This window comes from Erwinia typographi (assembly GCF_000773975.1).
Classification (GTDB): Bacteria; Pseudomonadota; Gammaproteobacteria; order Enterobacterales; family Enterobacteriaceae; genus Erwinia; species Erwinia typographi.
In genome coordinates this window covers 1-56515 of sequence record NZ_JRUQ01000069.1, presented here as the reverse complement: position 1 = coordinate 56515, position 56515 = coordinate 1, and the positions used below count along the sequence as shown (strand labels likewise).

The 56515-nt window shown below is 55.0% G+C and carries 55 protein-coding genes, 5 tRNA genes and 1 pseudogene (1 of these 61 cut by a window edge); 39 read left to right on the top strand and 22 right to left on the bottom strand.

Going from position 1 to position 56515, the window contains the following annotated elements:
- The 4 genes in view from speB to NG99_RS22825 are tightly spaced (at most 13 nt apart) and all read right to left on the bottom strand, a layout consistent with a single transcriptional unit that may run on beyond the window.
- On the bottom strand, positions 1 to 887 hold the 5' portion of the coding sequence (gene speB, locus NG99_RS22840) for an agmatinase (protein ID WP_034898159.1). The gene continues 73 nt to the left of window position 1, outside the view; the window shows 887 of its 960 coding nt (coding positions 1-887); the start codon lies at positions 885 to 887; its stop codon lies beyond the left edge, outside the window.
- A gap of 13 nt (positions 888 to 900) precedes the next feature.
- Positions 901 to 1557, bottom strand: a complete 657-nt coding sequence (locus NG99_RS22835) for an amino acid ABC transporter permease (protein ID WP_034898158.1) — start codon at positions 1555 to 1557, stop codon at positions 901 to 903.
- On the bottom strand, positions 1554 to 2354 hold the full coding sequence (locus tag NG99_RS22830; RefSeq protein WP_034898157.1) for an amino acid ABC transporter ATP-binding protein: 801 nt from the start codon (positions 2352 to 2354) through the stop codon (positions 1554 to 1556). The genes NG99_RS22835 and NG99_RS22830 overlap by 4 nt, the downstream gene beginning before the upstream one ends.
- Positions 2347 to 2988 carry a DUF1989 domain-containing protein gene (locus NG99_RS22825; protein ID WP_052130843.1) on the bottom strand — a complete coding sequence of 214 codons (642 nt, stop codon included), beginning with the start codon at positions 2986 to 2988 and terminating at the stop codon, positions 2347 to 2349. The genes NG99_RS22830 and NG99_RS22825 overlap by 8 nt, the downstream gene beginning before the upstream one ends.
- A gap of 49 nt (positions 2989 to 3037) precedes the next feature.
- On the opposite strand from NG99_RS22825, the gene NG99_RS22820 reads away from it, so the two are divergent.
- Entirely contained in the window at positions 3038 to 4057 is a 1020-nt protein-coding gene (locus tag NG99_RS22820; RefSeq protein WP_232298357.1) for a hydroxyacid dehydrogenase, read from the top strand.
- 8 nt (positions 4058 to 4065) lie between these two features.
- Here the strand turns inward: NG99_RS22820 and NG99_RS22815 are convergent, their stop codons facing one another.
- Complete coding sequence (locus tag NG99_RS22815) at positions 4066 to 4842, bottom strand: LamB/YcsF family protein (RefSeq protein WP_034898156.1); 777 nt, start codon at positions 4840 to 4842, stop codon at positions 4066 to 4068.
- Positions 4843 to 4989: 147 nt separating this feature from the next.
- Here NG99_RS22815 and pxpB point away from each other — a divergent pair, with 147 nt between their 5' ends.
- Positions 4990 to 5730: a 5-oxoprolinase subunit PxpB gene (pxpB, locus tag NG99_RS22810; protein WP_034898155.1), complete on the top strand. Its 741-nt coding sequence runs from the start codon at positions 4990 to 4992 to the stop codon at positions 5728 to 5730.
- Positions 5717 to 6667, top strand: a complete 951-nt coding sequence (locus NG99_RS22805) for a 5-oxoprolinase subunit C family protein (protein ID WP_034898154.1) — start codon at positions 5717 to 5719, stop codon at positions 6665 to 6667. Before pxpB ends, NG99_RS22805 begins: the two co-directional genes overlap by 14 nt.
- Positions 6668 to 7057: 390 nt before the next feature.
- Here the strand turns inward: NG99_RS22805 and NG99_RS30515 are convergent.
- Together NG99_RS30515 and NG99_RS22795 are read right to left on the bottom strand one after the other, a co-directional pair.
- Positions 7058 to 7177: pseudogene (locus NG99_RS30515) on the bottom strand (immunity protein Tsi6 family protein); the annotation flags it as partial.
- A gap of 546 nt (positions 7178 to 7723) precedes the next feature.
- Positions 7724 to 8191: a GNAT family N-acetyltransferase gene (locus NG99_RS22795; protein ID WP_034898152.1), complete on the bottom strand. Its 468-nt coding sequence runs from the start codon at positions 8189 to 8191 to the stop codon at positions 7724 to 7726.
- Between the two features lie 386 nt (positions 8192 to 8577).
- On the opposite strand from NG99_RS22795, the gene NG99_RS22790 reads away from it, so the two are divergent.
- A complete protein-coding gene (locus NG99_RS22790; protein ID WP_034898150.1) occupies positions 8578 to 8892 on the top strand; it encodes a hypothetical protein in 315 nt (104 codons plus the stop codon).
- A gap of 183 nt (positions 8893 to 9075) precedes the next feature.
- On the opposite strand, the gene ppx is transcribed toward NG99_RS22790, so the two are convergent.
- Both ppx and rhlB read right to left on the bottom strand, forming a co-directional pair.
- Positions 9076 to 10560 (bottom strand): exopolyphosphatase, encoded by a 1485-nt coding sequence (ppx, locus tag NG99_RS22785; RefSeq protein ID WP_034898148.1) that lies wholly within the window; start codon positions 10558 to 10560, stop codon positions 9076 to 9078.
- Positions 10561 to 10567: 7 nt separating this feature from the next.
- The gene (gene rhlB / locus NG99_RS22780) at positions 10568 to 11860 is read right to left on the bottom strand and encodes an ATP-dependent RNA helicase RhlB (protein ID WP_034898146.1); all 1293 of its coding nucleotides are present in this window, start codon (positions 11858 to 11860) and stop codon (positions 10568 to 10570) included.
- 117 nt (positions 11861 to 11977) lie between these two features.
- On the opposite strand from rhlB, the gene trxA reads away from it, so the two are divergent.
- The 19 genes from trxA to NG99_RS22685 all read left to right on the top strand — a co-directional run bounded on the left by trxA (position 11978) and on the right by NG99_RS22685 (position 27782).
- The gene (gene trxA / locus NG99_RS22775; protein ID WP_034898144.1) at positions 11978 to 12310 is read left to right on the top strand and encodes a thioredoxin TrxA; all 333 of its coding nucleotides are present in this window, start codon (positions 11978 to 11980) and stop codon (positions 12308 to 12310) included.
- A gap of 389 nt (positions 12311 to 12699) precedes the next feature.
- Positions 12700 to 13959 (top strand): transcription termination factor Rho, encoded by a 1260-nt coding sequence (gene rho, locus NG99_RS22770; protein ID WP_034898141.1) that lies wholly within the window; start codon positions 12700 to 12702, stop codon positions 13957 to 13959.
- 226 nt (positions 13960 to 14185) lie between these two features.
- Entirely contained in the window at positions 14186 to 15265 is a 1080-nt protein-coding gene (gene wecA, locus NG99_RS22765; protein ID WP_034898140.1) for a UDP-N-acetylglucosamine--undecaprenyl-phosphate N-acetylglucosaminephosphotransferase, read from the top strand.
- A gap of 59 nt (positions 15266 to 15324) precedes the next feature.
- Complete coding sequence (wzzE, locus tag NG99_RS22760; protein WP_034898138.1) at positions 15325 to 16350, top strand: ECA polysaccharide chain length modulation protein; 1026 nt, start codon at positions 15325 to 15327, stop codon at positions 16348 to 16350.
- 51 nt (positions 16351 to 16401) lie between these two features.
- Positions 16402 to 17532, top strand: a complete 1131-nt coding sequence (wecB, locus tag NG99_RS22755; protein WP_034898137.1) for a non-hydrolyzing UDP-N-acetylglucosamine 2-epimerase — start codon at positions 16402 to 16404, stop codon at positions 17530 to 17532.
- Complete coding sequence (gene wecC / locus NG99_RS22750; RefSeq protein WP_034898135.1) at positions 17529 to 18791, top strand: UDP-N-acetyl-D-mannosamine dehydrogenase; 1263 nt, start codon at positions 17529 to 17531, stop codon at positions 18789 to 18791. The genes wecB and wecC overlap by 4 nt, the downstream gene beginning before the upstream one ends.
- Entirely contained in the window at positions 18788 to 19855 is a 1068-nt protein-coding gene (gene rfbB, locus NG99_RS22745) for a dTDP-glucose 4,6-dehydratase (protein WP_034898134.1), read from the top strand. Before wecC ends, rfbB begins: the two co-directional genes overlap by 4 nt.
- 25 nt (positions 19856 to 19880) lie before the next feature.
- A complete protein-coding gene (gene rfbA, locus NG99_RS22740; protein ID WP_034898132.1) occupies positions 19881 to 20762 on the top strand; it encodes a glucose-1-phosphate thymidylyltransferase RfbA in 882 nt (293 codons plus the stop codon).
- Complete coding sequence (rffC, locus tag NG99_RS22735; protein WP_034898130.1) at positions 20740 to 21432, top strand: dTDP-4-amino-4,6-dideoxy-D-galactose acyltransferase; 693 nt, start codon at positions 20740 to 20742, stop codon at positions 21430 to 21432. Before rfbA ends, rffC begins: the two co-directional genes overlap by 23 nt.
- A 4-nt stretch (positions 21433 to 21436) precedes the next feature.
- A complete protein-coding gene (gene rffA, locus NG99_RS22730) occupies positions 21437 to 22567 on the top strand; it encodes a dTDP-4-amino-4,6-dideoxygalactose transaminase (RefSeq protein WP_034898128.1) in 1131 nt (376 codons plus the stop codon).
- A gap of 1 nt (position 22568) precedes the next feature.
- Positions 22569 to 23819 (top strand): lipid III flippase WzxE, encoded by a 1251-nt coding sequence (gene wzxE / locus NG99_RS22725; RefSeq protein WP_034898127.1) that lies wholly within the window; start codon positions 22569 to 22571, stop codon positions 23817 to 23819.
- Entirely contained in the window at positions 23816 to 24889 is a 1074-nt protein-coding gene (locus NG99_RS22720; protein WP_034898125.1) for a TDP-N-acetylfucosamine:lipid II N-acetylfucosaminyltransferase, read from the top strand. The genes wzxE and NG99_RS22720 overlap by 4 nt, the downstream gene beginning before the upstream one ends.
- Entirely contained in the window at positions 24886 to 26226 is a 1341-nt protein-coding gene (gene wzyE, locus NG99_RS22715; protein ID WP_034898123.1) for an ECA oligosaccharide polymerase, read from the top strand. Before NG99_RS22720 ends, wzyE begins: the two co-directional genes overlap by 4 nt.
- 48 nt (positions 26227 to 26274) lie before the next feature.
- Positions 26275 to 27012, top strand: a complete 738-nt coding sequence (gene wecG, locus NG99_RS22710) for a lipopolysaccharide N-acetylmannosaminouronosyltransferase (protein WP_034898121.1) — start codon at positions 26275 to 26277, stop codon at positions 27010 to 27012.
- Between the two features lie 180 nt (positions 27013 to 27192).
- Positions 27193 to 27269 (top strand) — tRNA-Arg (locus tag NG99_RS22705).
- 67 nt (positions 27270 to 27336) lie between these two features.
- A tRNA-His gene (locus NG99_RS22700) sits at positions 27337 to 27412 on the top strand.
- Positions 27413 to 27427: 15 nt separating this feature from the next.
- A tRNA-Leu gene (locus NG99_RS22695) sits at positions 27428 to 27514 on the top strand.
- Between the two features lie 31 nt (positions 27515 to 27545).
- Positions 27546 to 27622, top strand: a tRNA-Pro gene (locus NG99_RS22690).
- 83 nt (positions 27623 to 27705) lie between these two features.
- Positions 27706 to 27782, top strand: a tRNA-Pro gene (locus tag NG99_RS22685).
- Between the two features lie 681 nt (positions 27783 to 28463).
- Here NG99_RS22685 and hemY read toward each other — a convergent pair.
- From hemY to hemC, 4 genes are read right to left on the bottom strand one after another with little or no spacing between them, the layout of a single operon-like run.
- A complete protein-coding gene (gene hemY / locus NG99_RS22680) occupies positions 28464 to 29654 on the bottom strand; it encodes a protoheme IX biogenesis protein HemY (protein WP_034898120.1) in 1191 nt (396 codons plus the stop codon).
- Positions 29655 to 29656: 2 nt separating this feature from the next.
- Entirely contained in the window at positions 29657 to 30787 is a 1131-nt protein-coding gene (hemX, locus tag NG99_RS22675) for a uroporphyrinogen-III C-methyltransferase (RefSeq protein WP_034898119.1), read from the bottom strand.
- Between the two features lie 23 nt (positions 30788 to 30810).
- Positions 30811 to 31551 carry a uroporphyrinogen-III synthase gene (gene hemD, locus NG99_RS22670; RefSeq protein WP_034898117.1) on the bottom strand — a complete coding sequence of 247 codons (741 nt, stop codon included), beginning with the start codon at positions 31549 to 31551 and terminating at the stop codon, positions 30811 to 30813.
- Positions 31548 to 32489 (bottom strand): hydroxymethylbilane synthase, encoded by a 942-nt coding sequence (hemC, locus tag NG99_RS22665; protein WP_034898115.1) that lies wholly within the window; start codon positions 32487 to 32489, stop codon positions 31548 to 31550. Before hemC ends, hemD begins: the two co-directional genes overlap by 4 nt.
- Before the next feature lie 287 nt (positions 32490 to 32776).
- On the opposite strand from hemC, the gene NG99_RS22660 reads away from it, so the two are divergent.
- The 7 genes from NG99_RS22660 (at position 32777) to uvrD (ending at position 41086) form a co-directional block, all read left to right on the top strand.
- Entirely contained in the window at positions 32777 to 35332 is a 2556-nt protein-coding gene (locus NG99_RS22660; RefSeq protein ID WP_034898113.1) for a class I adenylate cyclase, read from the top strand.
- Positions 35333 to 35452: 120 nt separating this feature from the next.
- Entirely contained in the window at positions 35453 to 35689 is a 237-nt protein-coding gene (gene lptM / locus NG99_RS22655) for an LPS translocon maturation chaperone LptM (RefSeq protein ID WP_034898110.1), read from the top strand.
- A gap of 27 nt (positions 35690 to 35716) precedes the next feature.
- Positions 35717 to 36541 (top strand): diaminopimelate epimerase, encoded by an 825-nt coding sequence (gene dapF, locus NG99_RS22650; protein WP_034898108.1) that lies wholly within the window; start codon positions 35717 to 35719, stop codon positions 36539 to 36541.
- Positions 36538 to 37245 carry a DUF484 domain-containing protein gene (locus tag NG99_RS22645; protein WP_034898106.1) on the top strand — a complete coding sequence of 236 codons (708 nt, stop codon included), beginning with the start codon at positions 36538 to 36540 and terminating at the stop codon, positions 37243 to 37245. The genes dapF and NG99_RS22645 overlap by 4 nt, the downstream gene beginning before the upstream one ends.
- Positions 37242 to 38150 (top strand): tyrosine recombinase XerC, encoded by a 909-nt coding sequence (xerC, locus tag NG99_RS22640; protein WP_034898105.1) that lies wholly within the window; start codon positions 37242 to 37244, stop codon positions 38148 to 38150. The genes NG99_RS22645 and xerC overlap by 4 nt, the downstream gene beginning before the upstream one ends.
- On the top strand, positions 38150 to 38866 hold the full coding sequence (gene yigB, locus NG99_RS22635) for a 5-amino-6-(5-phospho-D-ribitylamino)uracil phosphatase YigB (RefSeq protein WP_034898103.1): 717 nt from the start codon (positions 38150 to 38152) through the stop codon (positions 38864 to 38866). Before xerC ends, yigB begins: the two co-directional genes overlap by 1 nt.
- A 57-nt stretch (positions 38867 to 38923) precedes the next feature.
- Entirely contained in the window at positions 38924 to 41086 is a 2163-nt protein-coding gene (gene uvrD, locus NG99_RS22630) for a DNA helicase II (protein WP_034898101.1), read from the top strand.
- 36 nt (positions 41087 to 41122) lie between these two features.
- On the opposite strand, the gene NG99_RS22625 is transcribed toward uvrD, so the two are convergent.
- Positions 41123 to 41596 (bottom strand): WbuC family cupin fold metalloprotein, encoded by a 474-nt coding sequence (locus NG99_RS22625; RefSeq protein WP_034898099.1) that lies wholly within the window; start codon positions 41594 to 41596, stop codon positions 41123 to 41125.
- 89 nt (positions 41597 to 41685) lie between these two features.
- Here NG99_RS22625 and ysgD point away from each other — a divergent pair, with 89 nt between their 5' ends.
- Both ysgD and corA read left to right on the top strand, forming a co-directional pair.
- Positions 41686 to 41742, top strand: a complete 57-nt coding sequence (gene ysgD, locus NG99_RS30415) for a YsgD/CorL family protein (RefSeq protein ID WP_371732180.1) — start codon at positions 41686 to 41688, stop codon at positions 41740 to 41742.
- A 149-nt stretch (positions 41743 to 41891) separates the two neighbouring features.
- Positions 41892 to 42845, top strand: coding sequence for a magnesium/cobalt transporter CorA (gene corA / locus NG99_RS22620; RefSeq protein ID WP_034898097.1), 954 nt, complete (start codon positions 41892 to 41894; stop codon positions 42843 to 42845).
- Between the two features lie 54 nt (positions 42846 to 42899).
- Here the strand turns inward: corA and rarD are convergent, their stop codons facing one another.
- Both rarD and NG99_RS22610 read right to left on the bottom strand, forming a co-directional pair.
- Positions 42900 to 43802 (bottom strand): EamA family transporter RarD, encoded by a 903-nt coding sequence (gene rarD / locus NG99_RS22615; protein ID WP_034898095.1) that lies wholly within the window; start codon positions 43800 to 43802, stop codon positions 42900 to 42902.
- A 65-nt stretch (positions 43803 to 43867) separates the two neighbouring features.
- Positions 43868 to 44338 carry a thioesterase family protein gene (locus NG99_RS22610; RefSeq protein WP_034898093.1) on the bottom strand — a complete coding sequence of 157 codons (471 nt, stop codon included), beginning with the start codon at positions 44336 to 44338 and terminating at the stop codon, positions 43868 to 43870.
- Between the two features lie 306 nt (positions 44339 to 44644).
- Between NG99_RS22610 and pldA the strand changes: the two genes are divergently transcribed.
- From pldA to rhtC, 3 genes are read left to right on the top strand one after another with little or no spacing between them, the layout of a single operon-like run.
- Entirely contained in the window at positions 44645 to 45523 is an 879-nt protein-coding gene (gene pldA, locus NG99_RS22605) for a phospholipase A (protein ID WP_034898091.1), read from the top strand.
- A 56-nt stretch (positions 45524 to 45579) separates the two neighbouring features.
- Complete coding sequence (gene recQ / locus NG99_RS22600) at positions 45580 to 47406, top strand: ATP-dependent DNA helicase RecQ (RefSeq protein ID WP_034898089.1); 1827 nt, start codon at positions 45580 to 45582, stop codon at positions 47404 to 47406.
- Between the two features lie 39 nt (positions 47407 to 47445).
- Positions 47446 to 48072: a threonine export protein RhtC gene (gene rhtC / locus NG99_RS22595; RefSeq protein WP_034898087.1), complete on the top strand. Its 627-nt coding sequence runs from the start codon at positions 47446 to 47448 to the stop codon at positions 48070 to 48072.
- A 44-nt stretch (positions 48073 to 48116) separates the two neighbouring features.
- On the opposite strand, the gene rhtB is transcribed toward rhtC, so the two are convergent.
- Complete coding sequence (gene rhtB, locus NG99_RS22590) at positions 48117 to 48740, bottom strand: homoserine/homoserine lactone efflux protein (RefSeq protein ID WP_034898086.1); 624 nt, start codon at positions 48738 to 48740, stop codon at positions 48117 to 48119.
- A 115-nt stretch (positions 48741 to 48855) separates the two neighbouring features.
- On the opposite strand from rhtB, the gene pldB reads away from it, so the two are divergent.
- Together pldB and yigL are read left to right on the top strand one after the other, a co-directional pair.
- Positions 48856 to 49848 (top strand): lysophospholipase L2, encoded by a 993-nt coding sequence (gene pldB / locus NG99_RS22585; protein WP_034898084.1) that lies wholly within the window; start codon positions 48856 to 48858, stop codon positions 49846 to 49848.
- A gap of 73 nt (positions 49849 to 49921) precedes the next feature.
- A complete protein-coding gene (yigL, locus tag NG99_RS22580; RefSeq protein ID WP_034898082.1) occupies positions 49922 to 50722 on the top strand; it encodes a sugar/pyridoxal phosphate phosphatase YigL in 801 nt (266 codons plus the stop codon).
- 48 nt (positions 50723 to 50770) lie between these two features.
- Here the strand turns inward: yigL and glpQ are convergent, their stop codons facing one another.
- Together glpQ and glpT are read right to left on the bottom strand one after the other, a co-directional pair.
- Positions 50771 to 51820: a glycerophosphodiester phosphodiesterase gene (glpQ, locus tag NG99_RS22575; protein WP_034898080.1), complete on the bottom strand. Its 1050-nt coding sequence runs from the start codon at positions 51818 to 51820 to the stop codon at positions 50771 to 50773.
- A complete protein-coding gene (gene glpT / locus NG99_RS22570) occupies positions 51813 to 53168 on the bottom strand; it encodes a glycerol-3-phosphate transporter (RefSeq protein ID WP_034898079.1) in 1356 nt (451 codons plus the stop codon). The genes glpQ and glpT overlap by 8 nt, the downstream gene beginning before the upstream one ends.
- Positions 53169 to 53374: 206 nt before the next feature.
- On the opposite strand from glpT, the gene NG99_RS22565 reads away from it, so the two are divergent.
- Positions 53375 to 54229 (top strand): carboxylate/amino acid/amine transporter, encoded by an 855-nt coding sequence (locus tag NG99_RS22565; RefSeq protein WP_034898077.1) that lies wholly within the window; start codon positions 53375 to 53377, stop codon positions 54227 to 54229.
- Between the two features lie 60 nt (positions 54230 to 54289).
- Here the strand turns inward: NG99_RS22565 and NG99_RS22560 are convergent, their stop codons facing one another.
- The 3 genes from NG99_RS22560 to metR all read right to left on the bottom strand — a co-directional run bounded on the left by NG99_RS22560 (position 54290) and on the right by metR (position 56242).
- Complete coding sequence (locus NG99_RS22560; RefSeq protein WP_034898076.1) at positions 54290 to 54535, bottom strand: hypothetical protein; 246 nt, start codon at positions 54533 to 54535, stop codon at positions 54290 to 54292.
- Positions 54536 to 54725: 190 nt separating this feature from the next.
- The gene (locus tag NG99_RS22555; protein ID WP_034898074.1) at positions 54726 to 55202 is read right to left on the bottom strand and encodes a YehS family protein; all 477 of its coding nucleotides are present in this window, start codon (positions 55200 to 55202) and stop codon (positions 54726 to 54728) included.
- A 98-nt stretch (positions 55203 to 55300) separates the two neighbouring features.
- Complete coding sequence (gene metR, locus NG99_RS22550) at positions 55301 to 56242, bottom strand: HTH-type transcriptional regulator MetR (protein WP_034898072.1); 942 nt, start codon at positions 56240 to 56242, stop codon at positions 55301 to 55303.
- Between the two features lie 134 nt (positions 56243 to 56376).
- On the opposite strand from metR, the gene NG99_RS28520 reads away from it, so the two are divergent.
- Positions 56377 to 56515 (top strand): hypothetical protein (locus NG99_RS28520; RefSeq protein ID WP_157032686.1); only part of this gene is annotated, 139 nt, incomplete at its 3' end.

The window sequence follows — 56515 nt, the reverse complement described above, 5'->3', positions numbered from 1 at the left end:
GAAGTGATCTGTCCCGGGCCATCATAAGCCGGGCTGATTTCGGTCACATCGCAGCCAACCAGATTGATATTTTTTAATTCACGTAATAACTGCAATGCTTCACGGGAACTCGGGCCTCCCGCTTCCGGTGTCTCAACGGCCGGTGCAAAAGCCGGATCGACAAAGTCCATATCGAAAGTAATAAAGGTCGGAAGTCCTGCGGTTCGCTCAGCAATTTGCTGTACAACCTCACTGATTCCCTGCCTGAACAGCTCGTCGGTGGTCAGGACTTTGTATCCCAAATCGACAGACTGAGAGATATCGGTGGTGCGGAACAGCGATCCACGCAGGCCAATCTGGATAGAGTGATGGGGATCAACAATATTTTCCTCCACCGCTCTGCGGAATGGCGTTCCGGCGCTGTAACACTGATCGGCGAAGTATTTGTCCCAGGTGTCGCTGTGCGAGTCAAACTGCACCAGCGCCAGCGGGCCGTGGATCTTCGCCAGCGCTCTTAACTCTGCCAGAGTCACGGAATGGTCGCCGCCGATGGCAAAGGGCACCACACCGGCAGCGGCAATATGATGAATGGTTTCTTCAATCATCTGCAGCGATTCAATTTCATACCCCGGAACCACCGGGGAGTCGCCGACGTCTGCAATCTTCAGCGTTTCAAACACGTTAATGTTATTACGCGAGGGATTAATTGGCCGCAGCATCACCGACATTGAACGCACGGCATTTGGCGCAAAGCGGGCGCCGCTGCGATAGGGCGCGCCGGAGTCCGAAGGGATGCCGACAATGGCAGCATCCAGCCCGGTTAAATCGGTAACCAGGGGCAGGCGCATAAAGGTCGGCAGGCCGCAGAAACGAGGGGTGACAAGTGAATCTGAAAGTGGTGAGGTCATAGTGATTCCCGGATTAGCTGTATTTTTGATGGCTGCGCTCAAGGTGGGCGGCCAGCTCGGTCAGAATGGTGGTCAGCAGCAGATAGATCACCGAGGCTGCGATATAGAACTCAAATGGCCGGAAGGTGGCCGAAATGATGGTCTGCGCATACAGCGTGATGTCGATCACCGTAATAGTCGAAAGCAGCGAGGTATTTTTCAGCGCTGAAATCGCTTCATTGGTCAGCGGCGGCAGAATAATCCGGAACACCTGCGGTAAAATAATACGCCTCATGACCTCAGCGCGGGACATCCCCAACGCGGAGGCCGACTCCATCTGACTGCTTGGGATGGCGTTTAAACCGGAACGAATGATTTCGGCGACGTAAGCGCCGCTGTTCAGCGCCAGCGCAATCACTCCGGCGAAAAAAGGTGAAAAATGGATGCCAAACTGCGGAATGCCGAAATAGACAATGAACACCTGGATCAGTGCTGGGGTGCCGCGAATAAACCAGATATAAAAGCGGGAAACAGCGCGCAGAAATTTGACGCTGGATTGTTTGCCAAGCGCGGCCAGCAACCCGAAGATCCAGCTCAACACAATGGTCAGTACGGTGATGCACAGCACGGTGAAGGCAGCTTCGAGAAAACCCATGCCATAAACCTGGATATCCTGCAAAATCTGATTCATTGGTCATTCTCCTGGCTGGCAGTGATATCTTCATGCAGGATGCGGCGTAAAAACTGCTGCAGTCGCGGGCTTTTTGGTTTCGCCAGCACTTTCTGTGGCGGACCATCTTCAGCGATCACACCCTGATCGAAGAACAGCACTCTGCTGGAAACTTCCCGGGCGAAAGCGATTTCATGCGTCACCAGCAGCATGGTCATGCCGTCGTCGGCAAGGGTGGCGATCAGCGACAGCACTTCACCCACCAGTTCGGGATCTAACGCGGAAGTTGCCTCGTCAAACAGCATCAACTTTGGCTTCATCGCCAGCGCCCGTGCGATGGCAACGCGCTGCTGCTGACCTCCGGAAAGTTTTGCCGGGTAACTGTCGCGTTTAGCCAGCATGCCAACCCGCGTCAGTAACTCGTCCGCTTCGGTAATCGCCACCTTGCGCGGCATCTTTTTGACCCGCATCGGGGCTTCAATGACGTTCTCCAGTACGGTCATATGTGGCCACAGGTGATAACTCTGAAACACCATGCCAATCTGTGTGCGCAGCTGCTGCAGCTGTCCGGCATCGGGTTGCGCTCTGGCACCCTCGCGAAAATCAAAGGATAAGTTCCCGAAGTCCATAAAGCAGCTTTGCGGCATTTCCATCACGTTCAGGCAGCGTAAAAAAGTGCTCTTGCCCGATCCGCTGGCGCCAATGATTGCCACAACTTCGCCCGGCATAACTTCCAGCGCGATATTTTTCAGTACGTGCAGATCGCCGTAACTTTTATTCAGCTCTCTGATACTCAGCAGGGGTTTTATTTCAGTCATGATTATCAGCGGTCCCCTTTTTAATATACAGAGCGATATCCTGCGGTGTTCTGCTGGCCCCGTTGATTGGAGTAATATCCTGCGGACAGGCTGAGAGGATCAGCCAGATATTCATTTCGGCGGTCAGCATTATCCGGTCTCCGGCTTTTGATACCGGAGGCATCCGATCCAGTTCTCCGGAGGTTTTGAAAGGAACATTCATAAAAAGATTCAGCGATGCCGGCGTAAAAGGCAGATCAATACCCACCTCTTTCAGTGCTTCATGAAAATTATCACTGCAGCTGCGATGATATTCCTTCACGCCAAGCTGCTGATAAAGTTCTTCAGAACAGGGACACAGCAAAGTATCGTGGCGACCAGGGGTTTCATCAATGCTCAAAGTAAACATTGGGCGACGTAAGCTGCTGAATACATGCATTCCCTGTTCAAAAAAAATGTTGCTGTTCAGCGATCGGGTATGCTCCATTGCGGAATATTCCCGGGCGTTATCACTGTTAATCGCCCAGGTATCCACAACCTGACTTCCAGCACTATTTTCAATAATAATTTCCTGTCCCTGATATAACTGCAGTGCAATGCCACGGCTGGCTTTAAGGAGTAATAACTCGTACTCTGATGTTTGCTCTTTGATCATCTGTGGTCATCGCTCAAGGTAGTTAACGCCAAAAATTTTTTCTTGGCACATGAGTAAAAAGCAAAGAGAATGCCAAAAGTATTCCAAATTTGAGGGTTTCATCGTGCAAAAATTTTGCTGGATACCACAGATAATACATTTGAAAGGAATCAACATCTTAGCCGCGAATGGATTCGTACCATTACTTCAGCCTGAGATGCCTTCAGCAGAGTTAAGCTCTGAAGTCGAAGCAGTTATTTTTCGCAGTGGGGCTTTCAGCTGCTCAATGATGGAGCAATTACCGCACCTTAAAGTGATTGCCGTGCATGGTGTTGGCACAGACGGTATTGATATTCTCTCGGCCACACAAAAGGGGATCGTGATCCTGAATACGCCAGAAAAGAATACGCGCTCTGTTGCGGAGCATGCAATAGCCTTACTATTTGCCTTAAATAAAAAATTGGTCGCCAGCGATAGCGCTGTCAGGGAAAACAGATATCAGACTTTTAAATATGAAGGGGGATTGAGAGAGATATTCGGTACGACTCTGGGTATTGTTGGTTTTGGCGCAACAGGTAAAACTACCGCAGCACTTGCAAAAGCACTGGGAATGACCGTGCTGGTTCACAGCAGCAAGTCAGCTAATGAAATTGAGCAGGCCGGATTGACTAAGGTTGAAGATCTTCCTGCTTTACTTAGGAAATGTGATGCTGTGTCACTGCATATTCCGGCAACACCAGCAACCCGGCATCTGATAAATGCGGAGGCGCTTTCTCTGATGCCTGAACATGCTTTTCTGATTAATACCAGCCGGGGAGATTTAATTGATGAAACTGCGTTACTGTCTGCGCTGAAAAATAATCAAATAGCTGGTGCGGCTCTGGATGTCTTTCAGCATGAACCCTTACCAGCCGACGATCCGCTACTGTCGGCACCCAATCTGATTGTGACCCCGCATACTGCTGCGTCTACGAAACAGGCGCTGATTAATATGGCAACAGCTACGGCGGAAGGAATTATTCGCGTAACGGAAGGCCAGCTCCCTGTATCATTAGTGAATCCCCAGGTATGGGAGCGTCGTCGTCGTTAAATGGAGCTTCAGCGCCGGGCGAGCACTTCGCTCATCGGCGCAAAAATAACGCCCTGTGCTTCCAGCCGCTGCCGTAGCTGCTGTGCCATTTCCACCGCGCCGGGCGTGTCGCCATGCACACATACCGTATCGATAGCCACCTGGATTTTTTTGCCGCTGGCAGTGATGATGGCCTGCGCATCCAGCATAGTCAGTATCCGGTCACTGGCTTGCTCAGCATCGTGTAAAACCGCGCCGGGAAGTTTGCGGGACAGCAAATTGCCGTTATCGGCATAGGCCCGGTCAACATAAATTTCACGGGCCAGCGGCAGGCCAAGCTTTAATGCTGCACGTTCGGTTTCCATCCCCGGCATCACCACCATAATTAAGTCTTTATCCACTTTATAAATTGCCTGCGCGACGGCCAGAGCCAGCTCACTGTTTTCGGCAGCCATATTGCCCAGCGAACCATGGGTTTTCACATGCGATAATTTCTGTCCCTGAGTGTGGGCCAGCGCCTGCAAAGCACCAATCTGATAAATAATCTGTCGCTCAATTTGTGCCGGGCTGTCTCCCAGAATGGGGCGACGGCCAAAGCCATAAATATCATAAAAGCTGGGGTGAGCCCCCACATGTACCTTGTTTTTTTCAGCATCAGCCAGCGTGGAGAACATCACCTCAGGATCGCCAGCATGAAAGCCACAGGCGATATTGGCAGAGGTGACAATCTCCAGCATTTCAGCATCCCGGCCCATAGTCCAGGCACCAAAACTTTCACCCATATCGCAATTCAGATCTAATTTCATTCCCACTCCACAAAATACTGATTAAGGGGTCATAAAAAGAGGCTATGACTGCCGTACTGGGGGCAAGGAGCGCCCGTTGACACCATACCAATGGTATGCCAAATGTATTTTCACCGATAATCGTTTTAACTTCTGGCAGGTTGATGGGTGAAAGGTATTCCGCAGAGTCTTACCTGGAAAATAGTACCGGTTGCCGATCAGGCTGTCCTTATCGATTTTGGGGAATATATCGATCCCCAAATCAATAAACATGTGACTGACCTGGCAATCCTGATTAATCAGCAGCCGCTGGCGGGGATCAACAAAGCGGTCCCGACTTATCGTTCGCTGCTGGTTAATTATGACTCTTTACGCATACGCCAGCAGGCAGTTGTTGTTTATCTGCAGGAATTGCTCACTCAGCCTCGCCGTAAATCACCGCCGTTTCGCGCCTGGCGTATCCCAGTTTGCTATGGCGGGTCATATGGAATTGATCTGGACACGCTGGCCGGGCTGCACCAGTTGGCGCCGCAGGAAGTGATTGAGCGGCATATTAAAAGCCTTTATCGGGTGTATATGATCGGCTTTATGCCGGGTTTCACCTATTTGGGCGGCCTTGATGAAACTTTGCATACGCCGAGAAGAGAATCGCCACGGCTGAAAGTTCCGGCAGGCAGCATCAGCATCGGCGGGATGCAAACTGCAGTGGGTTCAGTCGAGGCACCCAGCGGCTGGCATCTTATTGGTAAGACTCCTTTCAGAAGTTTTACGCCTGAGCGCGAACCGGCGGTGTTATTACAGAGTGGGGACGCGGTGAGTTTTTATCCGGTCAACTCAGAAGAGTACCAGTCACTGGCTGCGCAGGGTGATTATGTCCCGAAATGGAGCTGGCAAGATGCTGAGATTTGAGGTGTTATCTCCCGGCCTGTTCACCACATTGCAGGATCTGGGACGTTTTGGTTTTGAAGACCAGGGGGTTCCGCCTGCCGGAACGATGGATGAGTTCAGCGCCTCCATTGCTAATGCGCTGGTGGATAATCCGGCTGATACCGGCGTGCTGGAGCTTACCCTGACCGGGCCAACGCTGCACCTGGCTGGTGATGCTCCTGTCTACGTGGCCCTGACCGGCCATCTGGCGATCAACCTGAACGGCAAGCCTCAGGTTGGGTATCAGTGCTTCAAATTGCAGCCGGGTGATATTTTATCCATACCGCGGGTCCTGAGCGGGGCGCGTGGTTATCTGGCCGTTGCGGGGGGATTCCGAGCCAAGCCGGTGATGGGCAGCGTTTCCACTTTGGTGCGTGCCGGGCTGGGTGGCTTTGCTGGACGCCAGCTCATCAAAGGTGACAGCCTGCCACTGCTCAGCAGCCGTAAGCCTCCGGTGATTAACCAGCTGACGCAGCGGATCCTGCCACAGCAGGAGAGACGTCCGATCCGGATGATCTGGGGGCCGCAGGATGATTATTTCTCCGATGAGGCAAAGCGTGCTTTTACCTCCAGCAGTTGGACATTGTCCGATCAGTGCGACCGCATGGGTTACCGGCTCAGCGGCATGGCGATACCCCATGAGAAGGGGTTTAATATCGTTTCTGATGCCATTGCCCGTGGCAGTATTCAGATCCCGGGTAACGGTCAGCCTATCGTGGCGATGAACGACCGCCAGACTACCGGCGGCTACCCTAAAATCGCCACAGTTATCCGTGCTGACCATGCTCGCATGGGGCAGTTTAAGCCGGGAGAGACACTCAGTTTTGAAGCGGTGTCTGTGGGGAAGGCAGAGGATCTCTGGCGGGGCAGGCAGGCGTTATTTCAGCAGTGGCTGTGGGCTATCCGGGCAGGGGAGTGAGGGAGAGTTTGGTATGAAGAGTGCTGTATTAAATATCACCTGATACGATGATTGAACCGACCTGGTTTTCCGGGAGGCTGTTCCGATATCATGAAGTACCCGTCCAAACTGCGTTGTTCCTGTCAGCGCACCGTTTGGGTGGTAAACATCAGTCTGGATGTGGAATTGCCGACCGGTAAAAGAGCTGCGTTTCATATTTAGGGGTTCTACATCGGAACCGTCGAAATTTCCGCTCCAGTTTTAGAAAAGCCCGAATTAGCGGGTTTTTTCTACACTGAGGTTTTGGCAATAAAAGAGTCGTACACCATGAAGAAATGGAATCGCCTTACAACGCCGATTTGGGACTTCCCCATAATTAGAAATTCAGTCTCCTTTTTCCCCATATCTGAATCAGGCGTCAAAATCATTGGGATATGAGGTCTTCAGTTCTTTCTGCTTTTTCCGGAAATTCGGATCTACCTGGTGTGGTAGCTGTACTTTAAGACCTTTTCTGATCTGTGAGGCGATATAAGATGTCGCTGGCCATTGGAAGTTAAGGTGATAAAAAATGGCCTGACGGAGCCGGATGCGACCGGTCATGTGCAGGAATAAGAGATGAACAGGCGTCAGAATGAAGTATTTCCCGGATTGCGCGCAGGGGGCATCCTGCTGGACACCCGGATGACAGGAAAAGTGCCAGTATGCTGCGCGCCAGGGGCGCGGTTGAGAGGGATGTCAGAGGGGAAGTACGTTTACTTCAGCGGCACGCTGGCGCGCTCAAGCAGCAGGCGGTAATATTTCTCCGCGTCGCTGACGTGCAGTTGTGGGAACTCCGTCTTCAGGTCACTGGGGCCGCCTGGAAAACGGAAAATATCCCAAGCTAAGACTATTTTCTATACAGGTCCGTACCCACAGCACGTAATGAAAGGTATTTTCTTGCCCCCAGTTTAAGGTTATTACGCCAAACGTAATCTCCGCTGGGGTTAATAAGTTCCCAACCAGGCGGACAGGTCAGGGTCAGCAGCGCACATTAAAATGATCCAAGAAATCTTTGTTCGGGGACAGTTTTAGTAACCACTACAATTTTTTACTCATAAAGACGGTCGTTCCACCTTTGAATGGTTCACGTCTGTCTATTCCATATCCGAGCGCCGCATATAATGCGATGTTCGCCTTGAACGCCTCGTTCGTCTGCAGGCGAATTTCCCCAAGCTCTGCTTGAACTGCCTTACTTTCAACATGTGCCAGCAATGTACGGCCGATTCCGATTCCCTGCCGGTGGGGATGAACCGCAACATTTTCGATCCAAAGGTGATCGACCTGGAGCCATATTTCGATCAGGCCGACCACTTCCCCTGCGACAATGGCGAGGTCAATGTCATGTTCACGGACGGCCTTTTTAAAATCGGCCGTCATCGGAGTCGGTTCACGGCCAATGACCGAAATCCATTTGGAATAGGCCGCGCGCACTATCTCACTCACCAATTCCGCTTCGTTTTCTTCTGCGCGGCGGAACGAAAGGGCGACGTCAAGCGATTTGCTCATATAAACTCCTTGAAGTTCGGCTACCACTAACATGTGCAACCTGGCAGCCTTAGCCGTTTTACAGGCGGAACTCTTATACGTTTACTCTGTCGGAGGATATTCTGAAAGGATAGTGAAGGCCATTAAATTTCATTTTATACAAGGGATTACCTTCTTGTCGTGGTTTTTTACACGATTGTCCCTCAAACCCCACGGCGGGAGTAGAATATAGTCACATTCGTTTTCTTCAGTTAGCTAATGACCCTGTGAATATAAATATTTTACTATTTCACATGGTAAAATTTGGCTGTAAGTTTCGCATCAGGACGATTTATTATTGTTTTTTTAAAGTAAAACTTCATAGCCATTGGTGCTATTCATTATGGAAAATGATAAGGAATTTAATCATGCGTGATTTAACCGTAGCCGAAGTTGAAAATGTGAGCGGCGGAGCCCTGGTAAGCAGTTTTTCTCAGGCGTTCGAAGGCGCGGTCTGGGGTTTTTTTGATGGTCTGTCCACGGGCGTAACCGTTGGTGGAAGCGCCAGCCGTAGTGCGGTATTAGGTATTATCGCTCAGGGTGTGGGTGCCGTTCTTGGTGGCGTTATCGGACCGGTTGTGGGTATTGTGATCGGTGGTCTTTGGGGCAAAGACATTGCTGCTGAATATGGAGAAAGCTTCCGTAATCGTTACGGTACAAACGGCAGCGTGACTCTGCTGTAGCCGCAATAATGCGGGTATATCAATCGTTGCAAAGCATTTGGTTTATAGTCATTCGCTTTTGAGTAAAGCGGTAATAAGCAGAAAAAACGGACTTAAAACCGCCAGAAAATAAAGTTCAAAAGCCCGGTTAAGCCGGGCTTTACTATTTGCAGCGATTGCTGTCGCTTTAAAAAAGAATTCTACCTATGAAACGGTCAGTGACCAGTGCACATAGCTTTGCCAGCGGCATTCCTGTTCCAGCAGCTCCGCTCTCAGCGGATGCGCCTCCAGCCAGCCTGCCGGTAACGTCAGGCTGAGATCGTCGTCATCAGCTTGCAGGCGTACCGCCGGTAATGTGTCATCGCGGCGGCGGCTGGCGAAGATAATAGCCAGCCGGAGCAGGCGACATAACCTTTCCGCCGTGCGCGGCGGCACGGCATTTTGCTGGCTAAGTACGGCCAGATCGATACTGTTACCCTGATTTTGCAGCAGCGTTGCCAGCAGTTTTTTCTGGGAGGGGGTAAAGCCGGGAAGGTCGAGATGGCGGATCAAATAAGCGGCATGATGAGGCGCCTGTTTGAAATCAACGCTAAGACCGATTTCATGCATCAGGCAGGCACTGTCCAGAAGATCCCGACATCGTTCATCCAGTTTCCAGCTTTGGTTGACCTGGCGTGCAAAACTTTCCGCAAGATGGCGAACGCGCTCGGCCTGATCGGCATCAATGGTGAACCGGCGCTGGATATTTTGCAGCGTGCGGCTACGAATATCGCGATCGATCGGCAGATGTAACATGCCATACACCAGGCCTTCGCGCAGCGCGCCGCCGGCCAGCGTCATGCTGTTGATGTTCAGCTCGGTGAAGATGGCGATCAGGATTGACAGGCCGCTGGGGAACACCAGCGCCCGCTCCAGCGTCAGCCCCTCAATCTCCAGCTCTTCCAGCTTGCCGCACTGAATGGCGCGCTGTTTCAACTGCTGAAGTTTGCCAAGCGTAATGCGCTCGTCCATGCCCTGAGCCATCATGATTTCCTGCAACGCCTGCACGGTGCCTGAAGCGCCAACGCAAACTTGCCAACCCTGCTCGCGCAGTTGGGCGGCAATTGGGCGGATCATTGCATGAGCGGCCTGCTCGGCCTGCTCAAAGTTTTCTTTGCCGAGATGACGATCGCCAAAATAGCGCTCAAGCCAGGTTACGCAGCCCATCGGCAGGCTGAAAAGGGAGGTCGTTTGCGAACCGCTGCCGGTTACCAACTCCGTGCTGCCGCCGCCAATATCCACAACTAATCGCTTATCCGACCCGCCGGTAGTATGCGCCACGCCCTGATAAATCAGGCGCGCTTCATCTTCACCGCTGATGACGTTAACCGGGCAGCCAAGGATTTGCTGGGCAGTTTGCAGAAAGGTCTCGGCATTCTCTGCCAGCCTGAGCGTTGCGGTGGCAACGACGCGGATTTGCTCAGCAGGAATATCCTGTAGCTGCTCGGAGAACAGCCGCAGACACTGCCAGCCGCGCTCCATCGCTTCGTCAGAAAGATGGCTGTTGCTATCAAGCCCGGCGGCCAGACGCACTTTGCGCTTGATGCGCGCTATGGTCTGGATATTGCCAGCCACCTCGCGCACCACCAACATATGGAAACTGTTCGATCCCAGATCGATAGCAGCATAGAGTGACGACGCGCTCAGCATAGGTCGTTTAACCTGGACGTTTACGGTTATTGTTGCGTGGTGCGCCGCTGCGGCGATTGTTGTTGCCACCACGACGTGGACCATTACCTGGGCGATGACGGGTTAAACGCTTCGGCGGCGGTAACTCAGTCATCAGCGCATCGCTGTTATAGCGGCTCACGGTAATGCTGTGGCCAATATACTCTTCGATAGCCGGCAGATTCAGCGCGTACTCTTCACAGGCCAGGCTGATGGAATGGCCATTTGCGCCAGCGCGACCGGTACGGCCAATGCGGTGAACGTAATCTTCACGATCGTCCGGCAGGTCGTAGTTAAATACATGCGTCACCGCAGGAATATGCAGGCCGCGTGCCGCGACGTCGGTCGCCACCAGGATATCGACATCGCCTTTGGTGAAGTCATCCAGAATGCGCAGGCGTTTTTTCTGCGCCACATCGCCGGTCAGCAGGCCAACCCGATGACCGTCCGCCGCCAGATGGCCCCAGATATCTTCACAACGATGCTTGGTGTTGGCGAAGATGATGGCGCGATCCGGCCACTCTTCTTCCAGCAGGGTTTGCAGAAGACGCATTTTTTCTTCGTTGGAAGGGTAGAAAAGCTCTTCTTTGATGCGGTGCCCGGTTTTCTGCTCAGGTTCCACTTCAACATATTCGGCGTTGTTCATGTTTTCGAACGCCAGTTCACGCACGCGGAAAGAGAGGGTTGCAGAGAACAGCATATTTAAACGTTGATTTGCCGCAGGCATCCGGCGGAACAGCCAGCGGATATCTTTAATAAAGCCGAGATCGAACATGCGATCCGCTTCATCCAGCACAACCACCTGAATTGCACCGAGGTTAACGTGATTCTGCTTAGCGTAATCGATCAGTCGACCGGTGGTGCCGATCAAAATGTCGACGCCGCTTTCCAGCACTTTCAGCTGCTTATCGTAGCCGTCACCGCCGTAAGCCAGCCCAATCTTGAGGCCGGTCGCCTGCGTCAGCGGCTCAGCATCGGCATGGATCTGCACGGCTAATTCGCGGGTTGGCGCCAGAATCAGCGCGCGTGGCTGATTGACCTGGCGGCCTTCTGGCGCAGGGTGAGAAAGGAGATGATGGAACGTTGACGTCAGAAACGCCATCGTTTTCCCGGTACCGGTTTGCGCCTGTCCCGCTACATCACGCCCTGAAAGCGTGAAAGGCAATGCCAGCGCCTGAATCGGCGTGCAGTTATGAAAGCCTTTAGTTTCAAGGGCTTCAATCACCTGAGGGTGCAGGGCGAAGTCGGAAAACTTCTGTTCAGTTAAGTGTGTTTTGCTCATAGTGTGGTAGAATATCAGCTTACTATTGCTTTACGAAAGCGTATCCGGTGAAATAAAGTCAACCTAAGTTGGCAGATTTTACGCCAACCAGCCAGGCATAAACTTTTGGAGTAAGACATGAGCAGCGATAAAATTGTTCACCTGACCGATGACAGCTTCGAATCCGACGTATTAAAAGCAGAAGGTTTGACGCTGGTCGACTTCTGGGCTGAGTGGTGTGGCCCTTGCAAGATGATCGCTCCGATCCTTGACGAAGTCGCGGAAGAGTATGACGGCAAGCTGACAATCGCAAAACTGAATATCGACGATAACCCAGGCACTGCGCCTAAGTATGGTATCCGCGGTATTCCTACTTTGCTGCTGTTCAAAAACGGCGAAGTAGCGGCGACGAAAGTCGGTGCCCTTTCTAAAGGCCAGCTCAAAGAGTTCCTGAACGCGAACCTCGGCTAACCGCCTGTCCGGCTGCCTGGCGTAGAGCGCAGTTTTTGTTCTTCGTCAGGCGTCCGGCATATTTTTAGCTTGCCGCTAGACGTTTGGCTTCCGGCGTGCTAAGTTGGTTTTACTGCACTAAGTACTTACCTGTAGTTTGATTCTTAGCTAGACTCCTTGTTGAGTGTTACATTCATCTTCTCCTTACGGGTGTTTAGTAATCTGACGGTTAGTATCACCAGAATTTTCGGCTTCTTGTCCTTACCGTCTCCTCGTCTCAGATTTGCGTTTTCCTGCACGTAATCATCGAGCGGATCCTGACAAGAGTGCCATTAACAGGCATGGATTTTTCGCCATACCACTTACGACAAACCTTTCGAGATTTACCCCGAGTTTAAGAACCCACCATTATGAATCTTACCGAATTAAAAAATACGCCGGTTTCTGACCTGATTACACTCGGCGAAAACATGGGACTGGAAAACCAGGCCCGTATGCGCAAACAGGACATCATTTTCTCTATCCTGAAGCAACACGCTAAAAGCGGCGAAGATATTTTCGGCGACGGCGTGCTGGAGATATTGCAGGATGGATTTGGATTCCTCCGTTCTGGAGACAGCTCCTACCTCGCCGGTCCTGATGATATCTACGTTTCCCCAAGCCAAATTCGCCGCTTCAACCTTCGCACTGGCGACACCATTTCCGGCAAGATCCGCCCGCCGAAAGAAGGTGAGCGTTATTTCGCCCTGCTGAAAGTTAACGAAGTTAACTACGACAAGCCAGAAAACGCCCGCAGCAAAATCCTGTTCGAAAACTTAACCCCTCTGCACGCAAACTCACGTCTGCGCATGGAACGAGGCAATGGCTCGACGGAAGATTTAACCGCGCGCGTACTGGATCTGGCTTCGCCAATTGGCCGCGGCCAGCGTGGCCTGATCGTCGCGCCGCCAAAAGCCGGTAAGACGATGCTGCTGCAAAACATTGCAACCAGCATTGCTTACAACCACCCGGACTGCGTGCTGATGGTGCTGCTGATTGACGAACGTCCGGAAGAAGTGACCGAGATGCAACGTCTGGTGAAAGGCGAAGTGATCGCCTCGACCTTTGATGAACCGGCGTCCCGCCACGTACAGGTTGCTGAAATGGTCATCGAAAAGGCCAAGCGCCTGGTCGAGCACAAGAAAGACGTGATCATCCTTCTGGACTCAATCACCCGTCTGGCTCGCGCCTACAACACCGTCGTACCGGCTTCCGGTAAAGTCCTGACCGGTGGTGTGGACGCTAACGCGCTGCACCGTCCAAAGCGTTTCTTCGGTGCTGCCCGTAACGTGGAAGAGGGCGGAAGCCTGACCATTATCGCCACCGCGCTGGTAGATACCGGCTCCAAGATGGACGAAGTGATCTACGAAGAGTTTAAGGGTACCGGCAACATGGAACTGCATCTGGCGCGTAAAATCGCTGAGAAGCGCGTGTTCCCGGCTATCGATTACAACCGTTCAGGCACGCGTAAAGAAGAGCTGCTTACCAGCTCTGAAGAACTGCAAAAAATGTGGATCCTGCGTAAAATCATCCATCCGATGGGTGAAATCGACGCAATGGAGTTCCTCATCAACAAGTTGGCGATGACCAAAACCAACGATGAGTTCTTCGATATGATGAAACGCTCGTAAAAAAATAAGAAAACTCGGGGAACGCCACGCTCAGACGTGGCGTTTTTCGTTTATGGGCTATACGATATTCAGCAACTGGAGAATTAAATCAAAGGTGCGGCGGGCAAAAAGGGAATTTAAGGCGATTTTTGCCGGTCAGGCACAACAGAAATCAGAATTAAACGGATGTTAATGGCACATAAAATGCTTATAACACTGCGAGATTCTTTGCAGAGAGCTGGTCAATGTGAATTTACTCAATATGAGTGCTGAGCTTGCTTTAATATTTGTCTTTTCGATGGTTTTCCTCTTTTTTGCCCGTAAAGCAGCTAAAAAGGTGGGCCTTGTTGATAAGCCCAACTACCGCAAACGTCACCAGGGCGTCATTCCTCTGGTGGGCGGTATCTCTGTTTTTGCCGGGATCTGCTTTGGCTTCACCATCACCAATTTCTATATTCCCCACGCCCGGCTTTACCTTTTCTGCGCCGGAATGCTGGTCCTTGTCGGCGCGCTGGACGACCGTTGGGATATCAGCGTTAAGATCCGGGCCGTGGTGCAGGCCGCTATCGCCGTGCTGATGATGAGCGTGGGCAAGCTCTATCTGCTGAGTCTGGGCTATATCTTTGGCCCCTGGGAGCTGATTGTCGGCCCCTTCGGTTATGTGCTGACCCTGTTCGCCGTCTGGGCGGCGATCAATGCTTTTAACATGGTTGATGGCATCGATGGGCTGCTGGGCGGCCTTTCCTGCGTCACCTTTCTGGCGATGGGCATCATCCTGTTACTGGATGGTCAGCAGAGCCTGGCGATGTGGTGCTTCATCATGATTGTCGCCATTGTGCCTTACATTCTGCTGAATCTGGGGATGTTTGGCCGCCGCTACAAAGTCTTTATGGGCGATGCAGGCAGTACGCTCATCGGGTTCACCATTATCTGGATACTGCTGGGGGCGACGCAGGGGCAATCTCACCCGATTACGCCGGTGACCGCGCTGTGGCTTATCGCTATTCCGCTGATGGATATGGTTGCTATTATGTACCGCCGCCTGAGTAAAGGGATGAGCCCTTTCTCCGCCGACCGTCAGCATATCCACCATCTGATTATGCGCGCCGGCTTTACCTCAAAACAGGCCTGCTTTTTGATTACGCTGGCTGCGGCGCTGCTTGCGGCGGTGGGCGTGCTGGGTGAATACCTGAGCTTTGTCCCCGATTGGGCAATGCTGCTGTTGTTCCTGCTCGCCTTTATGCTTTATGGCTACTGCATCAAGCGGGCCTGGCGCGTGGCCAGAATGATAAAACGCTTTAAAAGACGCTTACGCAATGCGCAGTAAAGCGCGGTTTAACCTCTGCAAGAATGAACTGATTACCCTGATAACAAGGAACATGACGTATGACGCATCCTGACGTTAACCATAACGAGCTGGATATTCGCGGACTTTGCTGCACGCTATGGCAGGGTAAAAAATGGATTTTTGGCGTAGCGCTGGTGCTTGTTCTGCTGGCCTGGGCCTATTCTTTGCTGGTGACACCTAAATGGAGCACCACGGCCGTTACCGACCGCCCAACCGTCAATATGCTTGGGAGCTTCTACTCTCAGCAGCAGTTTTTGAATAATCTGGATTCCCGCTCCGCTCCGTCCACGGTCACGCCGCCTTCCGTGATGGATGAGGCTTACCAGGAGTTTGTGATGCAGCTCTCTGCGTATGACACCCGTCGGGAGTTCTGGCTACAGTCGGACTATTACAAGCAGCGGCAGAGCGGAAGTGCTCGTGATGACGCCGTTCTGTTAGATGAAATGATCGCCAACATTCAATTTCAGCCCGCTGATGCGGCTAAAAATTTGAATGATTCTGTACGGCTGGTGGCCGAGACGGCGAAAGATGCCAATGAACTGCTGCGCCAGTATGTGGCTTTTGCCAGCCAGCGCGCGGCAACGCATCTCAATGAAGAGCTGACCGGCGCCTGGGCGGCGCGGACAACCCAGATGAGCGCGCAGGTAAAAAGGCAGGAAGCCGTGGCAAAAGCTATCTACGATCGGCAGGTCAACAGCGTTCAGCAGGCGTTGAAAATTGCCCGGCAGCAGGGTTTTGAGCAGGCTAAAACCGAGACGCCTTCCGAGCAGTTGCCGGACTCCGAACTGTTCTTGCTGGGCCGTCCGCTGCTCCAGGCGAGGTTGGAGAATCTTCAGGCCAGCGGGCCGAGCTTCGATCTGGACTATGATCAAAACAGGGCCATGCTCTCTACGCTAAACGTGGGACCAACGCTGGTTAATTCTTTCCAGACTTACCGCTATCTGCGTACGCCGGAGGAGCCGGTCAAACGCGACAGCCCCCGTCGCCTGTTTTTGATGATTATGTGGGGCGCTGTAGGTGCCTTAATGGGAGCAGGGATTGCGCTGGCACGCCGTCCGCGCTAATGCGCGGTCTCGGCCTGTCGTTATCAGACAGACGAACGAAAGAGAGTGACTGTGAAAGTATTAACAGTTTTTGGCACGCGCCCTGAAGCGATAAAAATGGCGCCGCTGGTTCGTGCGCTGACGCAGGATAGCGACATTGACGCTCGCCTGTGCGTGACCGCACAGCATCGTGAGATGTTGGATCAGGTGCTGCAACTGTTCGACATCGTGCCTGATTACGATCTGAACATCATGCGTCCGGGCCAGGGGTTGACGGAGATCACCAGCCGGATTCTGGAAGGGCTGAAGGCGGTATTTGCCGAGTTCAAGCCGGATGTCGTGCTGGTGCACGGAGATACCACCACCACGTTTGCCGCCAGCCTGGCGGCCTTTTACCACCGTATTCCGGTTGGTCACGTTGAGGCTGGTCTGCGCACGGGCGATCTTTATTCGCCGTGGCCGGAAGAGGCGAACCGTACCCTGACCGGTCATCTGGCGACCTGGCACTTTACGCCAACCGAGAATGCGCAACGGAATCTGCTGAAAGAAAACCTGCGCGGCGAGCGGATGTTTATCACGGGCAATACGGTGATTGACGCGCTGTTCTGGGTAAGAGATCGGGTGCTGGGCGACGAGGGCCTGCGCCAGAATTTGGCTTCCCGCTATCCGTTCCTCGATGCGGATAAAAAAATGATCCTGGTGACCGGGCATCGACGCGAGAGCTTCGGCGGCGGCTTTGAGCGCATTTGCAGCGCGCTGGCGGAGATCGCCCGTCTGCATCCTGATGCGCAAATTGTTTATCCCGTGCACCTCAACCCTAACGTTAGCGAGCCGGTGAATCGTATTCTGAGCGGCATCGGCAATATCTTCCTGATTGAACCTCAGGAGTACCTGCCGTTTATCTGGCTGATGGTGCGTTCCTGGCTGATCCTGACGGATTCAGGCGGCATTCAGGAAGAGGCTCCCTCGCTGGGTAAGCCGGTTCTGGTGATGCGTGATACTACCGAACGGCCAGAGGCCGTTGAGGCCGGAACGGTCAAACTGGTGGGCACGGATGTCGACAAAATTGTCAGTGAGACTACGTGTCTGCTGACCGATGAAGGCGCTTATCACTCCATGAGCCGTGCCCACAACCCCTATGGGGACGGCCTGGCCTGCCAACGTATTGTGCAGGCGCTAAAAAATAATCGGGTTACCTTATGACTTTCAATACCATTTCCGTTATCGGGCTGGGCTACATTGGCCTGCCAACCGCTGCCGCGTTTGCCTCAAAGCAAAAAAAGGTGATTGGCATCGATATCAATGCTCACGCCGTTGACACTATTAACCGGGGTGAGATCCATATCGTTGAGCCAGAACTCGACAGCGTGGTGAAAACCGCCGTAGAGCAGGGTTATCTGCGGGCGACAACCACCCCGGAAGAGGCCGATGCTTTTCTGATCGCGGTGCCAACGCCGTTCAAAGACGACCATCAGCCTGATCTCTCCTGGGTTAAAGCCGCGGCGGAGTCGATTGCCCCGGTGTTGAAAACGGGGGATTTAGTGATCCTCGAATCCACCTCGCCCGTCGGTGCTACGGAGCAAATGGCCGCGTGGCTGGCCGCCGCACGAGAAGACCTTCGTTTCCCGCAGCAGGCAGGTGAAACGGCCGATGTGCACATCGCCTACTGCCCGGAGCGGGTATTGCCAGGTAAGATCATGGTCGAGCTGTTCAAAAACGATCGGGTGATTGGCGGCATGACGCCAGCCTGCTCTCAGCGAGCCTGCGATCTGTATAACATCTTCCTTGAAGGCGAGTGCGTGGTGACCAACTCCCGTACTGCGGAGATGTGCAAGCTGACGGAAAACAGCTTCCGCGATGTCAATATTGCCTTTGCTAACGAGCTGTCGCTAATTTGTGCCGATCAGGGGATTAATGTCTGGCAGCTGATTAGCCTGGCGAACCGCCATCCGCGCGTGAATATTCTCCAGCCTGGGCCGGGCGTAGGCGGGCACTGCATTGCCGTCGATCCCTGGTTTATCGTGGCGCAAAACCCGGCGCAGTCACGCCTGATCCGCACCGCGCGGGAGGTGAATGACAGCAAACCGCTGTGGGTGCTTGAGCAGGTGAAAAAGGCGCTGGCTGACTGTCTGACCACCAATAATAAGCGGGCTGCTGAAGTGACTATTGCCTGTTTCGGTCTCGCTTTTAAGCCGGATATTGACGACCTGCGCGAAAGCCCGGCAATGCACGTAGCCGAAATGATTGCCGACTGGCATCCGGGAACTACGCTGGTCGTTGAGCCTAACATTCACCGCCTGCCTGAGAAACTGGCCGGTAAAGCGACGCTGGCCCGTCAGGAGATCGCCTTGCAGCAGGCCGACGTGCTGGTCATGCTGGTGGATCATGCGCAGTTCAGGACGATGGACGTCGCCGGGATCTGCACGCATCAGGTGGTGGATACCAAGGGAGTCTGGCAGTGAGGCGGGTACTGATTACCGGCGGCGCCGGTTTTATCGGCTCGGCGGTGGTAAGGCATATTATCGCCACGACTGACGATCGGGTAAGAGTGATCGATAAGCTGAGCTATGCGGGCAACCTGGCTTCGCTGGCTTCGGTGGCAGACAACCCGCGCTTTTCGTTCAGTAAAGTCGATATCTGTGATCGCAAGGCGGTGGATCGCGTAATGAGCGAATTTCGTCCGCAGCTGATCATGCACCTGGCGGCAGAAAGCCACGTTGACCGCTCCATTGATGGTCCCATTGCCTTTGTTGAGACCAATATTGTGGGAACCTATATGATGCTGGAGTCGGCGCGGCACTACTGGTCCTCACTTGCTGGGGAAGAAAAGGCGGCGTTCCGCTTTCATCACATCTCGACCGATGAAGTGTTCGGCGATCTGGAGAGTGACGATGACTTCTTTACGGAAACCACGCCGTATGCGCCCAGCAGCCCCTATTCGGCCACCAAAGCCAGCAGCGACCATTTAGTCCGCGCCTGGCAGCGAACTTACGGTCTGCCGACCATCGTCACGAACTGTTCCAATAATTACGGGCCTTATCACTTTCCGGAGAAGCTGATCCCGCTAATGATCATCAATGCGCTGGCGGGTAAACCGTTGCCGGTTTATGGCGATGGCGCACAAATCCGCGACTGGCTCTACGTCGACGATCATGCCGCTGCGCTTTATCAGGTGGTGACGGCCGGAAAGACGGGCGAAACCTATAATATCGGTGGGCACAACGAGCGCCGTAATCTTGAGGTGGTTGAAACGCTCTGCGATCTGCTGAACGAGCTGGCGCCGGAAAAACCTGTCGGCCTCACTGATTTCCGTGAGCTGATTACTTTTGTGGCTGATCGGCCAGGCCACGATCGCCGCTACGCGATTGACGCCAGTAAGATTGAGCGCGAGCTTGGCTGGCGTCCGCAGGAAACGTTTGAAACCGGTATGCGCAAGACGGTGGTCTGGTTTCTGGCTAATCAGCCGTGGTGGCAAAGCATTCTTGACGGCAGCTATCGGGCCGAACGTTTAGGGCTGTCGCTATGACCTATTGCGGTCAGAGGAGGAGCGGATGAAAGGTATCGTATTAGCTGGCGGATCGGGAACGCGTTTGCATCCGATCACCCGCGGCATCTCTAAACAACTGCTGCCTGTTTACGATAAGCCAATGATTTATTACCCCCTTTCCGTGCTGATGCTGGCGGGGATTCGCGATATTTTAATTATCACCACCCCTGAGGATAAGCCGCATTTTCAGCGTCTGCTGGGCGATGGCGGCGAGTTCGGCATTCAGCTGAGCTACGCCGAGCAGCCCAGCCCGGACGGTCTGGCTCAGGCGTTTATCATTGGCGAATCCTTCCTCAACGGCGAAGGCTGCTGCCTGGTTCTGGGGGATAATATCTACTTCGGTCAGGGATTCAGCCCTAAGCTCCGCCAGGTCGCTGCCCGCGCCGAAGGCGCTACGGTCTTTGCCTATCAGGTTATGGACCCCGAACGTTTTGGCGTCGTGGAGTTTGATGACGACTTCAATGCGCTGTCTATTGAGGAAAAACCCACTTCGCCAAAATCGCGCTGGGCAGTGACCGGACTTTATTTTTACGATCGTCAGGTCGTGGAATTTGCGAAGAAGGTCAGGCCCTCCGGGCGCGGAGAGCTGGAGATCACCAGCATCAACCAGATGTATCTGGAGCAGGGGAAACTCTCCGTTCAGCTACTCGGACGCGGCTTTGCCTGGCTGGATACCGGAACGCACGACAGCCTGATTGAAGCGAGCACCTTCGTACAGACGGTAGAGAAACGCCAGGGATTTAAGGTCGCCTGCCTGGAGGAGATTGGCTGGCGCAACGGCTGGCTGAGCGATGACGACGTCCGGCGCTCGGCGCAGGCGCTGGCAAAAACCGGCTACGGCCAATATCTGGTGGATCTTCTCCATGCCCGTCCGCGTCAGTATTAAACCGCTGGACTGGGAGAGCGCGTTCTTCCAGCGGCGCTGCGGCCTGATCGAACTCGATGGCGAGGTTCCGCTGAGTGATTCTCTGTTTGCGGGTTACGATATTGTGCAGGCGAAGGTACTTTCTCAGCAAACGGCAGAGCTGGATGCCCTGACTGAGCAAGGCTTCCGGCTGGTAGAAGGGGAGGCCGAGTTTGTCCTGGGTATTCCCTCCACCGGGCGACCGGAAGGTATTCGCATTGCGAGAAAGGAACATATCCCGGCGCTGAGAGACGCCGCCAGCGGCGCGTTTGCGCAAAGTCGCTTTCGTGCGCCCTGGTATCAGCCGGGCGACAGCGGCCGCTTCTATGCGCAGTGGATTGAAAACGCCGTGCTCGGCACCTTTGACCATCAGTGCCTGCTGGCCGTCGATGAACAGGGTAAAATGCAGGGGTTTATCTCGCTGCGCGAGCTGCCCGACGGCAGGGCGAGAATTGGGCTGCTGGCGACGCTGCCGGAAGCGCAGGGGCTGGGCGTGGGTCAGCGAATGATCGAGGCTGCCGCCGACTGGTGCCGGGCCCGCCGCCTTACGCGCCTGCACGTTGCCACGCAGTTGGGCAATTTACCGGCACTCCGACTTTATCACCGCTGCGGCGGCGTTATTGAACGCACCGCCTGGTGGCTTTACAGGTAACGCTATGATCCCGTTTAACGCCCCACCGATTGTGGGAACCGAGCTAGAATACATGCAGTCGGCGATGGGCAGCGGCAAGCTGTGCGGCGACGGCGGCTTTACCCGACGCTGCCAACAGTGGATGGAGCATAAATTCGGCAGCAAAAAAGTGTTGCTGACGCCATCCTGTACCGCTTCGCTGGAGATGGCGGCAATCCTCATCGATATCCAGCCTGGCGATGAAGTGATTATGCCGAGCTACACCTTTGTTTCAACGGCTAACGCTTTCGTCCTGCGCGGGGCCACCATTGTTTTTGTTGATATCCGGCCGGATACGCTGAACATCGATGAGACGCTGATCGAAGCCGCCATTACCGACAGGACCAAAGCTATTGTCCCGGTACATTACGCGGGCGTGTCCTGCGATATGGACGTCATCATGGCGCTGGCCGATAAGCACGGCCTGTTTGTGATTGAAGACGCGGCGCAGGGCGTGATGTCCAGCTGGAAAGGAAAAGCGTTGGGCACCCTGGGTCACATCGGCTGCTTCAGTTTCCACGAAACCAAAAACTACACCGCTGGGGGCGAAGGCGGAGCCACGCTGATCAACGATCCCAGGCTGATTGAGCGCGCCGAGATTGTCAGGGAAAAGGGCACCAACCGCAGCCAGTTTTTCCGCGGACAGGTGGATAAGTACACCTGGCGCGATATCGGCTCCAGCTATCTGATGGCCGATTTGCAAGCGGCGTACCTGTGGGCGCAGTTGGAGGCGGCCACCCGTATTAACCAGCAACGCCTGCGCCTGTGGCAGAACTACTATGCTGCGCTCCAGCCTGTTGCCGCGAGCGGCCGCATTACCCTGCCGTCGATACCGCCAGCCTGCCAGCACAATGCGCATATGTTCTATATCAAGCTGCGTGACGTAGACGACCGCACGGCGCTGATCGACTGGCTGAAAGAGGCGGAAATCCTGGCGGTATTCCACTACATTCCGCTGCACTCCTCGCCTGCGGGCCAGCGCTTCGGCCGATTCTCCGGCGAGGATCGCTATACGCAGTCTGAAAGCGAGCGGCTGTTGCGGCTGCCTCTGTTTTACAACCTCTCTGATAACAATCAGCAGACGGTGATCAACTCCCTGCTGAGCTTCTTTTCCTGATATGTCGCTGGCTAAAGCTTCGGTATGGACGGCAGCGTCCACGTTGGTCAAAATCGCGGCCGGGCTGCTGGTGGTTAAGATGCTGGCGGTGTCGTTTGGCCCTGCGGGCGTGGGGCAGGCCGGAAACTTCCGCCAGCTGATCACCGTGCTCGGCGTGCTGGCGGGGGCCGGTATTTTTAACGGCGTCACTAAGTATGTCGCCGAGTATCAGCAGAATCCAAAGCAGCTACAGGCTGTTACCGGTACCGCCTCGGCTATTGTGCTGGGCTTTTCCACCCTGCTGGCGATAGTGTTTATCCTGTTCGCCGGGCCAATCAGCGTCGGATTATTCGGTCACGCTGATTATCAGAATGTGCTGCGCATTGTCGCATTCCTACAGGCTGGCATTGCCTGGGCCAATCTGGCGCTGGCGGTGGTGAAAGGTTTCCGTGACGCCAAAGGTAACGCGCTGGCGATGATCCTGGGCAGCCTGACTGGCGTGGTGGCCTGGTTTGTCTGCTACTGGCTGGGCGGCTACAGCGGCGCGCTGGTCGGAATGGCGATGGTGCCAGCGCTGGTGGTTATCCCCGCCGTTGTGCTGCTGGCCAGGCGTGAACATCTGCCGATGCGCTTCCTTAAACCCCGTTGGGATAGCGATATCGCCCGTAATCTGAGTAAGTTCACGCTGATGGCGCTGATGACCTCGGTTACGCTGCCGGTGGCGTGGATTATGATGCGTAATCTGCTGGCAGAGCATAGCGGCTGGGAGCAGGTGGGGCTCTGGCAGGGCGTGACCAGCATTTCGGACGCCTATCTCCAGTTTATTACCGCTTCCTTTAGCGTTTATTTATTGCCAACGCTGTCGCGTCTGAGCAATAAAAAAGAGATCTCGCGTGAAATCTTTCGTTCGCTGGGCTTTGTTCTGCCTGCGGTCATGGTCGTCAGCCTGCTGGTCTGGCTGCTGCGTGATTTGGCGATCTGGCTGCTGTTTTCCAGCCAGTTCACCGCTATGCGCGATCTGTTTATCTGGCAGCTAACGGGCGACGTTTTTAAGGTCGGCTCCTACGTCTTTGGCTATCTGGTGATTGCGAAAGCCTCGCTGCGCTTTTATGCCCTGACCGAAGTCAGTCAGTTCATCCTGCTGACGCTGTTCGCTCGCTGGCTGATCCCCCTGCACGGCGCAGCCGGAGCCGCTCAGGCCTATATGGCAACCTATATGGTTTATTTTGCGCTCTGCGCTGGCACCTTTTATCTTTATCGAAGACAAGTATGACAACATTGATTCACGTTCTTGGCTCGGCCATTCCTCACCACAATCAGACCGTGCTGCGCTTCTTCAACGACGCGGTGGCCGAGGTCGTGCCGCGCGCTGAACCGCGCCAGTTTTGGGTGGTGGGCGAGCCCAGCGTCGCGCAGGACGTCGGCCGCCTGGCGGTGCGCTGGTTCGATGATAAGCGCGCCATTGCCAGGGCGGTGATTGCGCTGGCGCAATCCGACCGGCAGGCCCGCTTCTTCTTCCACGGGCAGTTTAATCCCGCTCTGTGGCTGGCGATCCTGTTTGGCAGGATCAAGACGGCACAGGTTTACTGGCACGTCTGGGGAGCCGACCTCTACGAGCAGGCTGGCGGCCTGAAATTCCGCCTGTTCTATATTCTGCGGCGGCTGGCGCAAAAAAGAGTGGGGCAGGTGTTTGCCACGCGAGGCGACATTACCCATTTTCACCGGAGCCATCCAGCCGTTCCTGCTGCTCTGCTCTATTTCCCTACGAGAATGGCGCAGGCTGAGCTGCCGCCCGCCGTACCGCATGATGGGATGACGCTGCTGGTGGGCAACTCAGGCGATGCCAGCAATCGCCATATCCAGGCGCTACACGAGATCCATCAGCAGTTCGGCGGCAACGTTAACGTCGTGCTACCGCTGGGCTACCCGGCTAATAATGACGCCTATATCGAACGCGTTCGCAAAGCCGGTCAGGCTCTGTTTGCCGCTGACAGGTTACATGTCCTCACCGAAAAGCTCGAATTTTCGGCTTATTTGCAGCTGATCTCTACATGCGATTTGGGGTATTTTATTTTTGAACGCCAGCAGGGGATCGGAACGCTTTGCCTGTTGATTCAGGCCAACGTGCCGTTTGTCGTCAACCGTAAAAATCCTTTCTGGCAGGATCTGACCGAGCAGCAGGTTCCCGTGCTGTTTGCTGGTGACGCGCTGACCCCGCAGATAGTGAGCGAAGCGAGGCGGCAAATGACGCTGCTGGATAAACCCTCAATTGCCTTTTTTGAGCCTGCGTATCTGGAAGGCTGGAGAGCGGCGCTGGCTCAGGCAGAAGGAGAAACGGCATGACGCTGACGCAATTCGCTGGGCTGCTGGCGGTCTGGCTGCTGTCGCTTGGTCTGATCCTGACGCTGACCTGGCGTGAGTTTCGCCGGGTAAGATTCAACTTCAACGTCTTCTTCTCGCTGCTCTTTTTGCTGACCTTCTACTTCGGCTTCCCGCTCACCGCTATGCTGGTGTTTGGCTTCAATGTCGAGGTTGTACCTGCTGACTATCTGCTACAGGCGCTGCTTTCAGCCAGCGGTTTTTATGCCATTTACTACGTCAGCTACAAGACCCGTCTGCGCGCCGCATCTACCGCGAGCGCCAGACAGACGTTCAGCATTAACCGGGTTGAGGCTCACCTGACCTGCGGCATCCTCGTGGCGATCGCGCTGGGAACCGTGCTGGTGTTCTTCCTGCATAACGGTTTTCTGCTGTTAAAATTGCACAGCTACAGCCAGATTTTCTCTGCTGACGTCTCCGGCGTGGCGCTGAAGCGCTTTTTCTACTTCTTTATCCCCGCCATGCTGGTGGTCTATTTTCTGAAGCCCGGCTTGCGCAACTGGCTCTTTTTCCTCGCGGCCACCGTGGCGTTCGGCCTGCTGACCTACGTTATTGTCGGCGGCACGAGGGCCAATATCATCATCGCCTTCGCGCTGTTTTTGTTTATCGGTATTATTCGCGGCTGGATAACCCTGTGGATGCTGGCCCTGGCGGGCGTGGTCGGCGTGGTCGGCATGTTCTGGCTGGCGCTTCGCCGCTATAACCTGGACGTCAGCGGATCGGAGGCGTTCTATACCTTCCTCTATCTCACCAGGGACACCTTCTCCCCGTGGGAGAATCTGGGGCTGCTGCTACAAAACTACGACAAAATAGATTTTCAGGGGCTGGCGCCCATCGTGCGCGATTTTTACGTGTTTATCCCGAGCTGGCTGTGGCCCGATCGCCCGTCAATGGTACTGAACACCGGTAACTACTTTACCTGGAATGTGCTGGGTAATCATTCGGGTCTGGCTATCTCACCCACGCTGATTGGCTCTCTGCTGGTGATGGGCGGCGTCTGGTTTATTCCGCTGGGTGCGGTAGCGGTAGGGATGATTATCAAATGGTTCGACTGGCTTTATCAGAAAGGCCAGCAGGAGACCAATCGCTACAAGGCGGCGATCTTACAAAGCTTCTGCTTTGGCGCGGTGTTTAATATGATTGTGCTCGCGCGTGATGGGGTTGATTCGTTCGTTTCGCGCGTAGTGTTCTTCTGCGTGATTTATGCCGCCGCCGTGGTCGTTGCCAAGCTGCTTTTCTGGCTGTTTGACAGCGCAGGGTTGATTCGGCCACGAAAAGAATCGCTGGTGGTTAATAACTGATTTTTATCGGGTCTGCGGGCTCGATTTGCTGCACTTTACCTTAAGGAAATGATTGTGGATGCTGCACCGCAATACCAGATCCGTGGCTTCACGCTGCTGGGCTTTCGCGATATGGCTGCCTTTCTCGACTACCTCTATCAGGGGAGCGCTTTGAGGACCGGCACGCTGGTGGCTATTAATGCGGAGAAGGTGCTGACCGCAGAGAGCCAGCCGGAGATCCGTCAACTGATAGATGAGGCGGAATTTAAGTACGCCGACGGCATCAGCATTGTGCGCTCTGTCCGCAAAAAATATCCGCAGGCAGATCTTGCGCGCATCGCCGGGGCCGATCTTTGGGAAGGGCTGATGGAGCGAGCCGGACGTGAAGGGACGCCCGTTTTCCTGATTGGCGGCAGACCCAGCGTGCTGTCACAAACGGAAGAGAAGCTTCGCCGCCAGTGGAACGTAAACATCGTCGGATCTCAGGATGGCTATTTTGCCCCGGCGGATCGCGAGGCGTTGTTTGCACGCATTGCGGCGAGCGGGGCAAAGATTGTTACGGTAGCCATGGGCTCTCCCCGCCAGGAGATCCTGATGCGAGACTGCAAGGCGGTCTGGCCTCAGGCCCTCTATATGGGCGTAGGGGGAACCTATGACGTATTTACTGGGCACGTAAGGCGTGCCCCCAGGATCTGGCAGAAAATGGGGCTGGAGTGGCTTTACCGGCTTATTTCGCAGCCCTCGCGCCTGCGCCGCCAGCTCAGGCTGCTGAAATACCTGCACTATCACCTGCGCGGCGATCTCTAATTTTGCGCTTTGGCCGCGGGTAGCTGCCGGGAAAGCAAGCCTTTACTGCGTTAATCCGGGTGAAAACGTTCGTCGTTTAGACAGAACGCACAAAGCGTAATCAAACGCGATGTTTAGTGATAAAAAGCACTGGACAGGATCGGCTCAAGTACGTAGTATGCCCATCCGCAACGGCGCTACGCGCCCGTAGCTCAGCTGGATAGAGCGCTGCCCTCCGGAGGCAGAGGTCTCAGGTTCGAATCCTGTCGGGCGCACCATTTATTTGCGCGCAGGAGTTGCGGCGGTAGAGATACCGCGTTAGTAAAGAGTACAGCAGTAGATGTGGTGGCTATAGCTCAGTTGGTAGAGCCCTGGATTGTGATTCCAGTTGTCGTGGGTTCGAGTCCCATTAGCCACCCCAGATTTTGTCATGTATGCGAAGGTGGCGGAATTGGTAGACGCGCTAGCTTCAGGTGTTAGTGTTCTTACGGACGTGAGGGTTCAAGTCCCTCTCTTCGCACCATACAAAATCAATAATTGAGTGATGCAGTGTTCGGCGAGTAGCGCAGCTTGGTAGCGCAACTGGTTTGGGACCAGTGGGTCGGAGGTTCGAATCCTCTCTCGCCGACCAATTTCAAAAACTTGCTGAGGCAGGTTTTGTTGCTTAAGGTCTGAGGATCTGAGCAGTAGCAGTAAATCAGTACCGGCAGTATTCGGCGAGTAGCGCAGCTTGGTAGCGCAACTGGTTTGGGACCAGTGGGTCGGAGGTTCGAATCCTCTCTCGCCGACCAATTTAGAAAACCCCGCTCAGGCGGGGTTTTTTGCATTCTACTCCCCATCTTTTCCCTCTCTGATTTTGCGTTTTACGGCAGTTACTTCCCCAATCTGATGTGATGCTGCGCGTTATCCCGGCTGATTCACCATTTTTTGCGCTTTGTCTCCGTTCAGAGACGTATAACGCATTGTTATTTCGGGTGTTTACTGAACTTGATTTTCACTGTCGTTAATCAGCGACGTCTCCAGCGGCTTTTGTCGCTAAAGGGCTACGCAGCGGAAAGGCGAAGTGAACGGCGTTTTTTGTCAAAATTATATATATCAATGTGTTATTGAGTTTTTACTGCTTTTTATAAGAGTTGGCACGCGGCCTGCAATACTCCACAGGTAGATGCTCATTCCAACCCCTTATGTTTGCGTAAGCTTCATAAACCCGGGAATGATGCAGAGCCCTTTACGATACCTGTTGTCCACCCGCCAGTATCGCTGCGGCCTTACTGGAGTCCAGGGACATTACGTTGAGTCAGGTATCAGCCAAATTGTCTTACCGACCTGATCTTTTACACCTGCCGGACCGGCAGGTGTTTTTTTTGGCTGATGGTCAGGCTACCTGGGCGCAAACCGTGCGCCGGTGCCGGGGGCCGGCAATAAAAAAACCGGGCGCAAGGCCCGGTTTCGTTTTATGAGGTGAAGCCGATTTACGGCGCGTTCTTCAGGGTCAGCAGCAATCCATCACGTCGCATCTGAGCGGCCTCTTCCGGTTTGTTCTGACGATCCAACGTATCGGCCAGCCAGGCGTAGTCAAACGCATCAGGACGCTGTCTCAGCGCCTCTCTGAACGCTTCGGCAGCCTGCTCCCACTCGCCGTGCTTCATTAGCAGCTGTCCCAGCGTACTGTGTAGCAGCGGCGTAGCGCCATGCTGCTTAATTTGCTGACGCAGCGCCTTCTCAAGCTGCTCCGGATTGCCGGTCTTAAGGCGCGGCATCAGTAGGATCAGACGCTCATCGTAGGCACGCTTCAGGCCATCCAGCACGATTTCCTGTGCCGTATCGTGATCGTCACAGACAATCAGATGGTCCGCCATGGCGACCTGAAGAGCCGTTTCATGACGCGTTTTGCGGCTCTGGTCCTGCCACCAACGTTTTAATCCCTCGCTGCCCTGGTCTGCCATGGCCTGGTTCATCAACCCCAGCCAGGCTTCCTGCTGAAGCGCCAGGCGATGCGTGGCATCGGAGACCTGGGATTTCTCCATGGCAGGCAGGATGTCCAGCAAAGCGCTCCAGGCACTGGTGCGGATGTAGGCCTGTTCTGCCAGCCGCAGCACTTCAGGATGGCGAGGAGCTACTTCCAGCAGACGATCCACGCCGTGCCGTGCCGCGTGATCTTCATTGCGCGCCAGCTGAATGCGCACGCGGGTGATTTCGACCGGTAGCTGGTCAGAACCAGCCAGTTCGGCTGCGCGTTCAAGATGCTGGTTAGCGCGAATCTCGTCACCGCGCTGCTGGGCAGCTTCCGCGGCCAGCAAATAGTTCACTACCGGTTGTTCAGCGTGATCGGCATTACGCGAGAGCAGTTTCTCAACCTGGCGATAATCCCCTTCGGCGAGCTTAACCAGCGCCGCATTGGTCTGTTTGCGGGCGCGGCTGCGCTTGCGGCCGGTGAACCAGCCGCGCGTTCTGACGCCGGTGCGCAGCAGGCGACGCAGCAGCCATTCCACGGCCAGAATCACGATCAGCGACAGCAGCAGAATAATCGTCAGGCCGGTCACGCTGGTTTCAATATTCCAGTTATCGGTCTGGATCAGGACGTAACCCTGGTGGCCTGCAAGCAGAGGGCCAAGCACCACGCCAGCAATCAGCAAAAGGAACAGAATCAGGACTTTAAGCATGCTTATTCTCCCTGCTGCTGTTGCCCGGCACTGGGCTGAGCCAGCAGGTTGCGCACGCGCGTTTGCATCAGCTTATCAAGCAGCGGCTGGCTCTGTAGCGAGTCCGGCACGTCCATCGACACGCTTTGCTGGCTCAGATCGTCAAGCTGACTGAGGAACGCTTTGGTCGCCGGATCGTTGGCATCAAACCACGCCCGTACCCAGCTGGAAACGGTGTCGATAGACTGTTTGTAAATGGGGTCCTGATGGCGAGGCACTGCCTGAGCGGCAATCAGCAGGCGTGAACGGATGTTTTCACGCAGATAAACATCCTGATTAGGCGCCAGCAGCGGTTCCGCGGTGGTATCACGGCGGCGGATGGTAATGAAATCATCCATAAAATTATGCCAGCTTTTCACCAGATTCTGCCGCCACTCGCGCAGCGAAGAGGAGAGCTCGCTGCTGTCTTCGTCCATCGGGTTGCCATCGCTGTCGTTATCCGCAATGCGCAGGTTATCAACGCCGTTGGAAAGCTGATTCAGCTTGAGAATAATACCGTCATAGTCCACCTGGCTGACGGCCGACAGGCTGCTGATATCCTGAGTAAGGGCGCGGCGGACTTCGATCAGGCTGGGGTCATTCATATCGGCCAGGCTCTGATCGGCGCTTTTCAGTAGGGCGGCGGCGGTGGTGACATCCTGATCGCTCCATAATTTGCGACCGGCCAGCTTCACCAGGTAGTCTGCCTGAGCCAGCAGCCAGGTATGGGCATCGTTGCCAGAAATGGTAGCGACTTTTTCTTTCAGCTCGTCAAGCTGCTGGCTCATGGCCGTTTGCTGCTGGCGCGCGGTGTCTAACGCGCGGGTTTGCGTTTCCAACTGCTGAACCAGCGTCTGCTTGTCGCTGTTGGCCTGCTGCTGCAGGTCGGAAAGTTGATTTGCCAGCGTCTGGTTAGCCGCGGCCTGCTGTTGAGCCTGGTGTTTACCATTTATATAAAGTCCAACGCCTGTCGCCAGCGCGATCGCTATAGCCAGAACGCCCAACGCGGTGCCAGTATTCCTCGGCTTGTGGCGGGGTTTTTGTTCTGCTGTAGTGGTCTCAACCGCTGGGGTGGTTTCTTCAACCATGGCGGAGGAATCTTTTTGTTCCGTCATTGTGGCACATCCCATATTTAAGTTTAGCGTAACGCGCGCAGCAACGCGTCGTTATCGGCACCATCGGCTACCGTGATGTTGCGCCATCCCAGTTCCCTGGCGCGGGTAGCCAAACGTTCACTGACGACAATCAGTCGGCAGTGCAGAAGCCATTCCTCACGATCGATCTCGGGGAATAGCGAATAAAGCTGTTGCAGCATTTCACCGCTGGTCACCACCAGCGTATCAATCTGCCGATCTCGCCAGCGGCGACCTTCAACCGAACCCTGATAGATTTTTGCACAGCGTTGATAGCACTCAGCAAACTGTACAGAAGCGCCGCGAGCTTGCAAGGTTTCCGCAAGCAGCTCGCGCCCGCCGTTGCCTCTGAGGATCAGCGCCCGCTTGCCGGCAATCTGCTGGAGCGCGGGTAATCGTATCAGTACGTCACTGGTTTCACGCTCGTGAGGCCAGACAACGTCAAGCCCGCTGGCGGCGTGAAGCGCGAGCGCCGTTGTCCGGCCAATAGCATAATAGTTCAAGCTGGCGGGCCAGGTGGAATTTGCTCGCATCATCGCTGGCTGCGCGTAATGAATCGCATGTTGGGACAGGATAAAAACCAGGTCATCGGGGCGTAGCGTGGCCAGTTGGGCGGGCAGGCTGTCGAGATCGATACCCGGCGTAAATTCAATCAGCGGCATTGACCAGGCAACCCGTCCCTGCAGGCGTAAACGACTGACCAGCTCTTCGGCAGCCGGTGCCGGACGGGTTACCAGGATACTCATTCAGGCGGATTCCCCTGATAAACTTCCGCCAGAATTTCACGAGCGCCGTTATTCAGCAGCTCTTCTGCCAGAGAGATCCCCATTTTTTCGGCATCGGTCCTTGGCCCACGACGCTCGCCCCGAATCAGCTCTTTGCCGTCCGGCGATCCGACCAGGCCGCGTAGCCACAGTTCGTCACCCTGAAGCAGCGCAAAACTGCCGATCGGTACCTGACAGCCGCCATCAAGGCGGGTGTTCATTGCCCGTTCAGCCTTCACGCGCACGGCCGTATCTTCATCATTAAGGGCCGAGAGCAGCGCAATAGTCTGGCTATCATCCAGGCGGCACTCAATGCCGACCGCCCCCTGTCCAACCGCAGGCAGAGACTCTTCCGCAGGCATGGCATAGCGAACGCGGTCGCTCAGCCCCAGACGCTTAAGTCCAGCTACCGCCAGGATAATGGCGTCATACTCTCCGGCATCCAGTTTACTCAGGCGGGTGCCGACGTTGCCACGGAGGGAACGTATCACCAAATCGGGACGACGAGCGCTTAACTGGCACTGACGGCGCAGGCTCGAAGTGCCTACTACGGCCCCCTGAGGCAGAGCGTCAACCGAGTCGTATTGATTAGAAACAAAGGCATCCAGCGGATCGTCACGCTCGCAGATGGTGACCAGTCCCAATCCTTCAGGGAACGTCACCGGCACGTCTTTCATCGAATGAACGGCAATATCCGCACGATCGGAGAGCATCGCCAGCTCCAGCTCTTTGACGAACAAACCTTTGCCGCCGACCTTCGCCAGCGGCGTATCCAGGATCACGTCTCCCCTGGTCACCATCGGCACCAGATCGACGCGAAGCCCCGGATGGCAAGCCATCAGACGCTGTTGAACATAATGTGCCTGCCAGAGCGCAAGCGGGCTTTGCCTGGTAGCAATTCTTAAAATTTTGTCTAACATGCTTCATACCGTTTTGATCGTTCACTGATTATCCTATCATTGATACGGGAATGCTGTCAGTTTCCACTGAGCTAAACGGCAGGGAGAAGGCGGATTCAGGGATCTTTGAATAGGGCGATCGTAAAACGTGCTAAACTGTTGTGTAGCGCAACTTTCTTTACGGTCAATCTGCCAGGTGTTAGATTGATCACGTTTCCAGCAATAATTCGCACGACTATTTTTAAATCAAGCGGCGAGTTTCGGGAACAGGGTTTTTTTTCAGCACTGGGATAATCAGGCGAGACGTCTTGTACCTCTACATAGAGACACTGAAACAGAGACTGGATGCCATTAACCAGCTGCGCGTAGATCGCGCTCTGGCTGCTATGGGGCCTTCGTTCCAACAGGTCTACAGTCTGCTGCCAACCTTATTACATTATCATCATCCGCTGATGCCGGGTTACCTTGAGGGTAACGTTCCACATGGCATCAGCTTTTACACGTCTGATGAAAACCAAACGAACTATCTCAATGATTTAGAAAGGAAATCTGGATCTGTTGCCGCTATTCCGCCCCAGGGCGAGCTGCCAATTACCGGCGTCTATTCGATGGGCAGCACCTCTTCCGTCGGGCAAAACCTTACTTCTGACCTTGATATCTGGGTCTGCCATCAGTCCTGGCTGGATAACGAAGAGCGCCTGAGCCTGCAAAAAAAATGCACCCTGCTGCAAAAATGGTGTGCCTCGATGGGCGTCGAGGTCAGCTTCTTCCTGATCGATGAAAACCGCTTCCGCCACAATGAAAGCGGCAGCCTTGGCGGGGAAGACTGCGGCTCCACGCAGCACATTTTGCTGCTGGATGAGTTTTACCGGACGGCGGTTCGCCTGGCTGGCAAGCGCATTCTGTGGAATATGGTGCCGGGTGAAGAAGAAGAGCATTACGACGACTACGTCATGTCGCTGTATCAAAAGGGTGTATTAACCCCGAACGAATGGCTGGATCTGGGCGGCCTTGATACGCTTTCCGCCGAGGAGTATTTCGGCGCCAGCCTGTGGCAGCTCTATAAAAGTATCGACTCTCCCTATAAAGCGGTGCTGAAAACCCTGCTGCTGGAAGCCTACTCCTGGGAATACCCCAGTACCCAGCTGTTGGCGATGGACATCAAGCAGCGCCTGCACGACGGCGAAATCGTCTGCTACGGCCTCGATCCCTACTGTATGATGCTGGAAAGGGTGACCCACTATCTGACCAGCATTGACGATCATGCCAGGCTGGACCTGGTACGCCGATGTTTCTATTTGAAAGTTTGCGAAAAGCTGTCGGTAGATAACGGTAAGTCCGGCTGGCGTCGTGAAATTCTTCATCAGCTGGTGACGGACTGGGGTTGGGATGCCGAGCGGATTGCGATTTTAGATAGCCGCGCCGACTGGAAAATTGAGCGCGTGCGTGAGGCGCACAATGAACTGCTGGATGCGATGATGCAGAGTTATCGCAACCTGATCCGCTTCGCCCGTCGCAACAATTTAAGCGTCAGCGCCAGTCCGCAGGATATCGGCGTTCTGACCCGCAAACTGTATGCCGCTTTTGAAGCGCTGCCGGGGAAGGTCACGCTGGTCAACCCGCAGATTTCGCCCGATCTCTCCGAATCCCATTTGACCTTTATCCATGTGCCTCATGGCCGCGCGAACCGCGCCGGCTGGTATCTCTATAATCAGTCGCCGGATATGCAGTCGATCATCAGCCATCAGCCGCTGGAATATAACCGCTATCTGAACAAGCTGGTGGCCTGGGCCTGGTTTAACGGCCTGTTGACCAGCAAAACGCGGCTGCACATTAAAGGTAATGAAATCTGCGATCTGGCAAGGCTACAGGAGCTGGTTGCGGACGTTTCGCATCACTTCCCGCTGCGCGTACCGTCGCCAACGCCAAAAGCGCTCTACAGCCCGTGTGAAATTCGCCATCTGGCGATTATCGTCAATCTGGAATATGACCCAACGGCGGCCTTCCGTAATCAGGTGGTGCATTTTGACTTCCGTAAGCTGGACGTCTTCAGCTTCGGCCAGCAGCAACAGTGTCTGATCGGCAGCATCGACCTGCTGTATCGCAATTCGTGGAACGAAGTGCGAACGCTGCATTTCAACGGCGAGCAGGCGATGATTGAAGGGTTAAAAACCATCCTGGGCAAAATGCATCAGGATGCCGCGCCGCCGGATTCCGTTGAGGTGTTCTGCTACAGCCAGCATCTGCGTGGGCTGATCCGCACCCGCGTCCAGCAACTGGTGTCAGAATGTATTGAGCTGCGCCTTTCCAGCACGCGTCAGGAGCCGGGGCGCTTTAAAGCAGTACGCGTTGCGGGCCAGACTTGGGGGCTGTTCTTTGAGCGGCTGAGCGTGTCGGTGCAGAAGCTGGAGAATGCCGTCGAGTTTTACGGAGCGATTTCCAACAACAAATTACACGGCCTGTCGATCAAGGTTGAAACCGATCAGACGCGCCTGCCAGCCGTGGTCAACGGCTATGCCAGCGAAGGGATCATTCAGTTCTTCTTTGAAGATACGAAAGACGATCGCGGCTTTAATATTTATATTCTGGATGAGACCAACCGGGTAGAAATTTATCACCACTGTGAAGGCAGCAAAGAAGAGCTGGTGCGTGACGTTAGCCGCTTCTACTCCTCCTCGCATGACCGCTTCACCTACGGTTCCAGCTTTATCAACTTCAATCTGCCGCAGTTCTATCAGATTGTGAACGTTGACGGGCGCTTCCAGGTTATCCCTTTCCGCAGCCAGACGCTGGCTCAGCTGTGCGCCACCGTTTCGGATAACGATGCTGGCGGTGACTACGCCCAACGCTATCAAATGCATTGATGCGGCAGCGGAGAGCTTTCCGCCGCTGGCTACGACATGAGATCAGCTTTTCCTGTTGCTTTTAGTCCTTCACCTGCGATGATAGGCAACCAACAGGCATCAATAACGAGCAGAACAAGCATGAACAAAATGATTTGCCGGATGGCGCTGGTGCTGGCTGTGGCCAGCCTGGCCGGTTGCGGACTGAAAGGACCTCTGTATTTCCCGCCGCAGGAGAAGCCAAAGCAGCAAACCACGCCGGCTACTGATAGCCGCTCCGGGAAGACTACGGAGACTGGCTCTGACACTACGCCAGCTCAGAATGACACGCAGAGCGGGACGAGCACCACCGAACCGGACGCGCAATCGGCTCAGTAAACTATGACGCACTCGTTGGAGCCAAAAATGCAGTTCTCCAAAATGCACGGTCTGGGCAATGACTTTATGGTGGTCGATGCCGTGACGCAAAACGTCTATTTTTCTCCAGAGCTGATCCGGCGTCTGGCGGATCGTCATCTGGGGGTCGGCTTCGATCAACTGCTGATCGTGGAACCTCCGTACGATCCCGATCTCGACTTCCACTATCGCATCTTTAATGCCGATGGGAGTGAAGTGGCTCAGTGCGGCAACGGCGCGCGCTGCTTTGCCCGCTTTGTGCGGCTCAAAGGTCTGACTAATAAAAGTGAGATTCGTGTCAGTACGCAGACTGGCCGTATGGTGCTCAGCGTGACGCAGGATGAACTGGTGTGCGTCAACATGGGCGAACCCAATTTTGAGCCTCAGCAGGTGCCATTCCGCGCCAACAAGGCCGAGAATCTGTACCTGATGCGGGTTGCTGAACAGACGATAATGTGCGGCGTGGTTTCGATGGGCAATCCGCACTGCGTGTTACAGGTCGAGAGCGTAAAAACCGCGCTGGTTGAAAGCCTGGGCCCGGTGCTGGAAAGCCACGACCGCTTTCCCGAGCGCGTTAATGTCGGTTTTATGGAAGTGGTCAGCCGCGAACACATCCGCCTGCGCGTCTACGAGCGCGGCGCGGGCGAAACCCAGGCCTGCGGAAGCGGCGCCTGTGCGGCGGTTGCCGTAGGGATCCAGCAGGCGCTGCTGGCGGAAAAAGTACGCGTCGATCTGCCTGGCGGCAGCTTAAACATTGCCTGGAAAGGTCCGGGGCATCCGCTGTATATGACCGGCCCAGCCACTCACGTTTATGACGGGTTTATTCATTTATGAAAAATGTCGGGGAACAACAGGCGACCAGCGATCTGCTGCTGGACGATCGAGCAGTCAGCGAGTTCCTGCTGCAAAATCCAGACTTCTTTATCCGCAATGCCCGCCAGGTTGAGCAGATGCTGGTGCCGCATCCGGTTCGCGGAACAGTCTCTCTGGTGGAGTGGCAGCTGGCGCGTCAGCGCAACCATATCACCCAGTTGGAAGAAGAAATCACCCTGCTGATGGAGCAGGCCAGCGCCAATCAGCAGCTGTTTGACCGTCTGCTTTCCCTGCAGGCGCGTCTGGCCAGCGCCGACAGCCTGCATGATATGCTGAATCGCCTGCACCGCTGGGCGAGAGATCTGGGGCTGGCCGGGGCCAACGTCCGCCTGTTCAGTGAAAAATGGCGCGTTGGCGCGCCATCGGACTTCACCCAGCTGGCGCTTTCCCGCCACGCGTTCGAATCCATTCGTATTCAGCGGCTGGGCAAACAGCAGCACTATCTCGGGAACCTCAACGGCCCTGAACTGCTGCTGCTGCTGCCTCAGGCTAAAGCGATTGGCTCGGTAGCGATGTCGCTGATGGGCGAACAGGGCGAGCTCGGCGTGCTGATCTTCAGCAGTCGTGACAGCCAGCACTACCAGTCAGGCATGGGAACCGTGCTTTTGCAGCACCTGTCGCAGATGCTGCCTGAACTGCTGACGCGCTGGGTCGAACGCGCATGAGCAGCGACTCGCCTCTACAGCCTGCCGTAGAGAGCTTCCTGCGCTATCTGAAAGTCGAGCGTCAGCTCAGTCCGCTGACCCAGACTAACTATCAACGCCAGCTTACCGCCTGCATCGCTTTACTGACCGAGATGAAGCTTGAGGCCTGGGATAAGCTGGATGCAGCCCAGGTGCGTTCGCTGGCGGCCCGCAGCCGTCGTGGCGGCCTGAAACCGGCCAGCCTGGCGCTGCGCCTTTCTGCGCTGCGTAGCTTTCTCGACTGGCAAATCAGCCAGGGCGCGTTGAAAGCGAATCCGGCAAAAGGGGTGGCGACGCCGCGCGCTCCTCGTCATCTGCCAAAAAATATTGATGTGGATGAAGTTAGCCGCCTGCTGGATATCGATCTGAACGACCCGCTGGCGGTGCGCGACCGTGCGATGCTGGAAGTGATGTACGGCGCGGGGCTGCGCCTTTCCGAGCTGGTGGGGATTGATATCGGACATCTGGATTTAGCCTCTGGCGAAGTCTGGGTGACGGGAAAGGGCAGCAAAGAACGTCGCCTGCCGGTGGGGCGTACGGCCGTGCAGTGGCTGGAGCACTGGCTGGAAATGCGTGAGTTTTTCGCGCCGGAAGATCAGGCGGTGTTTCTCTCTAAGTACGGTAAGCGCATGTCAGCCCGCAATGTACAGAAGCGTTTTGCCGAGTGGGGGATAAAGCAGGGCGTTTCGAGCCATATTCATCCGCACAAGCTGCGCCACTCTTTTGCCACGCATATGCTCGAATCGAGTGGCGACCTCCGGGCCGTACAGGAGCTGCTGGGCCATGCCAACCTCAGCACCACCCAGATTTATACCCATCTTGACTTCCAACACCTGGCGTCGGTTTACGATGCTGCCCATCCCCGTGCCAAACGAGGAAAATCCTGATGCACTTTTACCGTCCGCTGCGGCCCGTCGCGGCGATGACCTTTGATTTAGACGATACGCTGTATGACAACTCTCCGGTCATTCGTCGCACCACTGAAGAGTCCCACGCTTTCCTCCAGTCTTATCACCCGGCGTTAAGCCAGTTCAGCGTGGCGCACTACCAGCAGCTGCGCGACAGCCTGCGGGAGCAGGAGCCGGAGATCTACCATGATGTCAGTGAATGGCGTCGCCGTGCGGTAGAGCTGGCGATGCTGAACGTCGGCCTGACCACAGAGGAGGCCGATAAGGGATCGCGCGCGGTGATGACGAACTTTGCCCACTGGCGTAGTCAGATTGACATCCCTGAAGAGACGCACCGGACGCTGGCCGCGCTGGCCGAACGTATTCCGCTGGTGGCGATCACCAACGGCAACGCCGAGCCGCACCTGTTTGGCCTGGATAAGTATTTCAAATTTATCCTGCGCGCCGGACCGGATGGCCGCGCTAAGCCTTATCACGATATGTATCACGCGGCGGCAGAGAAGCTCAACCTGCCGCTGGAAAGCATTCTGCATGTGGGTGATGATTTGACCACCGACGTGGCTGGCTCTGTGAGCTGCGGTATGCAGGCCTGCTGGATCAACCTGCATAATGGCAACCTGATGCACATCAGCGACTCCCGCCTGCTTCCCACTCTTGAAATTTCGCAGTTGGCATCGCTGACTGCGCTGATATAATAGACTGGTTAAATATCCAGTGGGGCGCCCGGCGCTCCCCTTTTGCTGACGGTGCCTATGGACGTTTCTGACCTGCTAGACAGCTTGAATGACAAACAACGCGAGGCCGTTGCCGCGCCGCGCAGCAATTTGCTGGTGCTGGCAGGGGCTGGCAGCGGTAAAACCCGCGTGCTGGTGCATCGCATTGCCTGGCTGATGGCGGTTGAAAATTGCTCTCCTTACTCGATCATGGCGGTGACCTTCACCAACAAAGCCGCGGCGGAAATGCGTCACCGCATCGAGCAGTTGATCGGCACCAGCCAGGGCGGCATGTGGATCGGTACGTTCCACGGCCTCGCGCATCGCCTGCTGCGGGCGCACCATCTTGATGCCAATCTGCCGCAGGACTTTCAAATTCTGGACAGTGAAGATCAGCTGCGGCTGCTGAAGCGCCTGATTAAAGCGATGAATCTGGATGACAAGCAGTGGCCCGCCCGTCAGGCGATGTGGTACATCAACGGCAAGAAAGACGAAGGGCTGAGGCCAGGGAATATCGAGAGCTACGGCAACCCGGTTGAGCAAACCTGGCTGCGTATCTATCAGGCGTATCAGGAAGCGTGCGATCGCGCAGGCCTGGTCGATTTCGCCGAGCTGCTGCTGCGCGCGCACGAGCTGTGGCTTAACAAACCGCATATCCTCAATCACTATCGCGAGCGTTTTACCAACGTGCTGGTGGACGAGTTCCAGGATACCAACAACATTCAGTATGCCTGGATTCGTATGCTGGCCGGGGATACCGGCAAGGTGATCATCGTGGGCGATGACGACCAGTCTATTTACGGCTGGCGCGGCGCCCAGGTTGAGAATATCCAGCGCTTCCTCACCGATTTCAAAGGCGCTGAGACTATTCGCCTTGAGCAGAATTACCGCTCCACCAATAACATACTGAAAGCGGCCAATACCCTGATAGCCAATAACAATGGCCGTCTGGGCAAAGAGCTGTGGACGGACGGCAGCGACGGCGAACCGATCTCGATTTACTGCGCGTTCAACGAGCTGGATGAAGCGCGCTTTGTGGTCAATCGCATCAAAGTGTGGATGGAAGGCGGCGGCGCGCTAAAAGACTGCGCCATACTTTACCGCAGTAACGCCCAGTCTCGCGTGCTGGAAGAGGCGCTGCTGCAAACCAGCATGCCTTACCGTATTTATGGCGGCCAGCGCTTCTTTGAGCGTCAGGAAATCAAGGACGCGCTGGCTTATCTGCGGATGATAGCCAACCGCAACGATGACGCTGCGTTTGAGCGCGTGGTGAACACGCCGACCCGTGGTATCGGCGACCGCACGCTGGATGTGGTGCGGCAAACGGCGCGCGAACGTCAGCTGACGTTATGGCAGAGCACCCGCGTTTTGCTTCAGGAAAAAGCGCTGGCAGGGCGTGCCGCTGCCGCATTGCAGCGTTTCACCGAGCTGGTGGATGCTCTGGCGCAGGAAACCAGCGAGTTGCCGCTGCATGTGCAGACCGATCGGGTGATCAAAGATTCAGGCCTGTGGCTGATGTACGACCAGGAGAAGGGCGAGAAGGGTCAGGCCCGTATTGAGAACCTTGAAGAGCTGGTAAACGCCACTCGCCAGTACAGCTATCAGGACGAAGACGAAGATCTGCTGCCGCTACAGGCTTTCCTGTCTCACGCCGCGCTGGAAGCAGGCGAGGGGCAGGCGGATAAGTGGCAGGACGCGGTGCAGCTGATGACCATGCATGCCGCCAAAGGCCTGGAGTTTATTCAGGTCTTTATCGTCGGGATGGAAGAGGGCATGTTCCCCAGCCAGATGTCCCTGGACGAAGGCGGCAGGCTGGAAGAAGAGCGCCGTCTGGCCTACGTTGGCGTAACGCGAGCAATGCAGAAGCTGACGCTTACCTATGCTGAAACCCGCCGCCTGTATGGTAAAGAGGTCAGCCACCGTCCTTCCCGCTTTATCGGCGAGCTGCCGGTGGAGTGCGTAGAAGAAGTTCGCCTGCGGGCCAGCGTCAGCCGCCCGGTTAATCATCAGCGGATGGGCACGCCGCTGGCGCAGAACGACAGCGGTTTTGCTCTCGGGCAGCGGGTTCGTCATGCCAAATTTGGCGAAGGCACTATCGTTAATCTCGAAGGCAGCGGTGAGCACAGCCGACTTCAGGTGGCGTTTCAGGGCCAGGGCATCAAGTGGCTGGTGGCCGCTTATGTGAAGCTGGAAACGGTGTGATTTGTCATGCGGAGGCCGGTGCGGCCTCCGGCTACATCAACCAGGAAAGCGCTCGCCGGGTTTAGCCGTCGCGTACCAGGCCATCACTTCTTTCGTCCCTTCACCGCCCTCCGGAGGCGCCCACTGCTGGCAATCCTCTTCCGTTAAGGCCTGATAGGGACCGTGCTTCACTTCAAAAATCACACCGCCTTCATCGAGCGACAGCACCGCGTGCCAGGTGAAAGCGGGCATCTCCTGCACCAGCACCTCATCGCCGAGCAGCGTTCGCTGCGTGACTTTACCGCTCTCGTCAAACTGAAGTACCACAAAGCGTCCCTTTAACGGCGTGAGCAATTCCCACGTTTGCGGATGGCGATGAGGACGGATATAGGTTCCCGGCTCCATGGCAATGGCAAGGCGCTGTACCGGGTCGCTAAGTTCTTCATGTAACGTGCGGTGCGAGCGTAGCCGAACGGCGTTTGCTGCCTGCTCACTCATGCTGCGGAGGTCCGAACGGGCGATCTGTTTCATGCTGGTCCTTATTCTCAGGGGGTTGCTGTTGACGCCATTTTCAGCACAGCGTAACATGCGCGCACCATTACCCTAAGAGGACATTCGCCTTGGACACACCCAGTACATACTGGCTCATTGACCTGCAAAGCAGGTACAACTCCTAAGGCTATCCTCCTTTGCCGATAGCCTTCGTGGTTGTTGGCGACCTCATTATGCCGTCGCTTTGAGTCAGGTTTTGTTGCTGACTGAAACTTCTGTTTCCCGTGTGCAAGCGCTTCGTCCCATTTTGTGACTGTGAATTGGGAGTACAGCAATGCTGAGCGCATTTAAACTGGCTGACAGCCGCTTAACCCGCCTTGAGCTGGAAGAACCGGACGATGAGCTGACCAGCTCGGTGTGGGTTGATCTGATTGAGCCGATCGATACCGAGCGCGAGCGCGTCCAGACCGAGCTGGGTCAGAGCCTGGCCACCCGTCCTGAGCTGGAAGATATCGAGGCCTCGGCCCGTTTCTTTGAAGACGAAGACGGTCTGCATATCCACTCCTTTTTCTTTTATGAAGATGCGGACGATCACGCCGGTAACTCCACGGTGGCCTTCACTATCCGCGAAGGACGGCTTTATACCCTGCGCGAGCGTGAGCTGCCCGCGTTTCGCCTTTACCGTATGCGCGCGCGCAACCAGATCCTGATTGATGGCAACGCCTATGAGCTGCTGCTGGACCTGTTCGAAACCAAGATTGAACAGCTGGCGGACGAGATTGAAAACATTTACAGCGATCTGGAAAAGCTCAGCCGCGTGATCATGGAAGGTCAGCAGGGCGATGAGTTTGACGGCGCATTGTCGACGCTGGCGGAGCTGGAAGATATTGGCTGGAAAGTACGTCTGTGCCTGATGGATACCCAGCGCGCGCTGAATTTCCTGGTGCGCAAAACGCGCCTGCCGGGCAACCAGCTGGAGCAGGCGCGTGAAATCCTGCGCGATATCGAATCTCTGCTGCCGCATAACGAATCGCTGTTCCAGAAGGTTAACTTCCTGATGCAGGCGGCGATGGGGTTTATCAACATTGAGCAGAACCGCATCATCAAGATCTTCTCGGTGGTTTCCGTGGTGTTCCTGCCACCAACGCTGGTGGCTTCCAGCTACGGGATGAACTTTGAGTTTATGCCTGAGCTGAAATGGAGCTTTGGCTACCCGGGCGCTATTGCGCTAATGATCCTGGCCGGGCTGGCGCCTTACGCCTACTTTAAACGTAAAAACTGGCTGTAACTCTCTCCTCAAAAAATGAACCCCGCATTAACGGGGTTTTTTTATGCCAGAATATCAGGCCAGGCTGGGTCGTCTGCTGCGTTTCAGCATCCAGACCGCATCAAGAATAAACAGCGCCAGCGCCACCCAGATAAAGCTAAAGGTAACGGCTTTATCCGGCGTCATCTGCTCACCATAGAAAACGACCGCCAGCAGGAACATCAGCGTCGGTCCAAGATACTGGAAAAAGCCTACGGTGGAGAGCCGCAGGCGGCTACAGGCTGCCGTAAACAGCATCAGCGGAATGGTGGTGACGATTCCGGCGGCAACCAGCAGCAGGTTCAGCGACAAAGGATTTTGGCTGAGGTGACTGGTGCTGCTGTCGGCTATGCCAAACAGATAAATGGCGGCCACCGGCAGCAGCCAGCTGGTTTCGATCAGCATCCCGGTTTGCGCATCCACGCCAATCTTTTTACGTATCAGTCCGTAAAAAGAGAAGGTGATGGCCAGGCTCAGGGCAATGATCGGCACGGAGCCAAACTTCCACAGTTGGATCAGCACACCACAGGCCGCCAGCGCCACCGCCAGCCACTGTAGCCGACGAAAACGCTCCTTCAAAAACACCATGCCGACAAGGACGTTAAGCAACGGATTAATAAAGTAGCCCAGGCTGGCCTCGAGCATATGCTGATTATTCACCGCCCAGATAAATGTCAGCCAGTTAGCACAGATCACCGTCGCAGATACCGCCAGCAGCAGGACTTTTTTCGGCTGCTGTAACGTCTGCCGCACTTTTCCCCAGTTGCGGCTGATGCTCACCAGTAACAGCATAAAAAAGAATGACCAGATAACCCGGTGCGTCATGATTTCATCTGGCGCAACCTGTTGGATAAGCTTGAAATAGGCCGGGGCGATGCCCCAGATAAAATAGGCGCCGAGGGCAAAAAAAATCCCTTGTCGTGTTTGCTGCGCGTCCATGTAAGTGGGCTCCAACGGATCGATTAAGTCAGGAGGGGTAAGTCAACGTCGTCGCGACGCATAAACTAGCCCGTCAGATAGGTGGCGGTGGCGCTGGCGATATAAACGCCCGCGTCATTATGCAGCTCGACACGCGCTACGGAGACCTTATTGCCTCCCCGCAGCAGGCTGCTGGTGGCGATAAAGCGCTCTCCGCGTCCGGGACGAAGATAATCCACACGCAGGTCGATGGTGCCCATGCGGGACAGCCGCTGCCGAAGCTCTTCTTCCGTGATGCTCTGCTGGCGAGTCAGCGCGCTGGTCACACAGACCAGGCCAGCCGCCACGTCCAGCACCGAGGCAATTACACCGCCATGTAAAATTTTTTGAGCGGCATTGCCTACCAGTTGAGTCTGATTGGCAAAGCTCAGCTCGGCGTAATCCGCTTCCAAACGCTCAAGCTGTAGATCAAGCGCGCGGTTAAACGGCATATCATACACAAAAATTTCACCGATCAGGCGGCGCGCGGCGTCCTGACTGAGAGGGACAGCAGACATTTTTGGATAATCCTTTACGAAAACACAGCAAATTACTTTAGCAGATGAGCGATTTAGTTTGTTTCATATCGCGTCAGAATGAGGAAAAAATCCTGGTCGGCGCTGTACACTTCCCGCACCGTACAGCCTGCTGCTGACAATAAACTATCCAGAGCTTAACGATTTTCAGACATTGCGACAGGGCTGAAATTCTCCAGGATTTTCCTGGCGAATCGCTTTACTAAATCAGCGCTAATCCCGGCCACTATTTCTGTGTAGAATGGCGTGCTTTCACCCATTATCCCGTTTTTTTCTCTGGAGTACATTATGTCGATGCTGAGAGGATTGCTGGCCGCAGCCTTCCTGTTTCCTGGGTTAGTGATGGCACAGGAAGCCACGGTGACCGAGGTCCATGACCAGCCTGCCGTCAATGGCAGTATCATTGCTAACCTGTTGGAAAAGCATGACAACCCTTTCGTTCTCTACCCTTACGAAAGCAACTATGTTCTGTATACCGATACCAGCAACATCAATAAAGAAGCGATCCAGAGCTATAACTGGGCTGACAGCGCCAAACACGATGAGGTGAAATTCCAGCTGAGCCTGGCCTTTCCTCTGTGGCGCGGCATTTTGGGTGACAACTCGGTGCTTGCAGCCTCTTATACTCAGGGATCCTGGTGGCAGCTCTCTAACCGTGGCGGTTCCTCGCCGTTTCGTGAAACGGACTATCAGCCTCAGATCTTCCTGGGATGGGCGACAGACTACACCTTTGCAGGCTGGACGCTGCGCGATGTGGAAACCGGGCTTAATCACCAGTCAAACGGCCGTTCTGAGCCGACCTCCCGTAGCTGGAACCGCGTCTATGCACGTCTGATGGCGCAAAACGGCAACTGGATGGTGGAAGCAAAACCCTGGTACCGTATTCCAGAAAGTGAAAATAATGATGATAACCCGGATATCACTAAGTACATGGGGTATTATCGCCTGACGGTCGGCTATCAGTGGGGCGACAGTATTTTCAGCGTGAAGAGTAACTATAACTGGAACAGCGGTTATGGCGGCGCGGAAATGGGCTGGAGCTACCCGATCAGCGAGCACGTTCGCTTCTATACTCAGGTGTTCAGCGGCTACGGCGAATCCCTGATTGACTATAACCACCGCCAGACGCGCGTGGGTGTAGGCGTGATGCTGAACGACCTGTTTTAATGTTTTTCGGGTGAGCGGCGATGGCCGTCTCACCCCTCATCAGATGTGGGGAATACGTGTCTACGGCTGCAGTAATCAATCAGGAAGCGCTGGCGGAACAGGTACTGCAAGAGACCTTCGGCTATCAGCACTTTCGCCCAGGACAGCAATCCATCATTCAGGCTTCGCTGAAAGGGCGTGACTGCCTGGTCGTGATGCCCACCGGCGGCGGCAAGTCGCTCTGCTATCAAATTCCCGCGCTGGTCAGAGAAGGCCTGACGCTGGTGGTCTCTCCGCTGATCTCGCTGATGAAAGACCAGGTGGATCAGCTGCTGGCGAACGGTGTCTCTGCTGCCTGCCTGAATTCCACTCAGACCCGTGAAGAGCAGCAGGATGTGATGGCGGGCTGTCGGACTGGCCGGGTCAGGCTGCTGTATATCGCGCCTGAACGTCTGATGATGGATAACTTCCTCGATAGCCTGCTGCACTGGAATCCGGCGATGCTGGCCGTCGACGAAGCGCACTGTATCTCCCAGTGGGGGCACGACTTCCGTCCTGAGTATGGCGCGCTGGGCCAGCTACGTCAGCGCCTGCCTGATGTGCCGGTGATGGCGCTGACGGCAACGGCCGATGAAACGACGCGTAATGATATTGCCCGGCTGTTGCAGCTGAACGATCCGCTCATCCAGATCAGCAGCTTTGACCGGCCGAATATCCGCTACACGCTGGTGGAAAAATTCAAGCCGACTGATCAGCTGATTCGCTACGTGCAGGATCAGCGGGGCAAATGCGGCATTATTTACTGCAACAGTCGGGCGAAGGTGGAAGACACCGCCGCCCGGTTGAAAAGCCGTGGGCTGAGCGTGGGGGCCTATCACGCCGGGATGGATAACGCCCATCGGGCGCAGGTTCAGGAAGCCTTTCAGCGTGACGACCTGCAGATTGTGGTAGCTACGGTCGCGTTTGGCATGGGCATTAACAAGCCCAACGTCCGCTTTGTCGTGCACTTTGATATCCCACGCAATATCGAGTCCTATTATCAGGAAACCGGTCGCGCCGGGCGAGACGGCCTGCCTGCGGAAGCGCTAATGCTTTACGATCCGGCGGATATGGCCTGGCTGCGCCGCTGCCTGGATGAAAAGGCGCCAGGCCCGTTACAGGATATTGAACGGCATAAGCTCAACGCGATGGGTGCCTTTGCCGAAGCGCAAACCTGCCGCCGTCTGGTGCTGCTGAACTACTTCGGCGAAGGGCGTCAGCAGCCTTGCGATAACTGCGATATCTGTCTGGACCCGCCGCGTCGTTACGATGGGGTAGTGGAAGCGCAGAAAGCGCTCTCCGGGATCTATCGCGTCGGGCAACGCTTTGGGATGGGCTACGTTGTCGAAGTCCTGAGAGGGGCGAATAATCAGCGAATCCGCGATATGCAGCACGACAAATTGCCCATCTACGGTATTGGCAAAGATCAGAGCCATGAGCACTGGGTCAGCGTGCTTCGCCAGCTGATCCATCTGGGGCTGGTCACGCAAAACATTGCGATGCACTCCGCTCTACAGCTGACGGAGGCCGCACGGCCCGTTTTGCGCGGGGAAGCGCCGCTGATGCTGGCGGTACCGAGGCTGGTCAGCGTGAAGCCGCGCAGCAGCAGTCAGAAATCCTTTGGCGGCAATTACGATCGCAAGCTGTTTGCCAAGCTGCGGAAGCTGCGTAAAGCGATCGCCGATGAAGAAAATATCCCGCCTTACGTTGTGTTTAACGATGCTACGCTGATCGAGATGGCCGAGCAGATGCCGATTACCGCCTCGGAAATGCTCAGCGTGAATGGCGTAGGACAGAGAAAGCTGGAGCGGTTTGGCAAGCCGTTTCTGGTGATGATTAAAGAACACGTTGACGGCGACGAGTAGCGTGGTTCGCAGGGGTTTTTTACTAAAGGAACGATACAAATGCTGATGTTGTTTATGACGATCGCGCTGGTTCACTTTATTGCGCTGATGAGCCCTGGCCCGGACTTCTTTTTTGTTTCGCAAACGGCGGCCAGCCGCTCTCGTAAAGAAGCGATGCTCGGCGTGCTGGGGATCACCCTTGGAATTGTGGTCTGGGCTGGCGTGGCGCTGATGGGGCTAAACCTGATCCTGCAAAAAATGGCCTGGCTGCACCAGATCATTATGGTTTGCGGCGGGCTGTACCTGCTGTGGATGGGCGTTCAGATGCTGCGCTCCGCTCGCCAGCAGCACCAGCAAAAGGTTCAGCCGGAGGCCGCGCCGGTCGTGCTACCGAAGAAGGGCCGCAGCTTCCTGAAAGGCTTTCTGACTAACCTGTCCAATCCGAAAGCCGTTATCTACTTCGGCAGCGTGTTCTCCCTGTTTGTCGGGGACGATGTTGGTGCAGGCGAGCGCTGGGGGCTATTTCTGCTGATTATCGGCGAAACCTTTGTCTGGTTTACCCTGGTTGCCAGTATTTTTGCGCTGCCGGTGTTTCGCCAGGGCTACCAGCGCCTGGCAAAATGGATTGATGGCTTTGCTGGCGTGCTGTTTGCCGGTTTCGGCATCCATCTGATCCTGTCGCGCTGAGGCTCAACGGGCCGGGCTGAGTTGCCTGGCCTGCTCTTTCTTCCTCAGGCAATCCGCCTTGCCGAGGCCAGCAAAGCGCCTACGGCGATAAACATCCCGCCGAACGTTCTGTTCAGCAGCTTCATCTGCTTTGGCCCTTTAATCCAGCCCGCAATGCGCGTGGCTAACGTGGCGTAGCCAATCATTACGATGATATCGACTACCACCGTCGTCACGCCCAGCACCAGATACTGAACGGCCTGCGGCTGGTGTGGAAGGATGAACTGGGGAAACAGCGCGGCCAGGAAGACAATACTCTTTGGATTGGTCAGATTAACCAGCACCGCGCGCTTAAAAAGCTTCCTGCGCGGCATGGCTTTCGCCACTGCATGCAGGTCGATACCGCCCCCCGAGCGCCACTGTTGAATTCCCAGCCAGACCAGATAGCCCGCGCCCGCCCATTTCAGAATCTCGAAGGCCAGAACCGATTGGGAGAACAGCGCCCCAAGACCAATACCGACCAGCATGATGTGCAGTGAAAGCCCGACCTGGAGACCCGAGATGGAAGCCACCGCCCCGCGATAACCGTGGCTGATGCCGGTGCTCATGGTATTGATCGCCCCAGATCCTGGGGAGAGGCTTAAGATGCTGGTGGTTAAAAGATAGGCCAGCCACCATTCGATGGTCATGGGTAACGCTCCCTGATAGCGCAGAAGTATGACACAATACGTCATTGTTTACGGTTGCGCTACGGGATGACCTCAGGTCTTTCTGAGCGGTTACAGGGGGAGAGGGCAGAAGCCGATGACGAGTCATAACAACGGCTGGCCAACGCGTGAAAAATCGTTTGCTGCTTTTGCTACCGGTCCGCTGCTGAGTTTCTGGCAGACCCGGGAAGAAGGGGAGTTTATCGGCGTGGGTCAGGTGCCGATCCGCTACGTCCGCTTCATCTCGGCGCAACACGATAAGGTTATTCTGCTCTGCCCGGGTCGCATTGAAAGCTACGTAAAGTACCCGGAGTTGGCCTACGATCTGTTCCACTGCGGCTACGACGTAGTGATCATCGATCATCGCGGGCAGGGCCGTTCGGGCAGGCTGCTACAGGACTCCCACCGGGGGCACGTCGAAGCGTTCGAACACTACGTTGACGACCTGGAAGCGCTCTACCAGAAGGAGATAGCCAGCCGTGACTATCGTCATCGCTATGCGCTGGCGCACTCTATGGGCGGGGCAATCCTTACGCTAATGCTGGTCCGGCAGCCGAAAGCCTTCGATGCCGTGGTGCTGGCCTCGCCGATGTTTGGCATCTTTTTACCCATGCCCTTATGGATGGCTAACCGCATTCTTGAGTGGGCAGAAAAACGGCCCGCGCTGCGCGATGGCTATGCGCTGGGCACCGGCAAGTGGCGCGCCCGACCGTTCGGCATCAACGAGCTGACCCACAGCCGCGAGCGTTACCGGCGCAACCTGCGTTTTTACGCCGACGATCCGGGCCTGCGGGTGGGGGGACCCACTTACCATTGGGTACGTGAAGGGGTGCTTGCCGGGCAGGGTATTCTCGGCAAGGCAAAAGATATTTCCACACCGCTGCTGCTGCTGCAGGCCGGTGCGGACAAGGTGGTGGATAACCGGGCACAGAATTTATTCTGCAAAGCCATGACCGCCGCGGGGCAGCCCTGTGAAGGGGGAAAACCGTGGGTTATCGACGGCGCGCGTCATGAGATCTTATTTGAAAAAGACAGTATGCGTGCCGAAGCGCTGGAAGCCATCGTGGCGTTTTTTTCCAGACATCCATAAATTTTGCACGACTCAGAGATGATTCCGTCTCGGGCCAGCCTGGCTGCCCGATAACAGACTAACCAGAGGTTATATGTACCCTATTGTTGCTTCCGATCTTGATGGCACGCTGCTGTCACCGGACCACCGTTTATCTCCTTTCACGCGCGAAACGCTACAGCTGCTGACCGGCAAAGGCGTGAATTTTATTTTCGCCACCGGCCGCCACTACATTGACGTAGCCCAGATGCGTGACAGCCTGGGGATTGATGCATTTATGATCACCTCGAACGGTGCCCGCGTGCATAACACGGCAGGCGAGCTGGTGTTCAGCCATAACCTGGATGAGGATATTGCCCAGGAGCTGTTCGCCCTGCATCACGATCATCAGGACATTTTCACTAACGTTTACCGTGATGAAGAGTGGTTCCTCAACCGTCACCGTCCAGAGGAGATGGATTTCTTCCGCGAGTCTGACTTCAATTACCAGATTTATGAGCCGGGATCGCTGGCAACGGACGGCATCAGCAAGGTGTTCTTTACCTGCGGCAAACCTGAACTGCTGATCCCGCTAGAAGAGGCGCTGGTCGCGCGCTGGGGCGATCGGGTTAACGTCAGCTTCTCCCTGCCAACCTGCCTCGAAGTGATGGCTGGCGGCGTTTCTAAAGGTCATGCGCTGGATGCCGTTTCCCAGTCGCTGGGCTTTGGGCTGAAGGACTGCATTTCGTTTGGTGACGGGATGAACGATAAAGAGATGCTGAGCATGGCCGGGAAAGGTTGCATCATGAGCAATTCTCACCAGCGCCTGAAAGACCTGCTGCCCGAGCTGGAAGTGATTGGCAGCAATGCAGATAACGCTGTCCCTCACTATTTGCGCAAGCTGTATAACGTCTGATTTGATCTACGCCGGTTGCGCCCCTGACGACTCAGGGGCGCAGGTGGATCAGTGATGCAGGAAGTGCACGGCTTTGTCCGGGAAGTCGGTAAATAAGCCGTCGACTCCGGCCTGGTAATACAACACCTGGTAGAGCCGATCGACATTATCAACCCAGTCAGGCAATTGATCCGCGCGAACCGTGTAGGGGTGAACTACCAGACCGTTCTGGTGCGCCGCTTTTACCATATCTGTCAGGCGAATGTGCTCTTTAGTTGACCCTTCAGCCACCAGCATATGGTAGTCCGGACCGATGCCGTCAACGTATTGTGACAGGGTTTTCATGGCCTCTGGTTTGAACATCCAGTCATAGCTGTAGTTTACCCATTTGCCGTTTTTCTGCTCCTGGGTTTCATCCCATTTGGTCTCGGCGATCAGCTGCACCATTTTCAGGTTCATTCCGCGCTGAGGCTCCAGCTCCGTTTTGATCCGCTTCACTTCGTTGTAGTCGAAGCATTGCAAATAAACATTGTCGCTTTTACTGGTGTAACCGTACTGCTTAAGTACATCAAGCACTTTCGCTGAGATATCCTTTCCTTCCCGGCGGTGGAACCACGGTGCCTTGATTTCAGTATAAATGCCGATGTTTTTACCGGTGGAGTGGTTCAGGCCCTGAATAAATTCAATTTCTTCAGCGAAGGTATGAATGCGAAAATCGGATTTGCCCATTGGAAAGCGGCCCGGGAAGGTCTGGGTTTTCGCGCCATTCTTCACGGTAAAGCCTTCGGTGAATTTCAGCCCCTTGATCTCGGCGAGGGTAAAATCGATCGCGTAATAACGCCCATCCTTACGCGCCCTTTCGGGGTAACGATCGGCGACGTTCGTTACGCGATCGAGATAGTGATCGTGTAGCACCACCAGCCGATCGTCTTTGGTCATCACCAGGTCCTGCTCAAGAAAATCAGCGCCCTGGGCATAGGCCATCGCTTTTGCCTCCAGAGTATGCTCTGGCAGATAGCCGCTTGCCCCACGGTGAGCAATGACAATCTTCTCTTCTCCAGCCGCTAGCGTGCACAGTGAACATGCAAGTATCAGGGTTCCTGCCAGTATTTTAAGCATGGTGTTTCTCCGCCAGCAGCCGCTTGTGCTTATTTTCACTCATCATGGTGAGTATCAACAGAAGCACGGCCAGCACGCAGCCGCCAATCATAATGATGAAGCCGCCATCCCAGCCAAAATAATCCACGGTGTAGCCGACGATAGCGCTGGCCGCTACTGAACCGCCGAGATAGCCAAACAGCCCGGTGAAGCCTGCCGCCGTTCCCGCCGCTTTTTTCGGCGCCAGTTCTAAAGCATGCAGGCCAATCAGCATGACCGGGCCGTAAATCAGAAAGCCAATCACGATCATACAGGCCATATCGACGGTGGGGTTGCCAGCGGGGTTCATCCAGTAGATCACCGTCGCTATGGTCACCAGTATCATAAAGAACACGCCTGTCGCCCCACGATTGCCACGGAAAACCTTGTCGGACATCCAGCCGCACAGCAGCGTGCCGGGAATGCCGGCGTATTCGTAAAGGAAATAGGCCCAGGAAGACTTATCCAGCGCGAAGTGCTTCACTTCCTTCAGGTAGGTTGGCGACCAGTCGAGGATGCCGTAGCGCAGCAGGTAGACAAAAACGTTCGCCAGCGCGATATACCACAGCAATTTGTTGGGCAGGACGTATTGCATAAAGATCTGCTTAGCCGACAGTTCCTCTTCATGCTTCTCGTCATAGTCCGGCGGATAATCATTCTTATACTCTTCGATGGGCGGCAGGCCGCAGGATTGCGGGGTATCACGCATCAGCGCAAAGGCGATTATCGCCACCACAATAGCGCCGATGGCCGGCATATAAAGCGCCGCTTTCCAGTCGTTAAACCAGGCCATGCCCAGCAGGAAAAGCAGAGGAGGAATGCCGCCGCCTACGTTATGAGCGCAGTTCCATACCGACACCACGCTGCCTCGCTCTTTCTGTGACCACCAGTGAACCATCGTGCGCCCGCAGGGAGGCCAGCCCATGCCCTGGAACCAGCCGCAGAGGAATAACAGTACGAACATCACCATGATGCTCGAGGTGGCCCACGGGACAAATCCCATCAGCAGCATGACGGCGGCGGCCAGAATCAATCCGGCAGGAAGAAAGACACGGGGATTCGAACGATCTGAGAATGACCCCATAATGAATTTAGAAAAGCCGTAGGCGATGGAGATCCCCGACAGCGCAAACCCTAAATCACCGCGCGAGAACCCTTGCTCAATCAGGTAGGGCATCGCCAGGGTAAAATTCTTTCTGACCAGGTAGTAGGCGGCGTAACCGAAGAAAATCCCCAGAAATATTTGCCAGCGCAGCTTACGGTAGAGGGGATCTACCTGGCTGTCCGCAACGCGAGGCTGATGAGGTGCAGGTTTGAAAATACTTAACATTAATGTGCCTCCAATGGCGTGGGTCATTCTCGGTTTGCGCAAAGAGTAGAGGGTAACCGCCGAAGAGACTGTGAGGGTTAACTCAAATATTACATTTTTATGACAGCTGTGTGGTCGTTAATCAACCACATGTAAACCAAATACTTTCCTGTAACTCATATCGTTTCGCTACACTAGGCGCACTTTTCGCGGCAGAGTAATCCATTGTGACGTTACTGATTGTCACCACAATCCTGTGGGCCTTTTCTTTTAGTCTGATCGGCGAGTATCTGGCCGGGCAGGTAGACAGCGTATTTTCCGTTCTGATCCGGCTGGTGCTGGCTGCCGTGGTTTTCCTGCCGTTTCTGCGCTGGCGCGGCTACCGGGCCTCTACGGTGCTGATGTATATGGCCGTGGGTGCCCTCCAACTGGGCGTGATGTACCTGATTAGCTTCCAGGCCTATCTTTACCTCAGCGTGTCCGAATTTCTGCTGTTTACGGTCATGACGCCGCTTTACGTCACGCTCATCTACGATCTGCTGAAAGGACGTGGGGTACGCTGGGGCTATGCGCTGAGCGCCTTGCTGGCCGTCGGTGGGGCAGCGATCATCCGCTATGATAAGGTCAGCGATCATTTCTGGTTTGGTCTGCTGCTGGTGCAGCTAGCCAATATCATCTTTGCCATTGGCATGGTGGGGTATAAAAGACTGCAGGAAATCAGACCCGTCCCGCAGCATACGGCTTTCTCCTGGTTCTACCTTGGCGCGGTGCTTATCGCCGCCATCGCCTGGTTCCTGTGGGGGAACCCGCAGAAGCTGCCGGTTACTTCACTTCAGTGGGGGATCCTGGTCTGGCTGGGCGTTGTTGCTTCAGGGCTGGGTTATTTCATGTGGAACTACGGCGCCACTCAGGTTGATGCTGGTACGCTGGGGATCATGAACAATATGCACGTTCCTGCCGGGCTGCTGGTTAATCTGGCTATCTGGCAGCAGCAACCGCACTGGCCAAGCTTTATCATAGGCGCGGCGGTTATTTTCGCTTCCCTGCTGGTGCACCGTTACTGGATTATAAAAGCCAGATAAAATAGTGTTTCTACGAAACATTGAGACGTGTCATTACGTCCCAATGTTCGTCATTCATATTTATTTAGACCACGAGCTAAGATAGTTGATTAATTTATTAACATGACTTTCAATAATGCCACCAACGCGCTGACCAACGTCTGTGCCCAGGTTGTTGGCATCATCCTTTGTGTAGCCTAAATCAATTACCGTACTGACTTTATTAAAAATGCCTGTAAAAAAATCCCCAATGCTGGCGGCAATATTATCCTGCAGTTTACCCGCGCCGCTCACCGCACTGACTTCAGTAAGTTTTAACTCTCGCATTATATTCACCTTATTCCATGGTTAGTCTATTACTCTTGGAGTAACACTCCGAAATTGAGGTTATTATTTTTAATTGATTCTGTCAAATAATATATTAAATTTGTTTTTTAATAATGAGTGTAAATAGTAAAATATTTATTTATAGTGTGAATTGCTATTAATTAAGGGCAGCGATTACTGCCCGTGAAAATTACGATTTTTTTGCAGCAGGGCGGACTTTCATGGTCAGCCCCTTCAGGAAATTGCGCAGGATCTGATCGCCGCACTCACGGTAATTCTTATGGCCGGGCTTGCGGAAGATCGCGCCGATTTCAGACTGTCCAACGGCAAAATCAGCCAGTTTCAGGATCTCGAGAATGTCGGTAGTTTTCAGATCGAACGCAACGCGCAGTTTCTTCATGATGATGTTATTGGTCATCTTGCGCTCGATGGATGGCTCAGGCGCATCTTCACTTTTGCCACGGCGTTGGAAAATCAGCCCATTCAGGAAGTAGCCCATAATCACGTCAGGGCAGGCACGAAAACCGGCCTCATCGTCCTTCTTCAGGAAGCTGTTGACTTCCGCTTCGGTGACTTCAGTGTTTGCCAGCGCCAGAATGGCCGCCACCTGCGCATCATTGAGTTGAAGCATATAGCGCACGCTGCGCAGCACGTCGTTATTGGTCATATAAATCTCATCAGGAATCAAAGTCTGTTGAGCGCATTATAGAGACAAATGGCCTTTGATACAGGAAAACCCGCCAGCAGGCCTGGCTGGCGGGAAAATCAGGAGTGGCTCAGCGGGTAAGGGAGCGTCGCCCCAGGTTGGGAAGCATCTCTGACCAGCGGCAGATGATCGCAGGCATGTTGACGAGCGGAGCGGATAAACGCTTCGATCACCGGCTGGCGCTGTTCACCGTCGCGCACGGCGGCATACAGCCTGCTCCAGAGGCCATCACCCAGGGTTTTTGTCACCACCAGCCCCTGATGTTCAAAGCTTTCCACCACCCAATGCGGCAGGGCAGCAATCCCCATTCCGGCAGAAACCATCTGGATCAGCAGAAGCGTATTATCCACGCTTTTCAGCGTAGGGCTGACCCCGGCGGGCTGGAGAAAATGGCGCCAGACATCCAGGCGCTGCCGCTGTACCGGATAAATCATCAGCACTTCATCCGCCAGATCCTCAGGAGAAATGCGCCCGGTCTGCGCCAGCGGATGATCCGGAGCCAGCACCAGCCTGACTTCAAAATCAAACATCGGTGAATAGAAAAGCCCGCTGCGCGGCAAGATATCAGACGTCAGGACCAGATCCAGCTCACCCTGCTGTAACGCCGGCTGGGGATCGAAAGTCACCCCAGATTTGAAATCCATTACCACCTGCGGCCAGCTCTGGCGGAAGTTATTCAGCGCTGGCGTCAGCCACTGAATACAGCTGTGGCACTCAATGGCGATGCGCAGCGTGGTCTGATGAGGCTCGTGGCAGGCCTGAAGCGCCTGTTGGATCTGCGGCAGCACCTGCTCGGCCAACTGTAACAGGATCTCGCCCTGAGGCGTAAAGCGCAGCGGCTGGCTTTTACGCACGAACAATCGAAACCCCAGACGCTGTTCAAGATCGCTGAACTGATGAGATAACGCCGACTGCGTTTGATGTAGCTGGGCCGCAGCCGCAGCCAGCGATCCGGTGGTCCGCAGCGCTTGCAGCGTCCGCAGGTGTTTGAGTTCGATCATGAGAGTCCTTCACATCGACAGTGAACAATTTGCGCTTGTGATTACTACAGTACCTGCGGATTATAGATGTGTAAACATCTGGACGTCTAAAAGCCTGATTGCCACGACAACGGGCCACACTGAGGAAAGAACTGATGACCATTCTAAACCACACGCTTGGATTCCCCCGCGTCGGCCTGCGTCGTGAACTGAAAAAGGCGCAGGAGAGCTATTGGGCTGGCAACAGCTCGCAGGAAGAGTTACTGGCGGTTGGTCGCGAGCTGCGTGCCCGCC

What these genes read in the sequence shown, in the direction of transcription:
- NG99_RS22835 (WP_034898158.1), bottom strand. Translation starts at nt 1,557, where the DNA reads ATGAATCAGATTTTGCAGGATATCCAGGTTTATGGCATGGGTTTTCTC.
- NG99_RS22830 (WP_034898157.1), bottom strand. Translation starts at nt 2,354, where the DNA reads ATGACTGAAATAAAACCCCTGCTGAGTATCAGAGAGCTGAATAAAAGT.
- NG99_RS22825 (WP_052130843.1), bottom strand. Translation starts at nt 2,988, where the DNA reads ATGATCAAAGAGCAAACATCAGAGTACGAGTTATTACTCCTTAAAGCC.
- NG99_RS22820 (WP_232298357.1), top strand. Translation starts at nt 3,038, where the DNA reads ATGAGTAAAAAGCAAAGAGAATGCCAAAAGTATTCCAAATTTGAGGGT.
- NG99_RS22815 (WP_034898156.1), bottom strand. Translation starts at nt 4,842, where the DNA reads ATGAAATTAGATCTGAATTGCGATATGGGTGAAAGTTTTGGTGCCTGG.
- NG99_RS22805 (WP_034898154.1), top strand. Translation starts at nt 5,717, where the DNA reads ATGCTGAGATTTGAGGTGTTATCTCCCGGCCTGTTCACCACATTGCAG.
- NG99_RS22795 (WP_034898152.1), bottom strand. Translation starts at nt 8,191, where the DNA reads ATGAGCAAATCGCTTGACGTCGCCCTTTCGTTCCGCCGCGCAGAAGAA.
- NG99_RS22790 (WP_034898150.1), top strand. Translation starts at nt 8,578, where the DNA reads ATGCGTGATTTAACCGTAGCCGAAGTTGAAAATGTGAGCGGCGGAGCC.
- ppx (WP_034898148.1), bottom strand. Translation starts at nt 10,560, where the DNA reads ATGCTGAGCGCGTCGTCACTCTATGCTGCTATCGATCTGGGATCGAAC.
- rhlB (WP_034898146.1), bottom strand. Translation starts at nt 11,860, where the DNA reads ATGAGCAAAACACACTTAACTGAACAGAAGTTTTCCGACTTCGCCCTG.
- trxA (WP_034898144.1), top strand. Translation starts at nt 11,978, where the DNA reads ATGAGCAGCGATAAAATTGTTCACCTGACCGATGACAGCTTCGAATCC.
- rho (WP_034898141.1), top strand. Translation starts at nt 12,700, where the DNA reads ATGAATCTTACCGAATTAAAAAATACGCCGGTTTCTGACCTGATTACA.
- wzzE (WP_034898138.1), top strand. Translation starts at nt 15,325, where the DNA reads ATGACGCATCCTGACGTTAACCATAACGAGCTGGATATTCGCGGACTT.
- wecC (WP_034898135.1), top strand. Translation starts at nt 17,529, where the DNA reads ATGACTTTCAATACCATTTCCGTTATCGGGCTGGGCTACATTGGCCTG.
- rfbA (WP_034898132.1), top strand. Translation starts at nt 19,881, where the DNA reads ATGAAAGGTATCGTATTAGCTGGCGGATCGGGAACGCGTTTGCATCCG.
- rffC (WP_034898130.1), top strand. Translation starts at nt 20,740, where the DNA reads ATGCCCGTCCGCGTCAGTATTAAACCGCTGGACTGGGAGAGCGCGTTC.
- rffA (WP_034898128.1), top strand. Translation starts at nt 21,437, where the DNA reads ATGATCCCGTTTAACGCCCCACCGATTGTGGGAACCGAGCTAGAATAC.
- wzxE (WP_034898127.1), top strand. Translation starts at nt 22,569, where the DNA reads ATGTCGCTGGCTAAAGCTTCGGTATGGACGGCAGCGTCCACGTTGGTC.
- NG99_RS22720 (WP_034898125.1), top strand. Translation starts at nt 23,816, where the DNA reads ATGACAACATTGATTCACGTTCTTGGCTCGGCCATTCCTCACCACAAT.
- wzyE (WP_034898123.1), top strand. Translation starts at nt 24,886, where the DNA reads ATGACGCTGACGCAATTCGCTGGGCTGCTGGCGGTCTGGCTGCTGTCG.
- wecG (WP_034898121.1), top strand. Translation starts at nt 26,275, where the DNA reads ATGATTGTGGATGCTGCACCGCAATACCAGATCCGTGGCTTCACGCTG.
- hemY (WP_034898120.1), bottom strand. Translation starts at nt 29,654, where the DNA reads ATGCTTAAAGTCCTGATTCTGTTCCTTTTGCTGATTGCTGGCGTGGTG.
- hemX (WP_034898119.1), bottom strand. Translation starts at nt 30,787, where the DNA reads ATGACGGAACAAAAAGATTCCTCCGCCATGGTTGAAGAAACCACCCCA.
- hemD (WP_034898117.1), bottom strand. Translation starts at nt 31,551, where the DNA reads ATGAGTATCCTGGTAACCCGTCCGGCACCGGCTGCCGAAGAGCTGGTC.
- hemC (WP_034898115.1), bottom strand. Translation starts at nt 32,489, where the DNA reads ATGTTAGACAAAATTTTAAGAATTGCTACCAGGCAAAGCCCGCTTGCG.
- lptM (WP_034898110.1), top strand. Translation starts at nt 35,453, where the DNA reads ATGAACAAAATGATTTGCCGGATGGCGCTGGTGCTGGCTGTGGCCAGC.
- dapF (WP_034898108.1), top strand. Translation starts at nt 35,717, where the DNA reads ATGCAGTTCTCCAAAATGCACGGTCTGGGCAATGACTTTATGGTGGTC.
- NG99_RS22645 (WP_034898106.1), top strand. Translation starts at nt 36,538, where the DNA reads ATGAAAAATGTCGGGGAACAACAGGCGACCAGCGATCTGCTGCTGGAC.
- xerC (WP_034898105.1), top strand. Translation starts at nt 37,242, where the DNA reads ATGAGCAGCGACTCGCCTCTACAGCCTGCCGTAGAGAGCTTCCTGCGC.
- yigB (WP_034898103.1), top strand. Translation starts at nt 38,150, where the DNA reads ATGCACTTTTACCGTCCGCTGCGGCCCGTCGCGGCGATGACCTTTGAT.
- uvrD (WP_034898101.1), top strand. Translation starts at nt 38,924, where the DNA reads ATGGACGTTTCTGACCTGCTAGACAGCTTGAATGACAAACAACGCGAG.
- NG99_RS22625 (WP_034898099.1), bottom strand. Translation starts at nt 41,596, where the DNA reads ATGAAACAGATCGCCCGTTCGGACCTCCGCAGCATGAGTGAGCAGGCA.
- corA (WP_034898097.1), top strand. Translation starts at nt 41,892, where the DNA reads ATGCTGAGCGCATTTAAACTGGCTGACAGCCGCTTAACCCGCCTTGAG.
- rarD (WP_034898095.1), bottom strand. Translation starts at nt 43,802, where the DNA reads ATGGACGCGCAGCAAACACGACAAGGGATTTTTTTTGCCCTCGGCGCC.
- NG99_RS22610 (WP_034898093.1), bottom strand. Translation starts at nt 44,338, where the DNA reads ATGTCTGCTGTCCCTCTCAGTCAGGACGCCGCGCGCCGCCTGATCGGT.
- pldA (WP_034898091.1), top strand. Translation starts at nt 44,645, where the DNA reads ATGTCGATGCTGAGAGGATTGCTGGCCGCAGCCTTCCTGTTTCCTGGG.
- rhtC (WP_034898087.1), top strand. Translation starts at nt 47,446, where the DNA reads ATGCTGATGTTGTTTATGACGATCGCGCTGGTTCACTTTATTGCGCTG.
- rhtB (WP_034898086.1), bottom strand. Translation starts at nt 48,740, where the DNA reads ATGACCATCGAATGGTGGCTGGCCTATCTTTTAACCACCAGCATCTTA.
- pldB (WP_034898084.1), top strand. Translation starts at nt 48,856, where the DNA reads ATGACGAGTCATAACAACGGCTGGCCAACGCGTGAAAAATCGTTTGCT.
- yigL (WP_034898082.1), top strand. Translation starts at nt 49,922, where the DNA reads ATGTACCCTATTGTTGCTTCCGATCTTGATGGCACGCTGCTGTCACCG.
- glpQ (WP_034898080.1), bottom strand. Translation starts at nt 51,820, where the DNA reads ATGCTTAAAATACTGGCAGGAACCCTGATACTTGCATGTTCACTGTGC.
- glpT (WP_034898079.1), bottom strand. Translation starts at nt 53,168, where the DNA reads ATGTTAAGTATTTTCAAACCTGCACCTCATCAGCCTCGCGTTGCGGAC.
- NG99_RS22560 (WP_034898076.1), bottom strand. Translation starts at nt 54,535, where the DNA reads ATGCGAGAGTTAAAACTTACTGAAGTCAGTGCGGTGAGCGGCGCGGGT.
- NG99_RS22555 (WP_034898074.1), bottom strand. Translation starts at nt 55,202, where the DNA reads ATGACCAATAACGACGTGCTGCGCAGCGTGCGCTATATGCTTCAACTC.
- metR (WP_034898072.1), bottom strand. Translation starts at nt 56,242, where the DNA reads ATGATCGAACTCAAACACCTGCGGACGCTGCAAGCGCTGCGGACCACC.